55 protein-coding genes and 3 tRNA genes (2 of these 58 only partly in view) are annotated in these 56,735 nt (G+C 68.6%); 31 read left to right on the forward strand and 27 right to left on the reverse strand.

What is annotated here, in order from left to right; all coding sequences use genetic code 11:
• A protein-coding gene (locus tag FS769_RS06300) for a cold-shock protein (RefSeq protein WP_144830844.1) crosses the window boundary here: on the reverse strand, window positions 1-31 show its 5' portion. Its footprint begins 176 nt before the window's first position; the window shows 31 of its 207 coding nt (coding positions 1-31); the start codon lies at window positions 29-31; its stop codon lies off the left edge, out of view.
• Window positions 32-362: 331 nt separating this feature from the next.
• Here FS769_RS06300 and FS769_RS06305 point away from each other — a divergent pair, with 331 nt between their 5' ends.
• The 4 genes from FS769_RS06305 to FS769_RS06320 are packed head-to-tail and all read left to right on the forward strand — an operon-like array spanning window position 363 to window position 3,436.
• Complete coding sequence (locus FS769_RS06305) at window positions 363-968, forward strand: GntR family transcriptional regulator (RefSeq protein WP_144830847.1); 606 nt, start codon at window positions 363-365, stop codon at window positions 966-968.
• 50 nt (window positions 969-1,018) lie between these two features.
• Window positions 1,019-1,447: a hypothetical protein gene (locus FS769_RS06310; RefSeq protein ID WP_144830850.1), complete on the forward strand. Its 429-nt coding sequence runs from the start codon at window positions 1,019-1,021 to the stop codon at window positions 1,445-1,447.
• 4 nt (window positions 1,448-1,451) lie between these two features.
• Window positions 1,452-2,768, forward strand: a complete 1,317-nt coding sequence (locus FS769_RS06315) for a sensor histidine kinase (protein WP_144830854.1) — start codon at window positions 1,452-1,454, stop codon at window positions 2,766-2,768.
• Entirely contained in the window at window positions 2,765-3,436 is a 672-nt protein-coding gene (locus FS769_RS06320; RefSeq protein ID WP_260979707.1) for a response regulator transcription factor, read from the forward strand. The genes FS769_RS06315 and FS769_RS06320 overlap by 4 nt, the downstream gene beginning before the upstream one ends.
• A 244-nt stretch (window positions 3,437-3,680) precedes the next feature.
• Here the strand turns inward: FS769_RS06320 and FS769_RS06325 are convergent, their stop codons facing one another.
• A complete protein-coding gene (locus FS769_RS06325; RefSeq protein ID WP_136586355.1) occupies window positions 3,681-3,947 on the reverse strand; it encodes a GlsB/YeaQ/YmgE family stress response membrane protein in 267 nt (88 codons plus the stop codon).
• Window positions 3,948-4,239: 292 nt separating this feature from the next.
• Between FS769_RS06325 and FS769_RS06330 the strand changes: the two genes are divergently transcribed.
• On the forward strand, window positions 4,240-5,118 hold the full coding sequence (locus FS769_RS06330) for an SMP-30/gluconolactonase/LRE family protein (RefSeq protein ID WP_144830860.1): 879 nt from the start codon (window positions 4,240-4,242) through the stop codon (window positions 5,116-5,118).
• A gap of 31 nt (window positions 5,119-5,149) precedes the next feature.
• Here the strand turns inward: FS769_RS06330 and FS769_RS06335 are convergent, their stop codons facing one another.
• On the reverse strand, window positions 5,150-5,659 hold the full coding sequence (locus FS769_RS06335) for a hypothetical protein (protein WP_144830863.1): 510 nt from the start codon (window positions 5,657-5,659) through the stop codon (window positions 5,150-5,152).
• A 182-nt stretch (window positions 5,660-5,841) separates the two neighbouring features.
• Between FS769_RS06335 and FS769_RS06340 the strand changes: the two genes are divergently transcribed.
• The 3 genes from FS769_RS06340 (at window position 5,842) to FS769_RS06350 (ending at window position 8,518) form a co-directional block, all read left to right on the forward strand.
• Window positions 5,842-6,351, forward strand: coding sequence for a DUF6611 family protein (locus tag FS769_RS06340; RefSeq protein ID WP_144830866.1), 510 nt, complete (start codon window positions 5,842-5,844; stop codon window positions 6,349-6,351).
• Between the two features lie 57 nt (window positions 6,352-6,408).
• Entirely contained in the window at window positions 6,409-7,857 is a 1,449-nt protein-coding gene (locus FS769_RS06345; protein WP_260979721.1) for a glycoside hydrolase family 43 protein, read from the forward strand.
• A gap of 127 nt (window positions 7,858-7,984) precedes the next feature.
• Window positions 7,985-8,518 (forward strand): hypothetical protein, encoded by a 534-nt coding sequence (locus FS769_RS06350; RefSeq protein WP_144830872.1) that lies wholly within the window; start codon window positions 7,985-7,987, stop codon window positions 8,516-8,518.
• A 250-nt stretch (window positions 8,519-8,768) separates the two neighbouring features.
• On the opposite strand, the gene FS769_RS06355 is transcribed toward FS769_RS06350, so the two are convergent.
• A tRNA-Leu gene (locus FS769_RS06355) sits at window positions 8,769-8,852 on the reverse strand.
• Between the two features lie 152 nt (window positions 8,853-9,004).
• Here FS769_RS06355 and FS769_RS06360 point away from each other — a divergent pair.
• Genes FS769_RS06360 through pknB form a run of 7 tightly spaced genes read left to right on the forward strand, consistent with a single transcriptional unit; the run spans window position 9,005 to window position 17,950 of the window.
• Entirely contained in the window at window positions 9,005-9,742 is a 738-nt protein-coding gene (locus FS769_RS06360) for a DUF3662 and FHA domain-containing protein (protein ID WP_144830875.1), read from the forward strand.
• Entirely contained in the window at window positions 9,739-10,275 is a 537-nt protein-coding gene (locus FS769_RS06365; protein ID WP_144830879.1) for an FHA domain-containing protein, read from the forward strand. Before FS769_RS06360 ends, FS769_RS06365 begins: the two co-directional genes overlap by 4 nt.
• A gap of 9 nt (window positions 10,276-10,284) precedes the next feature.
• Complete coding sequence (locus FS769_RS06370; protein WP_144830883.1) at window positions 10,285-11,523, forward strand: PP2C family serine/threonine-protein phosphatase; 1,239 nt, start codon at window positions 10,285-10,287, stop codon at window positions 11,521-11,523.
• Window positions 11,520-12,923: an FtsW/RodA/SpoVE family cell cycle protein gene (locus FS769_RS06375; protein WP_144830886.1), complete on the forward strand. Its 1,404-nt coding sequence runs from the start codon at window positions 11,520-11,522 to the stop codon at window positions 12,921-12,923. The genes FS769_RS06370 and FS769_RS06375 overlap by 4 nt, the downstream gene beginning before the upstream one ends.
• A 49-nt stretch (window positions 12,924-12,972) precedes the next feature.
• Window positions 12,973-14,427 carry a penicillin-binding protein 2 gene (locus tag FS769_RS06380; RefSeq protein ID WP_144830888.1) on the forward strand — a complete coding sequence of 485 codons (1,455 nt, stop codon included), beginning with the start codon at window positions 12,973-12,975 and terminating at the stop codon, window positions 14,425-14,427.
• Complete coding sequence (locus FS769_RS06385) at window positions 14,424-16,214, forward strand: serine/threonine-protein kinase (RefSeq protein ID WP_144830891.1); 1,791 nt, start codon at window positions 14,424-14,426, stop codon at window positions 16,212-16,214. Before FS769_RS06380 ends, FS769_RS06385 begins: the two co-directional genes overlap by 4 nt.
• A 35-nt stretch (window positions 16,215-16,249) precedes the next feature.
• Window positions 16,250-17,950, forward strand: a complete 1,701-nt coding sequence (gene pknB / locus FS769_RS06390) for a Stk1 family PASTA domain-containing Ser/Thr kinase (protein ID WP_144830893.1) — start codon at window positions 16,250-16,252, stop codon at window positions 17,948-17,950.
• Here the strand turns inward: pknB and FS769_RS06395 are convergent.
• From FS769_RS06395 to FS769_RS06400, 3 genes are read right to left on the reverse strand one after another with little or no spacing between them, the layout of a single operon-like run.
• Complete coding sequence (locus FS769_RS06395; protein WP_144830896.1) at window positions 17,922-18,575, reverse strand: aminodeoxychorismate/anthranilate synthase component II; 654 nt, start codon at window positions 18,573-18,575, stop codon at window positions 17,922-17,924. The genes pknB and FS769_RS06395 overlap by 29 nt on opposite strands.
• The gene (locus FS769_RS16785; RefSeq protein WP_186325439.1) at window positions 18,572-18,727 is read right to left on the reverse strand and encodes a hypothetical protein; all 156 of its coding nucleotides are present in this window, start codon (window positions 18,725-18,727) and stop codon (window positions 18,572-18,574) included. The genes FS769_RS06395 and FS769_RS16785 overlap by 4 nt, the downstream gene beginning before the upstream one ends.
• Window positions 18,727-19,521, reverse strand: a complete 795-nt coding sequence (locus FS769_RS06400; protein ID WP_144830899.1) for a class E sortase — start codon at window positions 19,519-19,521, stop codon at window positions 18,727-18,729. Before FS769_RS06400 ends, FS769_RS16785 begins: the two co-directional genes overlap by 1 nt.
• 54 nt (window positions 19,522-19,575) lie before the next feature.
• Between FS769_RS06400 and FS769_RS06405 the strand changes: the two genes are divergently transcribed.
• A complete protein-coding gene (locus tag FS769_RS06405) occupies window positions 19,576-19,815 on the forward strand; it encodes a cell division protein CrgA (RefSeq protein ID WP_144830902.1) in 240 nt (79 codons plus the stop codon).
• Between the two features lie 51 nt (window positions 19,816-19,866).
• Here the strand turns inward: FS769_RS06405 and FS769_RS06410 are convergent, their stop codons facing one another.
• Window positions 19,867-20,793 (reverse strand): rhomboid family intramembrane serine protease, encoded by a 927-nt coding sequence (locus FS769_RS06410; RefSeq protein WP_230703935.1) that lies wholly within the window; start codon window positions 20,791-20,793, stop codon window positions 19,867-19,869.
• Between the two features lie 17 nt (window positions 20,794-20,810).
• Window positions 20,811-21,368, reverse strand: coding sequence for a peptidylprolyl isomerase (locus tag FS769_RS06415; protein ID WP_144830905.1), 558 nt, complete (start codon window positions 21,366-21,368; stop codon window positions 20,811-20,813).
• 100 nt (window positions 21,369-21,468) lie between these two features.
• Between FS769_RS06415 and FS769_RS06420 the strand changes: the two genes are divergently transcribed.
• Entirely contained in the window at window positions 21,469-22,041 is a 573-nt protein-coding gene (locus FS769_RS06420) for a DNA helicase (protein ID WP_144830908.1), read from the forward strand.
• Window positions 22,038-22,511, forward strand: coding sequence for an aminoacyl-tRNA deacylase (locus FS769_RS06425; protein ID WP_144830911.1), 474 nt, complete (start codon window positions 22,038-22,040; stop codon window positions 22,509-22,511). The genes FS769_RS06420 and FS769_RS06425 overlap by 4 nt, the downstream gene beginning before the upstream one ends.
• Window positions 22,512-22,514: 3 nt before the next feature.
• On the opposite strand, the gene FS769_RS06430 is transcribed toward FS769_RS06425, so the two are convergent.
• From FS769_RS06430 to dnaA, 10 genes are all read right to left on the reverse strand, one after another.
• Window positions 22,515-22,946: an NUDIX hydrolase gene (locus FS769_RS06430; RefSeq protein ID WP_144830914.1), complete on the reverse strand. Its 432-nt coding sequence runs from the start codon at window positions 22,944-22,946 to the stop codon at window positions 22,515-22,517.
• Between the two features lie 86 nt (window positions 22,947-23,032).
• A tRNA-Ala gene (locus FS769_RS06435) sits at window positions 23,033-23,105 on the reverse strand.
• 13 nt (window positions 23,106-23,118) lie between these two features.
• Window positions 23,119-23,192 (reverse strand) — tRNA-Ile (locus tag FS769_RS06440).
• A 65-nt stretch (window positions 23,193-23,257) separates the two neighbouring features.
• On the reverse strand, window positions 23,258-23,659 hold the full coding sequence (locus FS769_RS06445; protein ID WP_144830917.1) for a DUF3566 domain-containing protein: 402 nt from the start codon (window positions 23,657-23,659) through the stop codon (window positions 23,258-23,260).
• Complete coding sequence (gene gyrA / locus FS769_RS06450; protein ID WP_144830920.1) at window positions 23,656-26,286, reverse strand: DNA gyrase subunit A; 2,631 nt, start codon at window positions 26,284-26,286, stop codon at window positions 23,656-23,658. The genes FS769_RS06445 and gyrA overlap by 4 nt, the downstream gene beginning before the upstream one ends.
• 47 nt (window positions 26,287-26,333) lie before the next feature.
• Window positions 26,334-28,367: a DNA topoisomerase (ATP-hydrolyzing) subunit B gene (gyrB, locus tag FS769_RS06455; protein WP_144830923.1), complete on the reverse strand. Its 2,034-nt coding sequence runs from the start codon at window positions 28,365-28,367 to the stop codon at window positions 26,334-26,336.
• A 119-nt stretch (window positions 28,368-28,486) separates the two neighbouring features.
• A complete protein-coding gene (locus FS769_RS06460; RefSeq protein WP_144830925.1) occupies window positions 28,487-28,975 on the reverse strand; it encodes a DUF721 domain-containing protein in 489 nt (162 codons plus the stop codon).
• Window positions 28,968-30,122: a DNA replication/repair protein RecF gene (gene recF, locus FS769_RS06465; protein ID WP_144830928.1), complete on the reverse strand. Its 1,155-nt coding sequence runs from the start codon at window positions 30,120-30,122 to the stop codon at window positions 28,968-28,970. Before recF ends, FS769_RS06460 begins: the two co-directional genes overlap by 8 nt.
• 53 nt (window positions 30,123-30,175) lie before the next feature.
• Window positions 30,176-31,327 (reverse strand): DNA polymerase III subunit beta, encoded by a 1,152-nt coding sequence (dnaN, locus tag FS769_RS06470; protein ID WP_144830931.1) that lies wholly within the window; start codon window positions 31,325-31,327, stop codon window positions 30,176-30,178.
• Between the two features lie 449 nt (window positions 31,328-31,776).
• Window positions 31,777-33,213 carry a chromosomal replication initiator protein DnaA gene (gene dnaA, locus FS769_RS06475; RefSeq protein WP_144830933.1) on the reverse strand — a complete coding sequence of 479 codons (1,437 nt, stop codon included), beginning with the start codon at window positions 33,211-33,213 and terminating at the stop codon, window positions 31,777-31,779.
• 294 nt (window positions 33,214-33,507) lie between these two features.
• On the opposite strand from dnaA, the gene rpmH reads away from it, so the two are divergent.
• Genes rpmH through rsmG form a run of 6 tightly spaced genes read left to right on the forward strand, consistent with a single transcriptional unit; the run spans window position 33,508 to window position 36,564 of the window.
• Window positions 33,508-33,645 (forward strand): 50S ribosomal protein L34, encoded by a 138-nt coding sequence (gene rpmH, locus FS769_RS06480; protein WP_013584598.1) that lies wholly within the window; start codon window positions 33,508-33,510, stop codon window positions 33,643-33,645.
• 8 nt (window positions 33,646-33,653) lie between these two features.
• Entirely contained in the window at window positions 33,654-33,992 is a 339-nt protein-coding gene (gene rnpA, locus FS769_RS06485) for a ribonuclease P protein component (protein WP_144830964.1), read from the forward strand.
• Window positions 33,989-34,345 carry a membrane protein insertion efficiency factor YidD gene (gene yidD, locus FS769_RS06490; RefSeq protein WP_144830967.1) on the forward strand — a complete coding sequence of 119 codons (357 nt, stop codon included), beginning with the start codon at window positions 33,989-33,991 and terminating at the stop codon, window positions 34,343-34,345. The genes rnpA and yidD overlap by 4 nt, the downstream gene beginning before the upstream one ends.
• Before the next feature lie 2 nt (window positions 34,346-34,347).
• Window positions 34,348-35,409 (forward strand): membrane protein insertase YidC, encoded by a 1,062-nt coding sequence (yidC, locus tag FS769_RS06495; RefSeq protein ID WP_144830970.1) that lies wholly within the window; start codon window positions 34,348-34,350, stop codon window positions 35,407-35,409.
• 15 nt (window positions 35,410-35,424) lie between these two features.
• Window positions 35,425-35,928, forward strand: coding sequence for a R3H domain-containing nucleic acid-binding protein (locus FS769_RS06500; protein WP_144830973.1), 504 nt, complete (start codon window positions 35,425-35,427; stop codon window positions 35,926-35,928).
• Between the two features lie 6 nt (window positions 35,929-35,934).
• Entirely contained in the window at window positions 35,935-36,564 is a 630-nt protein-coding gene (gene rsmG, locus FS769_RS06505; protein ID WP_144830975.1) for a 16S rRNA (guanine(527)-N(7))-methyltransferase RsmG, read from the forward strand.
• On the opposite strand, the gene FS769_RS06510 is transcribed toward rsmG, so the two are convergent.
• Window positions 36,556-37,155 (reverse strand): TetR/AcrR family transcriptional regulator, encoded by a 600-nt coding sequence (locus FS769_RS06510; protein WP_144830978.1) that lies wholly within the window; start codon window positions 37,153-37,155, stop codon window positions 36,556-36,558. The two genes, rsmG and FS769_RS06510, sit on opposite strands and share 9 nt — an antisense overlap.
• Before the next feature lie 3,853 nt (window positions 37,156-41,008).
• Between FS769_RS06510 and FS769_RS06515 the strand changes: the two genes are divergently transcribed.
• From FS769_RS06515 to FS769_RS06525, 3 genes are all read left to right on the forward strand, one after another.
• The gene (locus FS769_RS06515; RefSeq protein ID WP_396652408.1) at window positions 41,009-41,941 is read left to right on the forward strand and encodes a ParA family protein; all 933 of its coding nucleotides are present in this window, start codon (window positions 41,009-41,011) and stop codon (window positions 41,939-41,941) included.
• On the forward strand, window positions 41,941-42,912 hold the full coding sequence (locus FS769_RS06520) for a ParB/RepB/Spo0J family partition protein (RefSeq protein WP_144830983.1): 972 nt from the start codon (window positions 41,941-41,943) through the stop codon (window positions 42,910-42,912). The genes FS769_RS06515 and FS769_RS06520 overlap by 1 nt, the downstream gene beginning before the upstream one ends.
• Window positions 42,913-42,994: 82 nt before the next feature.
• Window positions 42,995-43,342: a tryptophan synthase subunit alpha gene (locus FS769_RS06525; RefSeq protein ID WP_144830986.1), complete on the forward strand. Its 348-nt coding sequence runs from the start codon at window positions 42,995-42,997 to the stop codon at window positions 43,340-43,342.
• Between the two features lie 122 nt (window positions 43,343-43,464).
• On the opposite strand, the gene trxA is transcribed toward FS769_RS06525, so the two are convergent.
• The 4 genes from trxA to FS769_RS06545 form a co-directional block, all read right to left on the reverse strand.
• The gene (gene trxA / locus FS769_RS06530; protein ID WP_144830990.1) at window positions 43,465-43,788 is read right to left on the reverse strand and encodes a thioredoxin; all 324 of its coding nucleotides are present in this window, start codon (window positions 43,786-43,788) and stop codon (window positions 43,465-43,467) included.
• Between the two features lie 61 nt (window positions 43,789-43,849).
• Window positions 43,850-44,836 (reverse strand): thioredoxin-disulfide reductase, encoded by a 987-nt coding sequence (gene trxB, locus FS769_RS06535; RefSeq protein ID WP_144830993.1) that lies wholly within the window; start codon window positions 44,834-44,836, stop codon window positions 43,850-43,852.
• 87 nt (window positions 44,837-44,923) lie between these two features.
• Entirely contained in the window at window positions 44,924-46,546 is a 1,623-nt protein-coding gene (gene murJ, locus FS769_RS06540) for a murein biosynthesis integral membrane protein MurJ (protein WP_144830996.1), read from the reverse strand.
• Window positions 46,543-48,783: a DUF6049 family protein gene (locus FS769_RS06545; protein WP_144830999.1), complete on the reverse strand. Its 2,241-nt coding sequence runs from the start codon at window positions 48,781-48,783 to the stop codon at window positions 46,543-46,545. Before FS769_RS06545 ends, murJ begins: the two co-directional genes overlap by 4 nt.
• Window positions 48,784-48,890: 107 nt before the next feature.
• Here FS769_RS06545 and FS769_RS06550 point away from each other — a divergent pair, with 107 nt between their 5' ends.
• Window positions 48,891-50,405 (forward strand): methyltransferase, encoded by a 1,515-nt coding sequence (locus FS769_RS06550; protein WP_144831002.1) that lies wholly within the window; start codon window positions 48,891-48,893, stop codon window positions 50,403-50,405.
• A gap of 44 nt (window positions 50,406-50,449) precedes the next feature.
• A complete protein-coding gene (locus FS769_RS06555) occupies window positions 50,450-51,877 on the forward strand; it encodes a CCA tRNA nucleotidyltransferase (RefSeq protein WP_144831005.1) in 1,428 nt (475 codons plus the stop codon).
• A 301-nt stretch (window positions 51,878-52,178) separates the two neighbouring features.
• Here FS769_RS06555 and FS769_RS06560 read toward each other — a convergent pair whose 3' ends face one another.
• From FS769_RS06560 to FS769_RS06570, 3 genes are all read right to left on the reverse strand, one after another.
• Window positions 52,179-53,282, reverse strand: a complete 1,104-nt coding sequence (locus tag FS769_RS06560; RefSeq protein ID WP_144831009.1) for a hypothetical protein — start codon at window positions 53,280-53,282, stop codon at window positions 52,179-52,181.
• The gene (locus FS769_RS06565; RefSeq protein ID WP_144831012.1) at window positions 53,279-53,638 is read right to left on the reverse strand and encodes a PadR family transcriptional regulator; all 360 of its coding nucleotides are present in this window, start codon (window positions 53,636-53,638) and stop codon (window positions 53,279-53,281) included. Before FS769_RS06565 ends, FS769_RS06560 begins: the two co-directional genes overlap by 4 nt.
• Window positions 53,639-53,787: 149 nt before the next feature.
• Complete coding sequence (locus FS769_RS06570) at window positions 53,788-54,822, reverse strand: NAD(P)-dependent alcohol dehydrogenase (RefSeq protein ID WP_144831015.1); 1,035 nt, start codon at window positions 54,820-54,822, stop codon at window positions 53,788-53,790.
• A 163-nt stretch (window positions 54,823-54,985) separates the two neighbouring features.
• On the opposite strand from FS769_RS06570, the gene FS769_RS06575 reads away from it, so the two are divergent.
• The gene (locus FS769_RS06575; protein WP_144831017.1) at window positions 54,986-56,272 is read left to right on the forward strand and encodes a GAF domain-containing protein; all 1,287 of its coding nucleotides are present in this window, start codon (window positions 54,986-54,988) and stop codon (window positions 56,270-56,272) included.
• 62 nt (window positions 56,273-56,334) lie between these two features.
• Window positions 56,335-56,735, forward strand: the 5' portion of a protein-coding gene (locus FS769_RS06580) for a hypothetical protein (RefSeq protein ID WP_144831020.1). 124 nt of this gene lie beyond the right edge of the window; 401 of the gene's 525 nt are visible here — the first part of the coding sequence; its start codon is at window positions 56,335-56,337; its stop codon lies off the right edge, out of view.

The following is a 56,735-nucleotide window of genomic DNA, read 5'->3' on the forward strand; positions in this document are numbered from 1 at the left end:
TGAACCACTTGACCGTGCCCTGCGTGCTCATCGTGTTGCCGTTTTCCGCTTCAGCCGGCGCCGAGCGCGCCGGTCAGTGAGCCCAAAGTAACGGCCGGGCCGCATCGGCGCACAGGTCCGTGACATAAACGTTGCGGGACGTCTCCGGGAGACCCCGGCGGGCCGAAAGAGCCCTGAGCCCATACGACGCCCGGGCTGAGCAGAGCTCGAAGCCCGGGCGTCGACGGATCCCCCCGGATATGTCACGCGAGGCGTGACGGTGATGACAATACCGGCGCCGGAGCCCGTTCGCGACACGAAAACGAAGAATCAGCGAGTTATTGCCGTGTTCTGTGATAACCGAGGGTCGTAAAATTCGCCTGATGGACGATCGTCGGCGTGCTTCCGCCCTCGTCGACGAGGCTTACCGAGCCCTCGGCGAGGCGATCGTCGACGGTCGCCTCCAGCCGGGAGACCGTCTGCGCGACGTCGAACTGGCCGCATTGATGGGGATCTCCCGCACCCCCGTGCGCGAGGCCCTGCAGAAACTCGAGCGCATCGGCATGGTCGAGGTCGCCGCCAACCGGTACACCCGGGTGTCGGAGGTGAGCGAGCGAGCGCGCGGAGACATGCGCGAGTACGCCGCGCACACGATCGCGGCCGTCATGCACATCGCGCTCCCCCGCTGCAGCGACGAAGAGGTGCAGAGCATCGTCTCGCACGTCGACGGGCTGCGCGACGCGGAGGACTCCCCCTCGTACGTCCTGGCCGCGCTCGCCCTGCACACCCACCTCGTAGCCGTTTCGCGCAACGTCGTCTTCCGCAAGCAGCTCGAGCAGACCGATCTGGTGCTCCGCCGCAACCTCGAGGGCTGGTACACCTCGACCGAGACGCGGTCGGTCCTGTTCGAACACCTGCGCGATCAGGTCGCGCGCCGCGACACCAACGGCGCGACGTGGACCTTCCTGTCTCTGCACGGATTCGCCTGAGCACGCAAGACGCCTCGGACCCGCCGGACCCTCGCGATAGCGTGACGCGCATGCCCCACATCGAGTTGCGCGACCTCGCCCCCGACACCACCGACGCGGCTTTCCAGGCCGTCCGCTCGAGCTCGTCGGCGTGGTCGCGCGCGCGGTTCGACGACCGTGCGGCGTTCGACGCCTGGCTGGCCGATGACGCCGTGTCCGCACACGCCATCGTGCAGGACGACAGTGTGGTGGGCGTCGCCGCCGCCATGGACGTCGACGGCGATCGCGAGGTCCTGCTCGCCGTCCGTCCGGACGCCGACCCCGAGGCGCCGACTGAAGCGCTGCGCATGGTCACGGTGCACGAGGCCGAGCGACCGCTCTACGCGTGCGTCGCGGCCGACGACGAACCGAGCCACGACGTGCTCGCACGGCTCGGGTTCGTCGAGCACGGGCGCGACGGGGCCGACGTGGTGTACGTCCTTCCGCCGACGTTAGAGTGACGCGGTGGGGACGACAGATGACCATCACGACCGGGGGGCGGTCGAGACCGCGGCCGACACCGCGGGGTTCACCAGCATCCTGAGTCGCCCTCGGGCAATGGTCGTCTTCGCCTTCATCGTCTTCGTCGTCACCACGCTGCAGTCGATCTCCGATCCGCTCGCGGGGGCGATGCAGGGCGACGTCGTGTGGGAATACCCGATCCCCCTCGGCGTCGTGACGGCTCTCGTCGTGCTCGGCTGCGCCGTGCAGAGCGGCTTCCTGCTCCTCGCGACCCGCCTCCCCCTGGTCGCGGTCGTCGGCACCACGGCCTGCTACCTCGTACTCGTCGTCGGGCTCGAGGTTCCGCGCTGGCTCGGAGGGCTTCCCCCCGTCGTCGCTGTGGCGGTGTTCTTCCTCGCCGCGAGCCGGCGTCCGGCGGTCGCCACGGCCTGGAGCGCGGTCACGATCGGCGCGACGGTCGGCGTCCTCTCGCTGTGGTCGCTGTCGACGGGTGCTCCCCTCGGGGTGACCGGCAGCTTCGTACTCAGCACCGGACTCGCCTTCGCCGCCCCCGTGGTCGGCGCCGCCGCGCTCGGCGTCTGGTGGGCTCGACGCATGCGCGGTCTGCATCGCGCCCGCGCCGCGGTCTCCGCCGCCGCGGCCCGCCACGAGACCGAGCTCGAGCACGCGAAGACCCTCGAGCGCGCGCGCATCGCGCAAGAACTGCACGACGTCGCCGGCCAGCACCTCGCGGGGCTGCTGTCGCTGGCCGATGCCGCCGTCGACATCGAGGTCCTCGACGCCGAGCAGGCGTCGGCCCTCATCGCGGAGATGCGCGCCGAGGGGCGCTTCGCCTCGGCCAGCCTCTACGCCGCCCTGCGCGACCTGCGCGCCGAGAACGACGCCCGCGCCGAACCGACCCTCGACCTGCGCTCGCTCGACGAGCTCGTGCAGTACTGGGCGTCGCGCGGCATGGATGTCACGCGCGAGGTCGACGGAGCGGTCGACGACCTGCCCGCGATGGTGTCGACGACCGCGTACCGAGTGGTGCAGGAGGCCCTCACGAACGCCTGCAAGCACGCGGCCGGCGCCGCCGTCACCGTCGAGGTCCGCGTCACCGACTCCTCGATCCGAGTGGTGGTGGCCAATGCCGAGGCCCCGGCTTCCGAGGCGGACGCGACGCCCGACGGACTCGGATGGGGTGTGGCGGGAATGGCCGAACGCGTCGACCTGCTGCACGGCACCTTCGCCGCGGGCCCCGTCGCCTCCGGCGGATGGGCGGTCGTCATGGAGGCCCCGCTGAGCGTGCACGCCACTCAGACCCCGGTGCCGACGCCGTGAGCGACACCGACATCCGCGTCTTGATCGTCGACGACAACCGCACCGTCCGTCGCGGCATCCGTCTGCGGCTCGAGAACGCCGCCGGCATCCGCGTGGCCGGAGAGGCCTCGAACGGGCGCGACGCCGCCGTTCTCGCGCGGGCGGAGCGGGCCGACGTCGTGCTCATGGATCTGCACATGCCGGGGATGAGCGGCATCGAGGCCACGCGCCTCATCACGAGCGAGGCGAAGGAGACCTGCCGCGTGGTGCTCCTGACGAGCGAGGTGTCCGACGCCTTCGTCGTCGAGGCGCTGGAGGCGGGCGCGAGCGGCTACCTGCTCAAGGGCCACGACAGCGATCAGCTGCTGCCCGTCATCCGTGGCGCGGCCGCGGGAACGGCAACCATCTCACCCCGGGTGGCGCCGCGCCTCATCCGTGAGCTGCGCGCGGCCAAGCCACAGCCGGCCGAGCCCGAGCAGGTGGCTCTGTTGACGGCCGCCGAACTGCGGGTCGTATCGCTGCTGAGCAGCGGGCTCACCTCGAACGACGAGATCGCCCGGCATCTCACCGTGTCGGTGAACACGGTTCGCAGCCAGACGGCTTCCGCGCTCCGGAAGCTCGATCTCGACGACCGCACGCAGTTGGCGCTCTGGGGGGCACGAAACGGCCTCATCCGGCGCGAGAAGTAGTCCGATCGGACGAAAACGCCCGCTTCGAGTCGGCGGGCCGGCCGTGATCCCGCACACTCCCCCGATGACCGGGGTCGTGACGCGGACGAGACTGCTGCCACGGCGACTGGCTCGTTTCGCCGTCTCGTCCGTGCGGGGCTGGGATCGGGGGCGGCCCCGCACGGCCGCCGTCCTGCGCGGGACACCCCGCGGACGCGGAAAGGCCCGGGGCACGGTCCACCGCCCCGGGCCTTTCGCGTGTTGGTCAGCGCGCGGTGCGGCGTCCCACGATGAGGCCGTAGATGAGCAGGACGATGATCGACCCACCGATCGCGAGGAGCCACGTCTGGATCGAGAAGAAGTCCTGCAGCGGGGCGTTGAAGAGCAGGCCACCCAGGAACCCGCCGAGCAGAGCGCCTACGACGCCGAGCAGAAGCGTGATGAGCCAGCCGCCGCCCTGCTTACCGGGGAGGATGAGCTTGGCGATAGCGCCGGCGATGAGGCCGAGGAGAAGAAATCCGAAGAATCCCATGATGTGTTCCTTTCGCGAGTGTGAACCGATGCCCGCTCAAGGCGAAGCTCTCGTAGTACTCAGCTTCCTCCCAGATACACCGTAAGCAGGGTGGGTTGCCTCTCACCACAATCCGTGATTCATGCCTCACGGGTGCGCGGCGCGGCCTGCGACGGGCTTCTTCTTCCGGAGGCGGGACTGGATGCCGACTCCCCCACCCCGCGCCCACGGACCTCCCCACGGCGGCTGCGGAATCCCGCCGGATACGATGCCCGTCCGGGCTCCCCACCACCTCAGAGAAGGGACCGATCCCATGACCCGTGCCGACCTGGTGCAGGACGACGGCCGCGTCGACAGACTGTGGACCGGCGCGACCTGGAGCGAGGGACCGCTGTGGATCCCGACCACCCGCCGCCTTCGGTGGAGCGACATCCCGGGTGACCGCATCCTCGAGTGGGACTCCGCGAGTGACACCACGATCGTCCACCGCGAGGGCGTCGAGTTCACCAACGGACGCGTCCTCGACGCCGACGGCACCGTCGTGCAGTGCTCGCACGGGCGCCGCCGCCTCGAACGCGAGCTCCCCGATGGCTCTCTCGAAGAGATCGTCGCGCAGTGGGAGGGCAAGAGGCTCAACTCCCCCAACGACGTCGCGATCGCCCCCGACGGCTCGTACTGGTTCAGCGACCCCGACTACGGCATCCGTCAGGCGCACGAGGGCCACCTCGGCGAGCGCGAGTACGACGGTCGCTTTGTCTTCCGGTGGTCTGCGGCCGACGGCATCCGCCCCGTCATCACCGACATCGTGCAGCCGAACGGTCTGGCGTTCTCACCCGACGGATCGACCGTGTACGTCACTGACACCGCCATCGGCCTCGACGACGGGCCGGGGCACTGGATCCGCGCCTACGACGTGGTCGATGCCGGAGCGGGGGCCGAGAACGGCCGACATTTCGCCACCATCGATGACGGCATGCCCGACGGCATCGCGGTCGACGAACGGGGCCGGGTCTGGTCGTCTGCGGGCGACGGAGTGCACGTCTTCGATCCGGATGCCGCGGAGCTGCTGTTCCTGCCTGTCCCCGAACCCGTCGCCAACCTCTGCTTCGGGGGCGACGACGGCACCGACCTCTTCATCACGGCGACGACGAGCCTGTATCGCGTGCGCACGACGACCCGCGCGGCCATCTGAGGACAGCGCATCCCGCCCGACAATCGGCTCGTCACAGGTGCTGACGCACCAGGGCACGGCGCAACCCTTCGGCGCGCACGTCGTCCCATAGGGCCGCGCACGCTCCATCCGGAATGCCCGTCGCGGCGTCGCACAGGTGGGATCGGACGGTCGCGGCGTCGAGAGAGACGGGGCAGACGACCACGGCGAGCGCGATCGAGTGCCCTCGCCGGCGCTCCGCACTCTGCAGCACCGTCTCGGCAGCCGCTTCGAGTCGGGGGCGTGCGTACTCCGCGTCGCGCGCGCACGCCACCGACACCACGACCAGCACCCGGCGGTAGTCCGGACCCGAACTGAGCCGCTCATCGAGAAGAGCAAGCCGCTCGTGCGCCGCGTGCCGCAGATGGCGCCCGCGATGAGTGGAACGCAGATCGATCCCGTACAGCAGGGTCGACGGCGCCGTCCCGATGCCCGCGTCGATTCCGTCCCACGCGAGACCGCCACGGTCGCCTTCGACGCGCACTCCGGAGGTGAAACGGGTGATGAGGGTCAGTGCGCTCATCCTCCTGTCCTACGCGAGCCCGGGACGGAACGCTCGCGTCCTCACGGAATCCCTACGGTCGACCCCGGTTCGCTGACGGTCTGCTGACGGCGAGACCCTGTGATCCACCGGGCCGGGCGGCCGCGCGTATGGCTCTCGCGAGGATCGACGCGCGCGTGATCCCGGCGACAGACGATGAGCGCATGCGTTTCAACGATCGGGACTTCCCGCTGCGCGTGAACGGACCGTGGGGCTCCTACGAGCGGCGGTTCAGCGGCCACGGACTGGTCGCCGAGCACCTCCGCATCCTTCCTCCGGACGGCGATGATCGCTCGCGCCTCGCGTGGCACCTGTCGGGCATCTGGCCGTACGTCGGCTTCCTCCTCGGCATCGCGGCCGCCGTCGCCGCCCATCACGTCGCATCCGTCGAGGTGAGCACGGCCATCGGTGCGATCGTGTGGCTCGCGCCCTGGGTGTGGATGACCTGGCGCGCCCGCCCCTACGCCCGCCGCGTGCGCGACCAGTGGCGCCTGCAACACGCCTCGACCTGGCTCATCGAGCCGTCGGCTCTGCGGAATTCCGCGCGCAGATTGGATGCCGCCGGCACGGCCTCTTCTGCCACGCTGAAGCTCGTATGGTGCGAGGAGTACGACGCGTCACTTGATGCGAGCGCGCGCGACACGAAAACCTTACATATGAACTCTTTTCGGTAGGTCGCCCCCACCGATCGAACCGCGACGTCGAAGGAGACCGTCATCAGCGCCACGCCGATCCTCCCCGGCTTCCATCCCGACCCCTCGATCTGCCGCGTCGGCGACGACTTCTACCTCATCACCTCGACCTTCGAGTACCTCCCGGGTGTTCCGGTCCACCACAGCCGTGACCTGGCGTCGTGGAGCGTGATCGGGCACGTCTTCGCCGACCGCGACCACCTCTCCTTTCCCTCGTCGGCGGGGAGCGCCGGCATCTTCGCCCCGACGATCCGCCACCACGACGGCCGATTCTGGGTGATCACGACCGACATCAACACCGTCGGCGACGGGCAGCTGCTGACCTCCGCCGCTTCCCCCGAGGGGCCCTGGGGTCCACCGCTTCGCGTGCCCGGCGCCATCGGCATCGACCCCGACCTCTTCTGGGATGCCGACGGCACCTGCTACGTCACCTGGGCCACGGGCCGTGCCGACGCGCCGATCATGCAGGCGTCGGTCGACCTCGAGACCGGCGATCTGCTCTCCGAGCCCGCTCTCCTCTCCACCGGGAGCGGCCTCGCGCACCCCGAGGGACCGCACCTCCTGCGCCGCGGCGACTGGTACTACCTGCTCCTCGCCGAAGGCGGAACGGAGCGGGGGCACGCGGTGACCGTCGCTCGCTCCCGCGCCGCGACCGGACCATTCGTGTTCCATCCGGGCGATCCGATCCTCAGCCACCGCAGCTCGACCGACCCCGTGCAGAACACCGGCCACGCCGACCTCGTCGAGACGGCGGATGGATGGAACATCGTCTACCTCGGAGTGCGACCCGTCGGACCCGGCCCGGGCTTCCACCTCAACGGCCGCGAGACCTTCCTCGCGAAGGTGTCGTGGGAGGACGACTGGCCCGTCGTCGACGAGAACCTCGACATCGCCCCGGTGTCGACCTCGTTCACCGACGACTTCTCCGCCGATCGTCTGGACCTGCGCTGGATCGCCCCCGGACGCCACCCCGGCGACTTCACGAGCGCGTCACCGCGCGGAGTCGTCATCGATCAACCGTCCGACGATCGGTATCGCTCCCTTCTCGCGACGCGAGTGCGCGATCAGCAGTGGGAAGCGCGAGCAGACGTCGAACCCGGCGACGCGCGCCTCGTCCTGCGCATGGACGAGGACCACTGGGTCGCCGTCGAGTGTCGGGACGGCCACGCGGTCGCCCACGCCACCGTCGGACCCTTCACGCAAGACCTCGGCGCGATCCCGCTCCCGGCGACGAGGCCCGCGACGCTCGCGCTGCGCTCCACTCTGCCCACCCCCGGACCACACGGCGGTACGCCCGTCGCCGACGACCTGCAGTTCGGCATCGTCACCGACGACGGGTTCGTCGAGATCGCCCGCATGGACGGTCGATACGTCTCGACGGAGGTCGCCGGCGGCTTCACGGGCCGGGTCGTCGGCATCGAGCCCATGCCCGGCACGGGTCGACCGGCGGTGCTGCGGTCGTTCTCGTACGAGGGCATCGCGGGCTGAGCGGCGCATCACCCCGGCTCGATCCTCGGCATCGTCGGTGCCGGCACCAGATCCTGAACGCGGTTACGGGACATCGGCGGTCACCGGGCCTTCCGGTGACGAATGCGCGTGTGCTTCGCTGTCTCCGATGACTGCAGCAGCCCGCGCGAGGTCTCGGGGACCCGCCGCCGTCGCAATGTGCCTCGCTTTGGCTGTTGCGCTGACGGGGTGTTTGCCATCGAACGTCACCCAGGCCGAAGTGGACGCTGATTCCGAACACGCCAAGGCGACGGCTCTCACCAATCTGAACGATGTTCTCAGCGCTGCATCTCTCGCGACACCTGGTTTCATCGAGGTTGCGCCCTCCGGCTGCTCGTCGGTCGATTACTCGTGGAACACCTGGGACACGTGGCGGATGAGCGTCGAGACCCCGGTGGCTCCAGGAACGGAGCAGTCGATCCTGGACGCCATCGACGACGCCTTCACGTCACGCGGCGACTGGGCCGTCTTCGGTGACGATGCGGACGAAGTCCTTCCCGGTGACGGAACCCATCGCTTCCTCACGCCTAGGCGCGGGGATCCCGAAACCAAGGTGACGGTCGGTGTCGACACATTCGCGCATGTTCTAAGTGTCGAATCCACCAGCGGGTGCTTCGTCACCGGCCCCGTTTCAGAAAGATGAGAGGCCCTTCCCGCGTGGCCCCAATCTCGTCCCGGTCGCAGAAATGAGAAAAGACCCCCGGGACCTACCCGGGGGTCTTTTCTCATCTGTGCGCGAGGGGGGACTTTCCCTGGTGCCCCTCCACCCGCCGCTACGCGGCGCGCGGAGCCTCTCGGGCGCCAGGGACCCAACCCTCACGGGTCCATAGCCCTCCCACTCGCGCACGAAACGAAGAAGGCCCCGGGATGAACCCGGGGCCTTCTTCGTTCTGTGCGCGAGGGGGGACTTGAACCCCCACGCCCTTGCGGGCACTGGCACCTGAAGCCAGCGCGTCTACCTATTCCGCCACTCGCGCGAGATGCGGCACGGATGCCGCGAACTCAACTTTTCGAGAATATCACGGCCCCGACTCCGTCACGAATCGCGGGCCCCGATGACCGCTTCCATGACCTGCCCAGCCGTGCTGACTACGATGTGCCTACTGGTCTGCCTGCCTGAAGGAGTCTCGTGGGGCTACTCGACAGTTTCGAGAAGGGTCTCGAACGCGCCGTCAACGGTGCCTTCGCGAAGACCTTCCGCAGCGGCATCCAGCCGGTGGAGATCGCATCCGCTCTGCGCAGCGAGCTCGACAAGAAGGCTGTGGTCGTCACGCGTGATCGCATCCTCGCGCCCAACACGTTCTCGGTGCGCCTGTCGCCCGCCGATGACGAGAAGATGAGCGCCCTCGGTTCGACCCTCGTGCACGAGCTCGACACCCTGGTGAAGAAGCACGCGCGCACCCAGGGGTACTCGTTCGCCGGCCCGGTCGCCATCACGATCGAGCGCGACTCCAGCCTGTCCACCGGAACGCTGCGGGTCGACTCGCAGACCACCGAGGGCCAGGTCGCGTGGCGCGGCGTCGTCGACATCGACGGCAAGCGGCATCCGCTCACCGGCGCCCGCACGGTGATCGGCCGCGGAAGCGACGCCGACATCACGATCCCCGACGCCGGCACCAGCCGCAAGCACGTCGAAATCCTCTGGGACGGCGAGCGGGCCATGGTCCGCGACCTCGGCTCGACCAACGGCACCACTCTCAACGGCCGCAAGGTGTCGGAGGCGGCCCTGCCCCCCGATTCCACGATCTCGATCGGCCGTACCAATATCGTGTTCCGTGTGGTCGCTCAGGCGCAGCCGCCGCGACGCGCGTCGGCCTCCGACGCCACGCGCATCTTCGACGTCCGGGAACGAGGACCCCTGTCATGAGTCCGTTGACTCTTCTTCTTCTGCAGGGCGGCTTCCTCGTCCTGCTGTGGTTCTTCGTGTTCGGCGTGGTCTATTCGTTGCGCGCCGACCTGTTCGGGGTCAAGGTGCGCAAGCTCCCCGAGCCCGTGGCATCCGCCCCCGCAGCCCCCGCTCCCACGGCGGCGCCCGACGCGGTCACCACGCAGGTCAAGCGCCCGGCGGCTCCCGCCCCGGCGCCGGTCGGCGGCCTGGCCACCACCTCGGCGGTGTCGCGCATCGTCATCACGAGCGGCCCCAAGGCCGGCCTCGAGCTGCCGCTGGGCACCGAGCCGCTCACGATCGGTCGCTCGAGCGAGTCGGGCCTGGTCATCCGCGACGACTACACCTCCAGCCACCACGCCCGTCTCGTGCTGTGGGGAGACCAGTGGATGTTGCAAGACCTCGACTCCACGAACGGCACGTCCCACGACGGCGTGCGCGTCGCCTCACCCGTGCAGGTGAAGGTGGGAGCGCCCATCAAGGTCGGCGCGACGACGTTCGAGTTGAGGAAGTAACCCTCCCCCATGGTCTTCCAGGGCTCGAGCGCCGCCATCTCCCACACGGGAAAGGTGCGCTCCAACAACCAGGATTCCGGTTACGCCGGGTCCAATCTCTTCGTGGTCGCCGACGGCATGGGCGGCCACGCGGGCGGTGACGTCGCGTCGAGCATCGCCATCGGTCGACTCACCGAGCTCGACCAGCCGTTCCGCACGCCGTCCGAAGCCGAGCACGCCATCCGCGACGCCCTCGCCGACACCGCTGCGGAGCTGATCGACACCGTCGCCCGCCGTCCCGAGCTCGCGGGCATGGGCACGACCGTCAGCGCTCTCGTCATGGTCGACGACTACGCGGTGATCGGCCACATCGGCGACTCGCGCATCTACCTCTACCGCGACGACACCCTCACCCAGATCACGGCCGACCACACCTTCGTGCAGCGCCTGGTCGACTCCGGTCGCATCACCCCCGAAGAGGCGCGGTACCACCCGCGGCGCTCGGTGCTCATGCGCGTGCTCGGCGACATGGATCCCGACCCCGAGGTCGACAGCTTCATCATGCCGACGCAGGACGGCGACCGCTGGCTGCTGTGCTCCGACGGCCTCTCGGGCGTCGTCGACGACACGCACACCGCCAAGACGCTCGCGCTCGGCATGCCCCCGGCGCGCACCGCCGACGCCCTGCTCAAGCAGGCGCTCGACGGCGGCGCCCCCGACAACGTCACGGTCGTGCTGGTCGACGTGGGCGGACAGCACCCCGTGTTCATCGGCACGCCGACCATCGTCGGCTCGGCCTCGAACCCCAGCGGTGTGGTGGTGCCCGCCGCACGTCCGGGCCGCTCGAACTGGCTGCACCACGCGCGCCAGGTCGCCAACGAGCCCACGCACTTCGAGCCCGCCGCCGAGTTCCTCGAGGAGCTCATCGAAGAAGACCGTCGTCGCGCACGTCGTCGTCGCCTCGGCTGGCTCGCCGCCCTGCTCGTGGTGCTCGCCGCGATCGGCCTGGGCCTGTGGGCGGGATACAACTGGACGCAGACGCGGTACTACGTCGGCGCCGACGACAACTCGGTCGTGATCTACCGCGGCATCCAGCAGTCCATCGGACCGATCTCGCTGTCGACCGTCTACGAAGACACCAACATCGTGCTCGCCGACCTCTCTGAGTTCGACCGCGAGACCGTCGAGGCCACGATCTCGGCCCGATCGCTCTCCGACGCCGAGCTCATCGTCGATCGCCTGCGCCCCGCAGAGGAGGGAAGCGGATGACCGACCAGAAGCTGACCCGGACCCCGGATGCCGTGTCCACCGACACCGCCGTGATGCGGGCCCTGAAGAAGATCCGCACCCCCGCCAAGCAGCGCAACCGCGAGCTCGGCCTGCTGCTGTTCGCCATCGCCGTGTACGGCGGAGCCGTCACCCTCGTGCAACTCGGCGTGAACGGCACCGTCGACCCCGGGTTCCTCACTCTCGCGGCGATCCCCGCGGTGCTCGCCCTGATCACGCACGTGGCGCTGCGCCTGCGCGCCCGCGACGCCGACCCCTTCGTGCTGCCCATCGCGACCGTGCTCACGGGCCTCGGCATCGCGATGATCTATCGCATCGACCTCGCCGACGGCGCCTCCGGCTGGGACGCCACCGGCCACCGCCAGATCGCGTGGGCGGCGATCGCGATGGTGCTGGCGCTGGTGGTGCTCATCTTCGTGAGCAACTACCGCGTGCTGTTCCGCTACACCTACCTGTTCGGCCTCGCCGGCATCCTGCTGCTGCTCCTGCCCTTCGTCCCGGGCCTGGGCACCGATCAGAACGCCGACGTGTGGGTCTCGCTCGGCTTCGTGTCGTTCCAGCCGGGCGAGCTGGCAAAGATCTGCCTCGCGATCTTCTTCGCCGGCTACCTGGTGCGCACGCGCGAGAGCCTCACCTCCACGGGCACGCGCTTCCTCTTCATGACGTGGCCCCGTGCCCGCGAGCTCGGTCCGGTGCTCGTCATCTGGCTCGTCTCACTGGGCATCATCGTGCTGCAGCGCGACCTCGGCACCGGCCTGCTGATCTTCGGCATGTTCGTCGCGATGCTCTACGTCGCCACCGGCAAGACCAGCTGGGTGCTCATCGGTCTGGTGCTCGTCGCGAGCGGGGCGTTCCTCGCCTCGCAGGTGCTGCCCTACGTCAACGGTCGCTTCGCCAACTGGCTCAACGCCTTCGACCCCGACGTCGTCAACCGCGAGGGCGGCAGCTACCAGCTCGTGCAGGGCATCTTCGGCCTCGCGCACGGCGGTCTCTTCGGCACCGGCCTCGGCCAGGGGCGCCCGTCGATCACTCCCCTCGCGCAGAGCGACTACATCATTCCCAGCCTCGGCGAGGAGCTGGGTCTGGTGGGCCTGTTCGCGATCCTCGCGCTCTACATGGTGTTCGCCAGCCGCGGCATCCGGATCGGCCTCGCCGGTCAGGACGACTTCGGCAAGCTCCTCGCGACCGGCTTCTCGTTCACGATCGCGCTGCAGGTGTTCATCATGGTCGGCGGTGTCACGCGGGTGATCCCGCTCACCGGTCTGACCACGCCCTTCCTGGCGGCCGGTGGCTCGTCGCTCATCGCGAACTGGATCATCGTCGCGTTCCTGCTGCGCATCTCCGACGCGGTGCGCTCCCGTCCCCGGGTGGTGATCGGCTGATGACCCCTTCGTCCATCCCCGCCCACGCCCCGATCCCGGAGGAGGCACCGTGACGAGAGAACTCCGACGCCTCAGCATCGTCATGCTGGCGATGTTCCTCGCGCTGTTCGCCTCGACGAGCATCATCCAGGTGGTGCAGGCCAACGCCCTCACCAACACCTCGGGCAACACCCGTGCGCTCTACGACTCCTACGAAGTGCAGCGCGGGTCGATCGTCGCCAGCGGCGCCGCCATCGCCTCCTCCGTACCGTCGGACGACGTCTACAGCTGGCAGCGGGAGTATCCGGATGCCGCGATGTGGGCCCCCGTGACCGGGTACGTGAACCCGGTGCTCGATGCCCGCACCGGTCTCGAGCAGGCCGAGAACAGCGTGCTGAGCGGGCAGGACTCGAACCAGTTCTTCTCGCGCATCGATCGCGCGATCACCGGCAAGGCGCCCCGCGGCTCCAATGTCGAGGTCTCGGTCGACGCCACCGTGCAGAAGGCCGCGTGGGACGCCATGGGCGATCTGCAGGGAGCCGTCGTCGCGATCGAGCCGTCGACCGGGCGCATCCTCGCGATGGTCTCCAAGCCCAGCTTCGACACGAACACTCTGGCCTCGCATGACACGGATGCCGTGAACGCGGCGTACGACCAGCTCGTGGCCGACCCGTCGAAGCCGCTCGACAACCGCGCGATCGCGGGCGACCTCAACCCTCCGGGATCGACCTTCAAGCTCGTCGTGGCGTCGGCTGCCTTGGCATCCGGAAAGTACACGCCCGACTCGGCGTTCCCCAACGTGGCGGCGTACACGCTCCCCGACTCCACGAACGTGGTCAGCAACGCCGGTGGCGGCGCGTGCGGCGAGGGCGACACGGTCACCATCGCCACGGCCCTGCGGTTGAGCTGCAACATTCCGATGGCCGAACTCGCCGTGGAGCTCGGCGCCGACGCGATCCGCGCCGAGGCCGAGAAGTACGGCTTCAACTCGACCTTCTCGATGCCGCTGGAGTCCACGGCCTCGACGTACCCCTCGAACCCCAACGCCCCGCAGACCGCCCTGAGCGGCTTCGGACAGGGCGACGTGCGCGCCACGCCCCTGCAGATGGCGATGGTGTCGGCGGGCATCGCGAACGACGGCGTCGTGATGAACCCGCGCATGATCGATCGTGTGATCAACACCGACCTGTCGGTGAGCGACCAGGGCTCCGACAGCGAGTTCGGTCGGGCGCTCGAGCCCGGCGTCAACGCGCAGATGGTTTCGATGATGACGGCGAACGTCCAGGACGGCGCGGCATCGAATGCAAGAATAGACGGGGTTCAGGTGGCGGGTAAGACCGGCACTGCGGAGAACGACTCCCGTCCCTACACGCTCTGGTTCACCGGTTTCGCACCGGCGGACGACCCTCAGGTCGCCGTCGCCGTGGTGGTCGAAAACGGTGGTGGCCGAGGGCAGAGCGGGAGCGGCAACGAGATCGCCGCCCCGATAGCGAAGAAGGTCATGGAGGCGGTGCTGGGTAAATGAGACCGACGCAGGGTGTGACCTTCGGAGGACGCTACGAGCTCGAATCGCGCATAGCGATCGGCGGTATGGGCGAGGTCTGGGAGGCGACGGATCACGTCATCGGACGAACCGTCGCCATCAAGATCCTCAAAGACGAGTACATGGGCGACCCGGGCTTCCTCGAGCGCTTCCGCGCCGAGGCCCGCCACGCCGCGCTCGTGAATCACGAGGGCATCGCCAGCGTGTTCGACTACGGCGAAGAAGACGGCAGTGCCTTCCTCGTCATGGAGCTGGTGCCCGGTGAGGCGCTGTCGACGATCCTCGAGCGCGAGGGCTCGCTGTCGACCGACAAGACCCTCGACATCGTCGCGCAGACCGCGGCGGCACTGCAGGCCGCGCACGCCGCGGGTCTCGTGCACCGCGACATCAAGCCCGGCAACCTGCTGATCACGCCCGACGGGCGCGTGAAGATCACCGACTTCGGCATCGCCCGCATCGCCGACCAGGTTCCGCTGACCGCGACCGGTCAGGTCATGGGAACGGTGCAGTACCTTTCGCCCGAGCAGGCGTCGGGTCACCCGGCGTCGCCCGCGACCGACACCTACTCGCTGGGCATCGTCGCGTACGAGTCCCTGGCGGGCAAGCGCCCCTTCACGGGCGAGTCGCAGGTGGCGATCGCCATGGCGCAGATCAACGAGCAGCCCGCCCCCCTGCCGCCCACCGTGGCGCAGCCGGTGCAGAACCTCGTCATGGCGATGATCGCCAAAAAGCCCGAAGAGCGTCCCGCCTCCTCGGCGGCGGTCTCGCGTGCGGCCACCGCCCTGCGCCGCGGCGACCTCACGGCAGCTGCGGCCGCCGTGCCCGCCGTCGCCGCCGGTGCGGCGATCGCCGACGAGATGACGCAGCTGCTGACGCCCGCCGGACAGACCTCCGCGACCACGCGGCTCATGCCGGCCGCGGGTGCCGCGACGTCGCTTCTGACCGAAGAGCACGTCGAAGAGACGCCGGTCCCCGAGAAGAAGAAGCGCAGTCGCTGGACGTGGCCTCTGGTCGCCCTCATCGCACTGCTGGCCCTGATCCTCGGAGTGACGCTGTTCGGCCTGCTGTCGAACCAGAACGAGCCGGATGCCGCGCCCACCGAGTCCGCGCCCACGCAGTCCGCGCCGACTCCGAGCGCGCCGACCCCGTCGTCCTCGCCGACCGCGACCTCGTCGCTCATCAACGTGAACGCTCTCGACCTGCCGGGAAAGACCTGCGACGAGGCGAGCCAGATCCTCAGCGACAACAAGCTGGGCGCGCAGTGCGAGACGGGAAACCCCGCCTCCACTCCCGATCAGGTGGGCATCGTCGACTCGGTGAACCCGACCGGCAGCGTGCCCGAGGGCACGATCATCGTGCTCCGCGTGTTCGGCGAAGAGACGCCCCTCACCGAGCCGGCCGCTCCGACGCTCCCCGGCACCTCCGTGGCCGCGGGCAGCGACGTGCGCGTGTCGTGGGGTCAGTACACCTGCCCCTCCGGTACCGGCAACGTGGTGTCGTACAACCTGACCGCCACCAACGGCACGTTCGACAACAACGGTCAGTCGTCGTCGTCGTTCCCGCCCGATTCGCGCAACGCGCAGCTCAAGGTGAGCAACGCCGTGGGTGACTCGCTCCGCATCACGTACACGGTCAGCTGCTCGGGCACCGACCGCACCGCCGGCCCCTCGGGCGAGGCGTCCGCCACCATCACCGGTGGCAACACGCCGAGCCCGAGCACGACAGGCAACGGCGCGGGAGCGAGCGCCACCCCCGGCAAGAAGAACTGACTCACCCTCGATCCCCCCACGCCAGGAGTTCCTTCGTGACCACTGAGACGCGCGTCCTGTCCGGGCGCTATCGCGTCGACGACCTCATCGGTCGCGGCGGGATGGCGAGCGTGTACCGCGGGTACGACCAGACTCTCGGGCGCACGGTGGCGATCAAGATCTTGCGCTCCGACCTCGCCGGAGACGCGGCGTTCCGCACGCGGTTCCGCCTCGAGGCGCAGGCGGCGTCGCGCATGGCGCACGCGACGATCGTGCGCGTGTTCGACGCGGGCGAAGACGCCGAGACCGGCGTCGACGGGGTCGAGCGCCCCGTGCCCTACATCGTGATGGAGCTCGTCCACGGGCGTTTGCTGAAGGAGATCATCGCCGAAGGCAAGGTGCCCACCGACGAGGCGCTGCGCTACGTCGACGGCATCCTGGAAGCCCTCGAGTACTCGCACCGCGCCGGCGTGGTCCACCGCGACATCAAGCCGGGCAACGTCATGATCACCGACTCCGGTCGCGTGAAAGTCATGGACTTCGGCATCGCCCGCGCCGTGTCGGACTCCTCCTCCACCGTCGCCGAGACGACGGCCATCGTGGGAACCGCCGCCTACTTCTCCCCCGAGCAGGCCAAGGGCGAGTCGGTCGACGCGCGCGCCGACCTGTACTCCACGGGCGTCGTGCTGTACGAGCTGCTCACCGGACGCCCTCCGTTCCGCGGCGAGACCCCCGTGGCCGTCGCCTACCAGCACGTCAGTGAGGCGCCGGTCCCGCCGAGCGAGATCGACGAGTCGATCCCGCGGGCACTCGACGCGATCGTTCTGCGCGCGCTGGCGAAGGATCCCTTCCAGCGCCCGCAGGACGCCGCGAGCTTCCGCGAAGCGCTCGACGAGACGGCCGACGGCAAAGCTCCGAGCAAGCGGCAGATGTCCGCCCTGTCGAACGAGCTGTACGGGCCGAACCCGCGTCAGGCCGCCGAGACCGCGCGCTCGCTCCGCCAGCTCAGCACCGACACGACGATGCGCCGCACGCAGCCCGGACCCCCGGTCGCTTGGATCTGGGCCGGCGTGACGGTGCTCGCCGTTCTGCTCGTCGCCGTGCTGGTGTGGGTCATGCAGATCCAGCCCGCCTCGAACGTGCCCACCAACGCCCTGACCGTTCCCAACGTGGTCGACATGTCGTACGACCGCGCCGTCGAGGCACTTCAGGCCGAGCAGCTCACCGCGAGTCGCGTGAACCAGCCCGACGAGCAGATCGCCGCGGGCAACGTCATCAGCTCCACTCCCTCGGCCGGCACAAACGTCACGGCCGGCCAGCAGGTGACCCTTTACGTCTCGACGGGCCCCGACACCGCGACGGTGCCGACTCTCGACGGCATCAACGAGACCGAGGCGCGCACGGCACTCACCAACGCCGGCCTGGTCGTGGGATCCATCCGTCGGCAGAACGACGCCGCCCTCGCCGCCGGCACCGTGATCTCCGCGACGGCCGAGGCGGGCACCGAGGTCGCGAAGGGGACGACGGTCAACCTCGTGGTCGCCAGCGGCAAGGTCGTCATCAACGACTACGCCGGGTACACCCTCGACGGGGCGAAGCGCGAGCTCGAGTCCGACGACAAGCAGCTCACCGTTCTGACCAAGGACGACCCCGGCTGCAAGGCAACCACTCCCGCGACGGTCACGACGCAGTCGCTGGCCCCGGGTGAAGTGCCCGTGCACAGCGAGATCACGCTGACGGTGTGCTCGGGGTCCTGACCCGTCGGGGATGAAGCGCGCTCGCGCGCTCCACGGCGCCGGCCAGACCGGCGTTCTCGAGCCACCGGCCGAGCAGCCGATGGCCGCCCTCGGTCAGCACGCTCTCGGGGTGGAACTGCACGCCCTCCAGCGGCGCGGAGCGGTGGCGGAGCCCCATGACGACGCCCCCGTCGGTGCGCGCCGTGACCTCGAGCTCCGCCGGCAGGCTCGACTCGTCGACGGCGAGGGAGTGATAGCGGGTCGCGACGAACCCGTCGTCGAGACCGGCGAACACCCCGTCGCCGTGGTGGCGGATGACGCTCGTGATGCCGTGCAGCAGTTCGGGAGCCTGCGTCACCCGTGCATCGAAGGCTGTCGCCAGCGCCTGGTGGCCGAGACAGACCCCGAGCAACGGGATGCCGGCGTCCGCGGCCGCGCGGACCACCTCGACCGATCGTCCCGCGTCGACGGGATGACCGGGCCCCGGAGACACGAGCACGGCGTCGTGACGACGCACGGTGTCGACGACGGCGGGATCATGGGCGTCGACCATCGTCGTCTCCGCACCGATGTCGCGGAGATACCCGGCGAGGGTGTGGACGAAGCTGTCGCGGTTGTCGACGACGACGACCCGCAGACCGGTCACTCGACCGTGACCTCCGAGGGGTACACCAGGTCGCTCACCCAGGGGAAGACGTAGAAGAACAGGCCGTAGAGCACGGCCGCCAGAAGCACCAAGAGGATGAGCAGGCGGACCCACCAGGGACCGGGCAGAACGCGCCAGAGAGCTCCGTACATCACGCGGCTCCAGAGGTCAGGGACGTGGGAGGGCCCGCTTCGGTGCGCGGGGTGTACGACTCGAAGACGCCGTACGCGATGGCGCGCTCGGAGAACCCGTACCGCGGGCTGCAGGTCGTCATCGTGATGATGCGGTCGGTGGCCTCCACCTGCGGCTGCTGCGGCAGCGGGAGCAGCACGTCGACGCCGTTCGGGCGCACGTACTCGATGTTGCGGAAGCGGTAGGTGTACCAGCCCTGCTCCGTCTCGACGACGACCGCGTCGCCGATGTGCAGCGAGGGAAGGTCGGCGAACGGGGCGCCGTGGCTGCCGCGGTGGCCGGCGATGGCGAAGTTGCCGACTTGACCCGGCATGGCCGTATCGGGATAGTGCCCGAGGCCGATCGGGTCGAGCGTGCGCGACGAGCTGACCCCGCCGGCGAGCGGGAACGAGTAGTCGGGCCCGAGCCGCGGGATGCGCACGACGGCGAAGCGCTCGGCATCGCCCGGCTGCGGGAGGGCGGGAGGATCAGCCGTCGGCGGACCGGTGGGCGCCGAGGTTGCCGGCGAAGATGCGGCGGGCGCGGGGGCCGAGGGCTCGAGGGCCCACGAGTCGCTGAGCTCCTGACCTTGGTCCTTGAACTGCGCTCCGATGATCGCGTCGCCGATCCACAGCTGCCAGACCACGAACAGCAGCACGACCACACCCGCCGTCACGAGCAGGTCGCCGATGACTCCGACGACCGAGACGCCGCGCTGAGGAGCGCGGCCGCGCCGTCGCGTACGACGGGTCTGCGGCTCCTGCACGGTCTGCACGAGGCGAGTCTAGTTCCATGAATTCGCGCATTCCTGACCGTTAGACTGTCCGGCATGGCTCGAACTGGCAAAGGCGAAGACCCGATCGCTGAGCGCAACGACGGTGGATCGGCACCGAACCCCGTGTGGTTCCTGCCCATCATGATCGGCCTCATGCTCATCGGCCTCGTGTGGGTGCTGGTGTTCTACCTCAGCAACTCGCAGTTCCCCATCCCGGGCATCGGCCCGTGGAACCTGGTCATCGGTTTCGGAATCGCCTTCGTCGGCTTCCTCATGACCACGAAGTGGCGCTGACTTACACGCGTGTAATTCATCCCCACCTGTGGATGGGACTGTGGATAACTCTCAGACGTACGCCAGGGCCGGGATCACCAGCAGGGCGAGAAGAACGACGCTGAGCGTCACCAGCAGACCGATCTGCACCCCGCGCTGACGCGGTGCGCGCGTGCGCGAGTAGATGAGGCCGACCAGGGCCCCGGCGATGAGACCACCCAGGTGCGCCTGCCACGAGATGCCCACGGCAGCCAGCGACGCCGGGAAGCTGCCCGAGCCGATCGCGTCGATCCCCGCCACCACGAACGGCCAGGCGAAGTTGATCGCGATGAGGATCGCGATCACGCGGATGTCGGCGCCGATGTGGCGCCCGATCACCAGCAGCGCCCCGAACAGGGCGAAGATCGCACCCGACGCTCCGACCGTCCACACGCCGGGCGCGAGCAGCGCCACGGCGACGGATCCGCCGATCGTGCCGATCAGGTAGAGGGCCAGGAACCGGGCGCGTCCGAGCATCGGCTCGAGGCTGCGGCCGATGAACCACAGCGCGAGCATGTTGAGGGCGATGTGGAAGAAGCCGCTGTGCACGAGAGAGACCGTGAGCAGTCGCCACGGCTGGATGACGCCCAGCTCGGGAATGAGGAAGACGCTGTTGAACGCGAGGAACTGCGTGAGGATCGAGCCCACCCCGGGGATCAACCCGATGATGTAGGTCAATCCCGTGATCGCGATGATCCCGAGCGTCATACGGGGGCGATCGGTCGAGAGCGCCATCGCGGGGCGAGACGCCCATCGACGCTGCGCTTTCTTCTGCGCGGGGGTCTGCTGAGCGCGCTGCTCGGCCATGCACTCCGGGCAGATGACGCCGACGGCGGCGGGTGTCCGACATTCCGAGCACACGGTGCGCATGCACCGCTGGCACAGCACGAAGCTCTGCCGGTCCGGATGCCGGTAACAGAAGTTGTCGCTGTTGCGACGGAACTCGTCGGTCGTGGACACCCGCCGTCGTCCGAGCGTCAGACGGCGACGACGTCGACCGAGTGCAGCACGACGTCTGCCTTCGGCCGGTCCTGCGCGCCGGTGGGAACTGCGGCGATCTCGTCGACGACGGCCTTGGAAGCCTCGTCGGCGACCTCGCCGAAGATGGTGTGCTTGCCCTGCAGCCACGGAGTGGGGTCGGTCGTGATGAAGAACTGCGAGCCGTTGGTGCCCTCGGCCTGACCGGTGATGGCGTTGCGGCGCAGACCGGCGTTGGCCATGGCCAGCTTGTAGGGCTGCGTGAAGTCGAGCTCGGGGTGGATCTCGTCGTTGAAGTTGTATCCCGGGCCGCCGATGCCCTGACCGAGCGGGTCGCCGCCCTGGATCATGAAGTTGGGGATGATGCGGTGGAAGACGACGTCCTTGTAGAGGGGACCTTCGCCCTTCGCCCCGGTCGCCGGGTTCGTCCACTCCTGCGAACCATCGGAGAGCCCGATGAAGTTGCGGACGGTGCGCGGCGCGTGGTCGCCGAACAGGTTGACGACGATGTCGCCGTGGTTGGTGTGCAGGGTCGCGACGGCGGTGTGGTTGGCCATGGGTACATTCTCTCAGAGTTATCTGCAAGGGTCGGCGGTGCCGGCGGCCCGTTCTGGCAAGATGAACGAACGTACATCCCATCGACAGGGAGGATGAGCCGTGGGCCTCAGCCGCAAGAGCAAGAAGGAACTGCGCAAGCTCCAGAAGCACGCCGCCAAGGTGTGGGAGTCGCAGCAGGTGCTGCTGGGCGAGAGTGGGAAGGTCGCTCGCGAAGCCGGCCACCAGCTCGGTCGCTTCAGCCGTGAAGACCTCGTCCCCGCCGTGCAGGACGGCTACGGCAAGTACGCCGCTCCGTACGTGGACAAGACCGTCAAGGGCACGAACCGCTTCCTCAGCCACAAGGTCGTTCCCGCGGCCGGTGCTGTGGTCGGCGGAGCGATGTCGGTGTGGGACGCCGCGGGCGACACCCGTGACCGCATCGCCAAGGGCAAGGGCTTCGAGCTCGACACCCACAAGTACGCCAAGCGTGCCGAGAAGTACGGCAAGCAGGCGTCCAAGCGCCTGTCGAAGAAGCTTCCCTCGCAGCACGACGGCATCGGTGCCGGTGGCGTGATCGCCATCATCCTCGGTCTCGTCGCCGCCGCGGGCGTCGCGTACGCCGCGTGGCAGACGCTGCGCGCCGACGACGAGCTGTGGGTTGCCGACGACCCGCTGCGCGCGCCGGACGCGTGAGCGACCCCACCATCAGAGTCAGAGAGGCCGCGCTCGCGCGCGGCCTCTCTGTCGATGTGCGCGAGCGCCCCGCCGCCTCGAGCCTCGACGAGGCCGCCGAGCTCCTCGGCATCCCTTCGGCATCGATCGTCAAGACGCTCGTGGTGAAGCGCTCCGACGACACGTACCTGTTCGCCCTGGTGCCCGGTGACCGGGCGATCTCGTGGGCGAAGCTCCGCGCCGTGGTGGGGGTCAACAAACTCCGCCTGCCCGAACCCGAGCTCGCCCTGGCGGCGACCGGCTACGAGCGCGGCACGATCGTGCCCATCGGCAGCACCACGGCATGGCCCGTCTACGCCGATGAGCGCATCGTCGGCACCCGCATCGCCATGGGTGCCGGCGCGCACGGCTACAGCCTGTTCGTCGACGCCGACGACCTCATCGCCGCCTACGGCGCGACCGTCGCCGACATCACGGTCGACCGCGCCTGACGATCAGGTGGGCAGAAGCCCCGCCATGCGCAGCGCCACGTCGACCAGCTGAACGCGACGGAGCTTGCGGGCCTCCGCGAGGGTGAACCACTCCGCGCGATCGGTCGAGCCGTCGGTCTCGTCCCTCAGGCGACCACCGACGACGTGCGTTCGATAGACGATCCGCAAGGCGTGCAGCGGCCCCTCGGAATCGTGGGCCAACCGTGCCTCGGCCGGGATGACCCGGGAATGAATGCCGAGCAGCTCGTCGATCGCGACGCGGAACCCCGTCTCTTCGCGGACCTCCCGGCGAACGGCCCGGGCGGGATCCTCGCCGGGCTCGAGACCGCCTCCGGGGAGCGTCCACGCGGGCCGTCTACCGTCGATCCAGTGCGCGAGCAGTACACGGCCGTCGGCGTCGGTCACGACGGCGTACGCGGCGACCCGCATGTCCATGACGTGACTCTAGCGAGCGCCGGGGCACGAATGTCGCGGGGCAAAGACGAAAGCCGGCCCGAAGGCCGGCTTTCGTTTCGCGGTTGTGGAGCCTAGGAGATTCGAACTCCTGACATCCTGCTTGCAAAGCAGGCGCTCTACCAGCTGAGCTAAGGCCCCGCGAGGGAAGGGGTGGGGCTACCAGGACTTGAACCTGGGACCTCTTCATTATCAGTGAAGCGCTCTAACCGCCTGAGCTATAGCCCCGTCTCGCTGACGTGATGTCAACCTCGAAGACTTTACCGGATTCGCGAGGTTTTGACGAATCGACGTCAGTTGGAGGTGAAGCCGACGAGCAGGCCGCCGGTCACCTTCACCGCGAGGTTGTAGATGCCTGCCATGACGGCGCCGAGCACCGTCACCACGACCAGGTTGAGGATCGCCACGATCGCGGCGAACGCCATGACCTGGGGCAGACCGATGTACTGCGAGAGCGTCGCCCCACCGTCGGTGAAGCTGGTGAAGAACTCATCGAGCTTCGACAGCAGCGTCGCCGAGACAACCAGGTAGATGAGGAAGTACGAGACCACCGTGACGATGGCCAGGGCGACCGCCACCAGGAACGACAGCTTCACCGCCGACCAGAAGTCGATGTAGACCAGGCGCAGACGCACCTGCTTCGCAGGGGTCTTGTGAGTCGACTTTTTGGCGAGCTTGTCGGCTACCGTGCTCATGCGTCAGTACTTTCCTCGGGGGTGTCGGAAGGGGAGGCGCTGGCCTCGTCCGCGGGTGAAGCGGCGGGCTCAGTGGTCGTCTCCGTCGTCTCGGCGAGGTTCCGCTCGGCGTTGCGCGCGATCGCGATGATCTTGTCATCGCCTCCGGCGCGAGCGAAGACGACACCCATGGTGTCGCGTCCCTTGGCGGGCACCTCGGCCACGCTGGAGCGTACCACCTTGCCGCTGGCAAGAACCACAAGGACCTCGTCGCCCTCGGACACCATCATTCCGCCCGCGAGCACCCCGCGATCGTCGGTCAGACGGGCCACCTTGATGCCCAGGCCACCGCGGTTCTGCATGCGGTATTCGGTGACCGCGGTGCGCTTGGCGTAGCCGCCTTCGGTCACCACGAAGACGAATTCGTCGTCCTTGGCGACGGATGCCGAGAGCAGGCTGTCGCCCTCGCGGAAGTCCATCCCCTTCACGCCCGAGGTCGACCGACCCATGGGGCGCAGCGCGTTGTCGGTGGCGGAGAATCGCAGCGACATGCCGAGGCGGCTGATGAGGAGGATGTCGTCGCCCTCGTCGACGAGCATGGCGCTGACGAGCTCGTCGGCGCCGCCCTGCTCGGCGTCGTCGCCCTCGTCGGAGGTCTGACCTCGCAGCTTGATGGCGATGACGCCGCCCTGACGGTTGGTGTCGTACTCCTCGAGGCGGGTCTTCTTGACCAGACCGCCCCGCGTCGCGAGCACGAGGTAGGTCGCGACCTGGTAGTCGCGGATGTCGAGGATCTGCGCGATCTCCTCGTCGGGCTGGAGCGCCAGCAGGTTGGCGACGTGCTGACCCTTGGCGTCGCGCCCGGCCTCGGGCACCTCGTACGCCTTGGAGCGGTACACGCGCCCCTTGTTCGTGAAGAACAGCAGCCAGTGGTGCGTCGTGGTGACGAAGAAGTGCTCGACCACGTCGTCGGCGCGCAGCTGCGCACCCTTCACGCCCTTGCCGCCGCGGTGCTGCGAGCGGTAGTTGTCGCTGCGCGTGCGCTTGATGTAGCCGTCGCGGGTGACGGTGACGACCATCTCCTCTTCGGCGATGAGGTCTTCGATCGAGACGTCGCCGTCGAACCCGTGCAGGATCTCGGTGCGACGGTCGTCGCCGAAGCGGTCGACGATCGCCGTGAGCTCGTCGCGGATGATCGTGCGCTGGCGGGCGGGGGTGGCGAGGATGTCGTTGTAGTCCGCGATGCGGGCCTCGAGCTCGGTGGCCTCGTCGACGATCTTCTGGCGCTCGAGGGCAGCGAGACGACGCAGCTGCATGTCGAGGATCGCCTGCGCCTGGATGTCGTCGATATCGAGGAGCTTCTGCAGACCCTCGTTGGCATCCTGAGCCGTCGGCGAGCGACGGATGAGCGCGATGACCTCGTCGAGCGCGTCGAGCGCCTTCAGGTAGCCGCGCAGGATGTGCATGCGCTCTTCGGCCTTGCGAAGGCGGTAGCGCGTGCGCCGGACGATGACCTCGACCTGGTGGTCGATCCACAGGCTGATGAAGCCGTCGAGCGAGAGCGTGCGCGGCACGCCGTCGACGATCGCCAGCATGTTGGCGCCGAAGTTCTCCTGCAGCTGCGTGTGCTTGTAGAGGTTGTTCAGCACGACCTTGGCGACCGCATCGCGCTTGAGCACGACGACCAGGCGCTGACCGGTACGGCCCGAGCTCTCGTCGCGAATGTCGGCGACACCGGTGATCTTGCCCTCGCGGGCGAGGTCGCCGATCTTGACCGCGACGTTGTCGGGGTTGACCTGGTACGGCAGCTCGGTGATCACGAGACACGTGCGGCCCTGGATCTCCTCGATGTTGACCACCGCGCGCATCGTGATCGAGCCGCGACCGGTGCGGTAGGCGTCCTTGATGCCGCGCGTGCCCAGGATCTGGGCGCGCGTGGGGAAGTCGGGGCCGGGGATGCGCTCCATGAGCGCCTCGAGCAGCTCTTCGCGCGTGGCATCCGGGTTCTCGAGAGCCCACAGGGCACCGCTCGAGACCTCACGCAGGTTGTGCGGCGGGATGTTCGTCGCCATACCGACGGCGATGCCCACCGAACCGTTGACCAGCAGGTTCGGGAAGCGCGCGGGCAGGACCGTGGGCTCCTGCGTCTGGCCGTCGTAGTTGTCCTCGAAGTCGACGGTCTCTTCTTCGATGTCGCGCACCATCTCGAGCGCGAGCGGGGCCATCTTGGTCTCGGTGTAACGCGGGGCGGCGGCGCCCTGGTTTCCGGGAGAGCCGAAGTTGCCCTGACCGAGCGCCAGCGGGTAGCGCAGCGACCAGGGCTGCACGAGACGCACGAGGGCGTCGTAGATCGGGGCGTCACCGTGCGGGTGGTAGTGCCCCATGACCTCGCCCACGACACGGGCGCACTTCGAGAACGACTTGTCGGGGCGGAAGCCGCCGTCGTACATGCCGTAGATCACACGGCGGTGCACGGGCTTGAGGCCGTCGCGCACGTCGGGCAGGGCGCGCCCGACGATGACGCTCATCGCGTAGTCGAGGTAACTCCGCTGCATCTCGAGCTGCAGGTCGACCTGGTCGATCTTGCCGTGGTTGTGGGCGCCTTCTTCGCGCGCTTCGGCGGGCTCGGGAGTGGTGTCGTCAGCCATGTCTTCTCAGTTTCGTGAATACGTCGGAGCGAGATCTGTCGTGCGGATCAGATGTCGAGGAAGCGGACGTCTTTGGCGTTGCGCTGGATGAAGCTGCGTCGCGACTCGACGTCTTCTCCCATGAGCACCGAGAAGATCTCGTCCGCCGAGGCGGCGTCGTCGATGGTCACCTGCTTCAGCGTGCGGGTCTCGGGGTCCATCGTGGTCTCCCACAGCTCGTGGTCGTTCATCTCGCCGAGACCCTTGTAACGCTGGATGCCGTTGTCTTTGGGGATGCGGCGTCCGGAGGCCTGACCGTCGACGAGCATCGCGTCGCGCTCGCGGTCGCTGTAGGCGTACTCGTGCGGGTGGTTCGACCACTTCAGGCGGTACAGCGGGGGCTGCGCGAGATAGACGAAGCCCGCCTCGATGAGACCGCGCATGTAGCGGAAGAGCAGGGTCAGCAGGAGCGTGGTGATGTGCTGGCCGTCGACGTCGGCATCGGCCATCAGCACGATCTTGTGGTACCGCGCCTTGGCCATGTCGAAGTCTTCGCCGATGCCCGTGCCGAAGGCCTGGATCATCGCCTGGACCTCTTTGTTGCCCAGGGCGCGGTCGAGGCGCGCGCGTTCGACGTTGAGGATCTTGCCGCGCAGCGCCAGGATCGCCTGCGTGTGCGGGTCGCGCCCCTGCACGGCCGAGCCGCCGGCGGAGTCACCCTCGACGAGGAAGATCTCGCTGATCGAGGGGTCTTTCGAGGTGCAGTCCTTGAGCTTGTCGGGCATCGCGGCCGACTCGAAGACGCTCTTGCGACGCGCGGTCTCGCGCGCCTTGCGGGCGGCCAGACGAGCGGTCGCGGCGTCGATCGCCTTGCGGATGATGTTCTTCGCCTGCGCGGGGTTGCGGTCGAACCAGTCGCCGAGCTTGTCGCCGACGACCTTCTGCACGTAGGCGCGGGCCTCGGTGTTGCCGAGCTTGGTCTTGGTCTGACCCTCGAACTGCGGCTCCGACAGCTTGACCGAGATGACGGCGGTGAGACCCTCGCGGATGTCGTCGCCGGTGAGGTTGTCGTCCTTCTCCTTGAGCAGGTTGTTCGCGCGCGCGTAGCGGTTGACGAGCGTCGTCAGCGCCGCGCGGAAGCCCTCTTCGTGCGTGCCACCCTCGTGCGTGTTGATGGTGTTCGCGTAGGTGAAGACGTTCTCGGTGTACGCCGTCGTCCACTGCATCGCCAGCTCGAGCGCAATCTTGCGCTCGGTGTCCTCGGACTCGACCTCGATGATCTCGTCGTTGACCACGTCGGCCTTGCGCACGCGGTTGAGGTGCTCGACGTAGTCGACGAGACCGCGCTCGTAGAGGAACGAGTCGTAGCGCGCGCCGGTGACCTCTTCACCGGGTTCGCCCTCGGTGATCACCGACTGCGGACGCTCGTCGCGCAGGCTGATGCGCAGCCCCTTGTTGAGGAACGCCATCTGCTGGAAGCGCGTACGCAGCGTGTCATAGTCGAAGTCGACGGTGTCGAAGATCGTGGCATCCGGCCAGAACGTGATCGTCGTGCCGGTCGCGTCGCTCTCTTCTCCCTGCGCGAGGGGGGCGAGGGGCACACCGCCGTCGCGGAACGACTGACGCCAGACGTGACCCTGACGCTTGACCTCGACCTCGAGGCGCGTCGAGAGCGCGTTGACGACCGACGAGCCGACGCCGTGCAGACCGCCCGAGACCGCGTAGCCGCCGCCGCCGAACTTGCCGCCGGCGTGGAGGACGGTGAGCACGACCTCGACGGTCGACTTGCCCTCGGTGCGGTGCATGTCGACCGGGATGCCGCGGCCGTTGTCGACCACGCGGACGGCGCCGTCGGCGAGGATCGTCACATCGATCGTGTCGCAGTACCCGGCGAGGGCCTCATCGACCGAGTTGTCGACGATCTCCTGCACGAGGTGGTGCAGGCCGCGCTCACCGGTGGAACCGATGTACATGCCGGGACGCTTGCGGACCGCCTCGAGACCTTCGAGCACCTGGATGGCGTCTGCCCCGTACTCGTTGGGAACCTTCTTGCTGGTCGCTTCGGGTTCCTCGGAAACGCTGTCGGGGTTTTCGGACGTCATGGGTACGCGCGCTCCAGATCGATTCGTCGGAATCTCCATCCTATCGCGGAAGGGCCCTCGAAATGGCTTGTACGCCCCTACGCGGCGATAAATCGCGCCGAGCCGGGATCGACCATGGCTCAACCGTAGGTATCGCGCGGACCGCGGCCTGGAACGGCTCTGGGCCCCCATTTCCACGAGGGGACGTCGGGCCCTACGAAGCGGATCGCCTCGACACCCGCCTCGGGGTAGCGCCGAATGATCTCCGACAGGATGTGCGCGCGCATGAGCTGGAGCTGTTTCGCCCATGCGGTGGAGTCGGCCTGGACCGTGAGGGTGCCGTTGTCGAGCGCGACCGGGCGGGTGTGCGCGGCAGTGTCGGCACCGGCGACCTCGTCCCAGGTGCGCACGAGGTCTTCGCGCGAGAGCTGCGGCTCCCAGCCGGCGGACTGCGTCAGCGCCGACAGCACATCGCCGAGGCCGCGGGGGTCGCGCCCGGGAGTGAAAGGAGCGTTCTCCCCGTCGTCGGAACGACGGCGCTTCTTCTTCTTGCGATACGGAGACGGCTCGAGACCACGCAAGCGAAGATAGGTCGCCATCGTCTCGGGGAGCTCCGCCTCGTCAGACATGATCCTGCTCCTGGATCTCGCCGGCCTCGACGCGCACGACGTGCGCACGCAGCGCATCGGGCACGTCTTCTTCGACCGCGGAGGTGACGATGACCTGCTCGTAGCCGCCGGCCAGCTCGGCCAGGCGCGTGCGCCGGCCCGCGTCGAGTTCGGCGAAGACGTCGTCGAGGATCAGCACGGGGTCGCCCAGGCGCGACTCGGCGCGCAGGAGTTCGGCGGAGGCCAGTCGCAGCGACAGCGCGACCGACCACGACTCTCCGTGCGAGGCGTACCCCTTCACCGGCAGACCCCGCACCTGCAGCACGAGGTCGTCGCGGTGGGGACCGACGAGCGTGAGACCGCGCTCGAGCTCGGCGGAGCGACGGGCGGCGAGGGCGGCGCGGAACTGGTCGGCGAGAGGAGCCGATGATCCGCCCGCGTCGACGGCGTCGCCTTCTTCGGGGTCGCCGCCGCCCACCGACAGCGCCCACGACAGACGGGGGTCGTGATCGGCGCCGGCGATCGCCGCGTAGGCGCGGGCCAGAGGGGCGGAGAGATCGGATGCCAGCGCCAGCCGCGCCTCGATCACCTCGGTGCCGAGCGAGACGAGCTTGTCGTCCCACACGTCGAGCGTGCTGAGAGCGTCGCCGCGGATGCCACGCGCCCTGGCCGACTTCAACAGAGCGCTGCGCTGGCGGAGCACGCGGTCGTAGTCGGCGAGCACGGCCGACATGCGAGGAGACCGCTGCACGATCAGCTGATCGGCGAAACGGCGTCGGGCAGACGGGTCGCCGCGCACGATCTGCAGGTCTTCGGGGGCGAAGAGCACGACCTGGGCGTAGCGCGGCAGTTCGGTGGTGCGCACGTTGACCCCGTTGACGCGGGCCTTGTTCGCCCCTTGGCGGTTGAGCTGGAGCTCGAGCAGCACGCTGCGCTCACCGTGGGCGAGTCGGGCGCGCACGATCGCGGCATCCGCCCCGTCACGCACCATCGGGGCGTCGTTCGATACGCGGTGCGAACCCAGCGTGGCGAGATAGGCCACGGCCTCGACGAGGTTCGTCTTTCCTTGACCGTTGCGCCCGATGAAGACGTTCGCGCCGGGCGAGAGCGAGACATCGGCTTCCGCGTAATTGCGGAAGTCCTTCAGTCCGAGCTGCTCCACGATCACCGAGTCAGACTACCCGTCACCTCCGACACCGCCGGGGTCGTGGCGTTCGCGGCTCAGCGCAGCAGCAGGTTCGGCTGCAGCAGGTACTTGAACGAGCCCTCGCCGCCCTTGTCGACCGAGGTCTGCGGGGTGACCAGCACGGGGCTGAGCTTGTTCGCGTTGTCGCTCGAGGTGAACGTGATGCGCGTGAACTCGCTGCGTACCGCTCCGAGCGACTCGAGCAGGTACTGCGGGTTGAGTCCGAGGGTCACCTCGTCGCCGACGAGCGTGGCGTCGACCGACTCGGTCGCACGCGCCTGCTCGGTGCCCGAGGCGTCCATCGACACTCCGTCGGGTCCGAAGGTGAAGCGCAGCGGCGCCGACCGGTCGAGCACGAGGGCGACGCGACGCACGGCCTCTTGCAGCTCAGCGGTGTTGACGACGCTGTGGTGTTCGGTCTGCGCGGGGAACAGGCGACGCACGGGCGGGAAGTTGCCCTTGATCAGCAGCGAGGTCACCGTCTTGTTGCCCGACGAGAACGCGATGATCTCGCGGTCGCCCGAGCCCGAGAACGCGATGGAGATGTCGCCGCCGTGCGCGAAGGTCTTACCGACCTCCTGCAGGGTGCGGGCCGGCACGAGGGCGGAGGTGGGCTCGTCGGATGCCGTGGCGCCGCCGTCCCAGGGGATCTCGCGCAGCGCGACGCGGTAGCGGTCGGTGGCGACCAGGCTCAGACGCGTACCGGTGACCTCGAGCTGCACGCCGGTGAGGACCGGGGTGACGTCGTCGCGCGACGCGGCGAAGGCGACCTGCGCGATGGCCGTGGCGAACTCGTCGGCCGGCACGAGGCCGGACTCGCCGGAGACCTCGGGGATGGCCGGGTATTCCTGCACGGGCATCGACGCGAGCGTGAACCGCGCGGAACCGCACGTCAGCAAGATGCCGCCGTCGTCGTCGACCGCGATCTGGATCGGGGCGTTCGGCAGACGGCTCGCGATGTCGCTGAGGAGGCGGCCGTGAACGAGGATCGTGCCCGGCTCGTCGACCGTGGCCTCGATCGTCGTGCGTGCGGATGCTTCGTAGTCGAAGGCCGCGAGGGTGAGCCCCTGCTCGCCGGCCTCGATGAGCACACCGGCCAGGATCGGCTGCGGATTGCGCTGAGGCAGGAGCTTGACCACGAACGAGACGGCTTCGCTGAACACATCGCGATTGACGTGGAACTTCACGGACGCTCCCTTGACGGCGGGTATGGCTTACCCATGCTAGTGCCCCACTCGCATCGACCCATCGAGGCCCGACCGCACCACGAGGTCATCGAATGACCCTTAACGAAGAGATGGAGTCTTCATCTTGTTAACAGCTGTGGAGAGTGTGGATAACTTCCGACACGCTTGTTAACAGCAGGGATCGCGGCGGTTGTTAACTGTGGACTCGCTGCGGACCGCCTGTGTTGTTAACACGATCCCGGATGCGGGCTCCTGACGCCCGTCCACAGCCTCTCGGCGCGTCCTACACATCTCATCCGCAGCAATCGGGAGTTATCCACAGGTTTTCCACACTGTGTAGAACCGTGTCGAAAAGTGCCTCCGAGGGGCGTTCAGCCCCGGAATCACGCGGGAAAACGCGAAAAGGGTCCGCCGCGGATGCGGACGGACCCTTCACGGGAGAGAGGCGCTCAGCGCATACGGCCGAGCTGGCTTGTGATCTCCGAGACCTGGTTGAAGATCGATCGACGCTCCTTCATGAGGTCGCTGATCTTCTTGTAGGCGTACATCACGGTGGTGTGATCGCGGTTGCCGAAGAGCTGGCCGATCTTGGGCAGCGACAGGCTCGTGCGTTCGCGGCACAGGTACATGGCGATCTGTCGAGCCGTCGCCACGGCCTGCGAACGACTCGAGCCGTACAGGTCGTCGACCGACAGTTTGAAGTACTGCGCCGTGGCCGTGATGATGTCGGTCGGCGAGATGACGTTGGCGTCGTCCTGGTCGATGATGTCGCGCAGCACGGTCTGGGCGAGCGACATGTCGAGGGTCGAGCGGTTCAGGCTCGCGAACGCCGAGACGCGGATCAGTGCGCCCTCGAGCTCGCGGATGTTCGACGACACCACGGTGGCGATGTACTCGAGGACGTCGTCGGGGATGAGCAGCCGTTCGCTCTGCGCCTTCTTGCGGAGGATCGCGATGCGCGTCTCGAGGTCGGGCGCCTGCACGTCGGTGATCAGACCCCACTCGAAGCGGCTGCGCATGCGGTCTTCGAAGCCCGTCAGCTGCTTCGGCGGCAGATCGCTCGTGATGACGACCTGCTTGTCGTGATCGTGCAGCGTGTTGAACGTGTGGAAGAAGGCTTCCTGCGTCTCGGCGCGACCCTGGAGGAACTGGATGTCGTCGATCAGCAGGATGTCGACGTCGCGGTATCGCGCCTGGAACGCCGAGCCGCGGTTGTTCGCGATCGAGTTGATGAAGTCGTTCGTGAACTCTTCGCTCGAGACGTATCGGACCCGAATGCCGGCGTACATACTCGCGGCGTAGTCGCCGATGGCGTGGAGCAGGTGGGTCTTGCCCAGGCCCGAGTCGCCGTAGATGAAGAGCGGGTTGTACGCCTTCGCCGGCGCCTCGGCCACGGCGACGGCTGCCGCATGCGCGAAACGGTTGGACTGACCGATCACGAAGTTGTCGAAGGTGTATTTCGGGTTGAGCCGGGTGTCGTTGCGCGAGGCCGGGACGATCGGCTCGGGCGCCTGATCGATCACGGGGGAATGCCCGGCGGTGGGGGCCGTCGCGGACGCCCGTGTCTCGGCCGGCGCGGGCGACGAGGGGGAACTGTGGTGCGAGTCTCCGATGTCGGGGTTCACCACGACGCGGAAGGTGCTGACCTCGGGATCGGTCCCCTGCACCTGCGCGAGGGCTTCGAGGATCGGCGCGCGCATGCGCTTGTTGAACTGCGCCGCGGTGAGATCGTTCGGGACGTCCAGGTACAGGGTGCCGCCCATCACTCCCTGCGGTACGGCCAGATTGAGGAAGCCGTGGAGCTGCGGGGTGACGCGGTCGTCGGTGAGAAGATGGTCCAGCACGGTCGACCAGACAGGTACATCCGGGAGCTCGTGCAGAGACATGTCCCCTCCGGGATCTTGACGCGACGGGTGATCGACGTGTCGCGTCGAACCTGTGGATAACTTCCGGGGCCACGCTAGTTCGCGGCTCTCGCGGAGCAAAATCCACTGTAGAGGCCGGTCGCGTGTCTTTGCCACGGTTGTGGACAACGCTTGGGGATAATGAGCGGTCGGCTTCCCGGTTTGAGTTAACGCCGCGCGCGACGTAGCCTTAGTCGGTTGACTTATGCCTATACGGCAGTCCCGACCCCGTCCCCGGCAGAAGAGCATCGGGCGACACCACCTCCGGAGTGACCCATGAGCAAGCGCACCTTCCAGCCCAACAACCGCCGCCGCGCCAAGAAGCACGGCTTCCGTGCCCGCATGCGTACGCGTGCCGGCCGCGGCATCCTCGCGGCCCGCCGCGCCAAGGGCCGTACCGAGCTCTCGGCCTGATAGACCCGGTGCTCGCGAAGCCGAACCGACTCACCCGCGGATCGGACTACAAAGCCACAGTCCGACGGGGCTCTCGGTGTGCCGGAGCGCACACCGTGACCTACGTCGGAACGTCGGCTGAGACCGATTCGCCCCGCTTCGGCTTCATCGTGAGCCGACAGGTCGGCTCCGCGGTCACCCGCAACACCATTCGCCGCCGCCTCAAAGCGGTGTGCGCCGAGGCGCTCCCGTCCATCCGCGGGGGCGCCTCGATCGTCATCCGAGCACTTCCGTCGGCCGCGACCGCTGATTATGCGACGCTCCGAGCCGACGTGGTGCGGTGTCTCGAACGAAAAGCATCGGCATGAGCGCTTCGACACTGCCGACCTCGGCGACCGGGGCGGCCCACCTGACCGGTGACGGGGTCGTGGCATCCATCCCCCTCCTCCCCCGTAACGCAGGGCTCGCCCTGCTCCATGCATATCGAGCGACGATCTCGCACGTCTACGGCGATGTGTGCAAGTACTACCCGTCCTGCTCCGCCTATTCGGTGGGCGCCGTGCAGCAGCACGGACTCGTGAAGGGCATCGCGTTCACCGCGGCCCGTCTCGCACGCTGTCATCCCTGGGCTCAGGGTGGCATCGACGACGTCCGTCCTCATCGGGCCTTCCGCCACGAACTCACTCGGCACGGTTTCGTCGTGCCCGCCCGAAAGGACTGATCGTGCAATTCGATCTCATTGGGACCATCCTCTGGCCACTGAAATGGATGGTCGAGCTCGTGCTGGTGGGCTGGCACGCGCTCTTTACCGCGGTCGGGCTCGCTCCCGCCGCCGGCCTCACATGGGTGCTGTCCATCGTCGGACTCGTGCTCATCGTGCGTGCCGCCCTCATCCCGCTCTTCGTGAAGCAGATCAAGAGCCAGCGCAAGATGATGGAGATTGCTCCTGAGCTGCGCAAGGTGCAGGAGAAGTACAAGGGCAAGCGCGACCAGCTCTCTCGCGAGGCGATGAGCCGCGAGACGATGGCCCTGTACAAGAAGCACGGCACGACGCCCGTCTCGAGTTGCCTCCCGCTGCTCGTGCAGATGCCCATCTTCTTCGCGCTGTTCAGCGTGCTGAACGACGTCTCCAAGCACGCCGCCGTCGGTCAGGGTGGTGTGGGTCTGCTCACGCCTGAGCTGACGACGGAGTTCTACGACGCCCGCCTGTTCGACGTGGCATCCATGCACGTGAACCTCGTCACCGCGTGGGGTCAGTCCGATGGACAGGTCACCGTGGCGATCCTGCTGACGCTCGTCGTGCTCATGATCGCGTCGCAGTTCTTTACGCAGCTGCAGATCATTTCGAAGAACCTGTCGCCCGAGGCCAAGACCGGTCAGGCGTACCAGATGCAGAAGATCATGCTCTACATCCTGCCGCTGGCCTTCATCTTCTCGGGTGTCTTCTTCCCGCTCGGAGTCGTCATCTACTGGTTCGTCAGCAACCTGTGGACGATGGTGCAGCAGTTCGTCGTCATCCGCGAGATGCCCACTCCCGGCTCCGACGCCGCCAAGGCCCGCGAGGAGCGTCTCGCACGCAAGGGCAAGGCGATCGACTCGTCGGGCAAGGTCGTGCCGATCGAGAAGTACGAGGCCGAGCAGCAGCGTCTGTTCGAAGAGGCCGAGAAGGCCCGCGCCACCCAGCCGAAGCGCCAGCAGCCGGTGGGCAAGCAGCGCGCCAAGAAGCAGCAGTCCGCCAAGAATCCCGGCACCGGTGGTGCGTCGGGCTCCTCCTCCCCCGCCTGACCCACGGAGATCACGATGACGACGTCCGATCAGATCGCCCCCGACCAGACCGCCGCCACCGAGGAGCAGCTCGAGCAGGAAGGCGACATCGCCGCCGACTACCTCGAGGGCCTGCTCGACATCGCCGACATCGACGGCGACCTGGCGCTCGACGTGCGCGCCGGCCGTGCCTACGTGTCGGTCGAAGCCGACGACGTGTCGGCGCTCTCGGCGCTCTCGCACCCCGACACCGTGCAGGCGTTGCAGGAGCTGACGCGCCTCGCGGTGCAGAGCTCGACCGGACGCTTCTCGCGCTTGATCCTCGACATCGGCGGCTCCCGCGACGCACGCCAGCGTCAGCTCGAGACGCTCGTCGACCGAGCGATCACGCGCCTCGAAGAGGGAGCCTCCCAGGCATCGCTGCCGGCGATGTCGAGCTACGAGCGCAAGCTGGTGCACGACATCGCGGCCGACCGGGGGTACTCCTCCGAGTCGTTCGGCGAGGGTGCCGACCGGCACACTGTGCTGCGACGCGGCTGAGCGGGTATGGCGGAGCAACTCGAGACGGAGCCGGATGCCGCGGCGACGCTGTTCGGCGACCGGATCGACCTCGCGCGGCGGTTCGCCGAGAACCTCGCCGTCCATGGTGAGGAGCGTGGCCTCATCGGTCCGCTCGAGGTTCCTCGGCTGTGGACGCGCCACATTCTGAACAGTGCGATCGCCGCCCCGTTCTTCTCGGGGCGCGCGGTCGATGTGGGTTCAGGCGCCGGCTTGCCCGGGCTCGTTCTGGCCATCGCACGACCCGACGTCGAGTGGACGCTCATCGAGCCCATGGAGCGCCGCACGGCGTGGCTGACGGAGCAGGTGTCGGAGTTGGGGCTGTCGAACGTTTCTGTCGCCCGCATGCGGGGCGAGGAGTGGGCTGAGGGCCGGGTCTTCGATGTCGCGACGGCGCGCGCCGTGAGCGCTCTGCGGACGCTCCTGCCGTTCACCGCTCCCCTCGTACGCCCGGGCGGTCGGCTCGTCTTCCTGAAGGGCGCCAACGTCGGTGCCGAGGTCGAGGCTGCGGCCAAGCAGGTGCGCAAATTCGGCCTGCAGGACGTGACGGTCGAGATCGTGGGCGAAGGTCTGCTCGATGAGCCCACGCGCGTGTTCCTGGCCACGGTCTCACGCTGACGCGGGGCGACTCACCGTCCTCTCGCCGCGTGAGATGGGCTGAGCGCTCGGATCGAGGCTCTCGAGGAGCACACCGAACGCCTCGTCTGCGCGGTCCACGTCTGCCGTGGCGTCGATGTCGAGGATCAAACCCCGGATGACGGCGAGCACGAGCGTCGCCGACTCGGCTCGATCGATTGTGGCGAGGCCGGCTTCGAGCGGCTGCAGCCAGTCGGTCGTGGCCTTGGCGCGAAAGCCCGGCCACAGCGAGGTGTCGTGCTGCTCGGTCAGCTGGCCGAACATCCGCAGAAACGGCTGCGCCCGGGGGCCGGTCATGGCCACCCACGCGCGCGCGAGCGTGGAGGCGTACGACTCCCCCGGAACAACGCTGAACAACGCTGCGAAGTACTCGAGGTGGCGTTGACGTGCCCGGCGAAGAACGGCACGCAGGAGCTCGTCGCGGGTGCCGAAGTGGTACAGCAACATCCGCGCCGATGTTCCCGTCGCGTCGACGAATGGCTGCAGACGGTCCGGCAGGCCGTGCTCCAGGGCGTGGTCGGCGCACCTGTCGAGAAGGTGTTCCGAGATGTCGGGTTGCTTCGGTCGTCCCACGTGTCGATAGTTTCATGTAATGATCAGTACGTCTATTCCGGCGCGCGAGGGTGCACGCGGGTGTGATTCGCGTTGTGTGTATTGCCGAGCGCTGGGATGCGGTGGAGAAGGGCGGCGGCGATCGAACCCCGTTCCCGTGCAGGAGCGCGCGGAGTCACAACGGACGCGACCGCTTGGAGTTGTGTGGCGAACCAGCGCGGACCGATCGATGCGCTGACGGTGAGCGCCCACACTCTTCGTTCACGGCGTTACCGGCTCGACGACGAACAGGTCGTCGGAAGCTCTTCAAGTGGGCCCGTCATGCGCGGAGGCCGGGAGTCATCTCCACGATTCGTGCTGTGGTGGAGGTGTTCACTTCTTCGCGAATGGGGATCGGCGAGCGTCGCGCGACGGACTCTGCCAGGGGCACGGTGGCAGGTGAGGCAAGGGCACTCGACAGGTGCGAAGATCAGTCGCTTATGGAGTACACGGGGCACGACGTGTTACTCGAGGTGCTGGCGGGTGCGTCGAGTCGATTCTCCTCGCAGTCCGCTGCCTTCCAACGACGGGGCGACGCGCGCGGGATGGTGCGGCGTGGGCTCCCCGGCATTCGTCTGTGGCGGGGCCGGAACGCATCCAGGTATGTAGCCAGGTCCTGCGGAGAGGTCTGACCGATCCGCTCACCCCTCGGGGCGGTACCGGCGGGACGCGCCGCGTTCCGACGCGACAATCGCTCGATGGGGAGGCCACGTCGAAACAGGCCCGCGGCGAGCCGCAAGGAGGACGTGACGAGCGTGAGGCGCTTTCCAAAGGCCCCGTGTCTCGGGCTGCGCCGGAGCAGCTCCGTTTCACGTGAAACCTCGTGCCCCACGAAGCGCGTAAGAGGTTCGAGACCTCGCGATCGAGACCACCTACGCCGAGGCAGTCTTGCCCGTGAATCCGACTGATTGACCTGTGCGCGCTGGGGATGCCGACGGAGTGCGTCCGTCCCTACGCCAGGTTTGCAGAGTCTGTCCGTGATGCGTGCGTGCGATCCGCGCTCATCCGACGTCGGCGCCGCTCCTCCCCCAACGTGGATGGTCTGCGTCGCTATTCAGGCACCTGCCGGGTGCCGCTTCTGATGGCCGGTCGCAGCCCATGGTCGTGGCCACTCGATGTGCCACTACCGGGGGCCTCCGGCGACGGGGGGGGGGGGGGCTTGTCGAGACACCTCATCGTCGCCTCGCTCGAGGTCGCCGCCCTGGTCGCCCATAGTGAGCAGGGCTGCGAGGTCCTCCCCCGCTCTGCTCAGCAGCATCCCTGCCCGAGCCGGGATGAGCATGGCATGGATGAGGTGCGTGCGTTTCGCAGATGGGTGGGAGCGTCGACGGGTGCTGCGCTGTTAAGAACGCTGCCTAATGCGTCGACCTGGTGAGTCCATCTGTTTCACGTGAAACACTCGTTACCGCGCCCCGCGGCGGTGGCAGCGGCAGGATTGACGCGCGGGTGCTGATTCGGCGATCACGTGAACGCCATTCCCTGGTGACGTGGGACAGCGCGGACCTGAGGTCTGGAGGCCGTTGGCTTGAGGCACGGTGTCGGCCACACCTCGCAGATCGAGTCTTGGGTGAGGTCTCATCACAGCAGGGTTGCATGGCGCGACCTGACAAGCTCGCCATCGTGGATGGGCCGTTTCGAGCGGGTTGGGAGGCACTCGAACGGTCTCGAGCCGCGGGTCGCCGATCCGGCATGGTCTTAGATCGATACACGCCAAGCCGGGCGCGCGCCAGTCCGTGGATCCGTCAGTTGTGGCAGTTCCCCTGTCCTGATCGCCGAGGAGAAACGCGTCCGAACGAGGGGCACTCGAACTGCTCGGACCGCATACCCGCCTGAATGACAACGCGTGAAACAGTTCACACGCCCCTTTCGAAGGATGCACCCCGTGGCCTTCCGCACGGCGTGCCCCAATCCGGTGAGGTCGTTAGAACGCCAGCCGGTCGCGCGGACGATATCCCGCCACGAGGCACACAGTTTGCCGTGGCGTGGGGGGTATCGAAGCCGGCGCCTCGATCAGCCTGTTTCACGTGAAACATCCGTCTGCGACAGTCAGCCGTCGTCCAGCACCGGAGCGGTCGCGCGCGGCGATGTTGTGAGCGGCATCGCGCTGAAGCCACCCCCACCGCTGCGCCGGAATCCGCGTCCCGCTGGAGCGGGTTCGAAGACTCGTGGCAGGGATTCGTGATCAGTCGACTTCCGCCTCACATGCGCCGCGCCGCGGGAGACATCGGAGACGTGTTTCACGTGAAACGTCAGCGCAGGGAACTGAACAGACGAAGGGAGTCAGCAGCCTGCACCCGAAACCACTCCCCTCGTCAGCCGTTCCGCGGGGGTGAGGCCCCGCTCACTCGAGGAGCGTCGCCACCAGTTTCGCGCGTCGCGACGGCAGCATCTTGTCATCAATCGACCGCGATCCGAGTGCACATCGCGTGAGGGCGTTCCACGTGAAACATCCAGGACCGGTGAGTCGCATCGCCTCAATCAAAAGCCTCGACCTCGGTCCGTCCAGTCAGCGGTCGGACAATTGGTGTGGGACTTCGGTGGGGTGCTCCACGAGGCGCGTACTCACCTCGCCTGGCCGTAGAGTCCGCTTTGGATGGCTGTGACGCAGGCTCGTACAGCGGCGGGCGTCAGAATGCGCAGCTCGCACGGGCCGGGAGTCTCTGGCGGGTGATGGGCATCCGGCGCCGGGATGGGTGGCGCATTGGGTGCGCCAGGCATTCCGCACTCGTGTCGGGTGCGTGACGAGCACGCGTAGGCCCGGTCAACCCGAGAGAAGAAGATCGGACACGCCCGCCTACGAACATCCCGCGCGACGACACTCACGCGCACTGAGCGTGATGTCTAATGGTCTTTCCCCCACGGTCCACGAAGCCGAGCGTCGTGGACACGGTTCTCTCCGAGCGGCACTCCGCATTCGGTGCATTGCGAAGAAGCTCGTCACACGCGTGTACTGACCAGACAAACCTGAGATCGCGGATCGCCGTCAGTGCGTGCGGACGTGGCGTCCGGACGTGTGGGGCACATTGCCTCGTGCGCCGTGTCAGCGCAGGTTCGCGACATCCCCGAGTGCGGATGTTTCACGTGAAACACCAGGCGCCCATCGGTGCTCGGATGATCGGTACGCGACGATCCCTGCAAGGTGGCGTCGTTGCTCCCAATCGCCTTGGTGTGGACGGGTCAGTCGGGCTCGTCTGACAGGTCGAGGGAATTGCACCGGGCAAACTCAAATCAGTCTCTCCCCCACGGTGGCTCTGGCAGCGGCTCGCAACTGATCGGTCGACACGGACATCCGGTGTCAGCGTAAGGGCAACGGGCCGTCGCCGCGGTAGCATGGACGGCCAGCTTCCGAGCTATGCGCAAGCGACGCTGGGGGCATGGCGCCCGAGCCCGATAGATCGCCCGAGATCGCCCAGGCCCGTGAGCGCTCCTTGCATCCAATGTCGGTCGTACGCGACGGAGCAACCGCCGGCTGGAGGTGCGGATTGCGTCCTCTCTTGATGTGCCCTGCCATCTCCGCGGGCAACGTACTTCTGAGATAACGCGTCGACAGTGGGCTGCGGCACACCGGAATCCGAAACGCTGGTACCCACCACCCCTGATGAACTGACTTGGAGTCAGGTGGGGACACTCAGGTAGCTCTGATGCTGAGGACGCAGTGGATCGGAGCTACGTTTCACGTGAAACATCAACGACGTTCTCCGATTGAGGGTCCTCGTGGACGCACCACCCCGGCTCCGCAAACCGACCGAAACCCGAGGTTCGGCCGTCAATGCCACCGCAACCACGGCAATGTCGGCGCCCGCGGGTAGACTGACCAAGTTGGCGATGGGAAGGTGTGTTTCACGTGAAACAGTCCGATGAGGCAGCCACGCCGTCATCTTTCGAGGACTCCCCTATCGCCCGCGAGATCGCGAATCTCTCTGCGCGACGTCGGGCACTCGAAGAGGCAACGTCCAAGGTCGAGCTGTCGGGTCGGACCCGTGTGTTCACGGTGTCGAATCAGAAGGGTGGCGTCGGCAAGACGACCACCGCTGTTAACATCGCGGCGGCTCTCGTCTCGGTCGGCGCTCGCGTTCTGGTGATCGACCTCGACCCGCAGGGAAACGCGTCCACTGCCCTTGGGGTCGCCCACAACGCCGAGACGCCGAGCGTCTACGACGTGTTGATCGACGAGTTCCCGCTCGCTGACATCGTGCAGGTGAGCCCCGAGTCGCCGAACCTGCTGTGCGCCCCCAGCACGATCCACCTCGCCGGGGCCGAGATCGAGCTGGTGTCGCAGGTCGCGCGCGAGCATCGTCTGCGCGGCGCGCTCCGCGACTACCTGGCGATCGAAGACAATCACCTCGACTTCGTCATCATCGACTGCCCGCCGTCCCTGGGTCTTCTGACGATCAACGCCTTCACCGCTGCTGATGAGGTTATGATCCCGATCCAGTGCGAGTACTACGCGCTCGAGGGCTTGAGCCAGCTGCTCGGTAGTGTCCAGATGATCCAGAAGCACCTGAACCCGGGTCTGCACGTGTCGACGATCCTGCTCACGATGTACGACGGACGCACCCGACTCGCGCAGCAGGTGGCAGAAGAGGTGCGATCGCACTTCAGCCACGAGGTTCTCAACACCGTCATCCCCCGTTCTGTACGCGTCTCTGAGGCGCCGAGCTTCGGGCAGACGGTCATCGCGTACGATGGCCAGTCAGCGGGCGCCATTGCCTACCGCGAAGCGGCGGTCGAGATCGTCGCCCGCGACACTGAAAAGAAGGATTCCTGATGGCGAAGAGGACCGGACTGGGCCGCGGTATCGGCGCTCTCATCCCCACGGCGGAACCGTCGGAGTCCCGACCCGTCGACGTGTTCTTCCCCGGAGCGAGCACGACGACGAAGGAATCGTCAGAGGCCTCCCCCGCAGGTGACTCCCCGGCCGACGATCTCGTCACGGTTCCCGGTGCGCGTCTGGTGCACATCGATCCCAAGACGATCGTCCCCAACCCACGACAGCCGCGCACCCACTTCGATGCCGATGATCTCGCGGAACTGGTGCACTCCGTTCGCGAATTCGGTGTGCTCCAGCCCGTCGTCGTGCGCGACAAGAAGGACGGGACCTACGAGCTCATCATGGGTGAGCGTCGTACGCGAGCGTCGAGGGAGGCGGGTCTCGAGACGATCCCCGCGGTCGTCCGAGACACCGACGACGAGTACCTCCTCCGTGACGCGCTGCTCGAGAACCTCCACCGGTCGCAGCTGAACCCTCTCGAAGAGGCGTCGGCGTACCAGCAGCTGCTCGAAGACTTCGGGATCACCCAGGAGGAGCTCGCGACGCGCATCGGCCGATCGCGCCCTCAGATCAGCAACACGATCCGCTTGCTGAAGCTGCCCGTCCCCGTGCAGCAGCGTGTGGCCGCCGGCGTCCTGAGCGCCGGGCACGCGCGTGCCATCCTCTCGCTCGACGACGCCAAAGAGATGCAGAAGCTCGCCGACAAGATCGTCAACGAAGATCTGTCGGTGCGGGCCGCGGAGGCGGCGGCGAAGATGCCGGGTGTCGCCCCCGTTCGTCAGAAGCCGCAGGCAGGAACGCGTCGCGCCGGCCTCGATCAGGTCGCCGAGCGACTCGGCGACCGGTTCGACACCAAAGTTCGAGTGTCACTGAACGCCAAAAAAGGCCAGATCAGCATCGATTTCGCGAGCATCCAGGATCTGAACCGCATCCTCGGCGTGCTCGGCGAAGAGGGATACACGGGCTGAGGGCCTCATCGCAGCCCGGCGTCACGCGGCGGGTGAACGCACCCCGGCCCGCGATGTCGGTGGGTCGACGTACGCTGGATGAGTGACAGCGAACGATGACAACCTGCGCCGTCGCGCCAGCCTCGAACTTCTGCGCGCGGAAGCGTCGGACGAGCTGGCCGTACTGATCCACGAGCGTCTTCGCGGCGGCGAAGATCCGTGGGATTTCATGGAAGACCTGCCGAGCGTCGACGAACTCGTCGTTCTGACCCTCCGCGCCGAGAACATCGCCGAGAACGGCGGGGTCCGCCCCAATCGCTCGCGCAACTATCGTGTGCTCCGGCAGATCTCCCTCGACTATCCACCCCTCACACGCGCTGTGTGGCGCATTCTGGGCGACGAAGAGCCGCACCGGCGTTGGGACGCCAGCGTGCGCCTCGACGCGTCGTAGAGGCCCACAGCGCCGCGCCGCGCGATGCGCGGGGTTCCCGGCATCCGGAACCTCTCCCGCAGGCGGCTGAAACGACGAATCCCCCGGCACCGAAAGGCACCGGGGGATTCGAGGAAAGCAGGTCAGCCGAGGAAGGCTGCGAGGTCCTGCTCGAGGGCGTACTTCGGCTTGGCGCCGATGATGGTCGTCTTGACCTCACCGCCCTGGAAGACCTTCATCGCGGGGATGGAGGTGATCTGGTACTTCATGGCGAGATCGGGGTTCTCGTCGACGTTGAGCTTGAGGACGGTGATCTTGCCCGAGTTCTCGCTCTGGATTTCGTCGAGCACGGGTGCGACCATGCGACACGGTCCGCACCACTCAGCCCAGAAGTCCACGAGAACGGGTCCGTCGGCCTGCAGGACGTCCTGCTCGAAGGTCGCGGAGGTCGTCGCCTTGGCGGTCATGTGATTTCTCCTTAAATGAGATGTCAGTGTGTGAAAACGCAGGTGAACGCGTTTTTGTTCCTCAGACCACGGCGGCGTCGGGGAGGCCCTCGATCGGGCTCTCGGCGACGGCGGGCTCACCGGCCTCACCGCGCGCGGCGAGGAAGTGCTCCACATCGAGAGCCGCGACCGTGCCGCTGCCGGCGGCCGTGATGGCCTGGCGGTAGGTGGGGTCGATCACGTCACCGGCGGCGAAGACACCCTCGACCGACGTGCGCGACGAGCGGCCGTCGACCCAGATCGTGCCCTGGTCGGTCAGCTGCAGCTTGTCGTGCACGAGGTGCGTGCGCGGGTCGTTGCCGATCGCGACGAACAGCCCGTCGAGGGGCAGCTCGCGCGTGGTGTCGTCGACGGTCGAACGCAGGCGCACGCCGTTGACGGCCTCGTCGCCGAGGATCTCGTCGACGGCGCTGTTCCAGATGAACTCGATTTTGGGGTTCGCGAAGGCACGCTCCTGCATGATCTTCGAGGCGCGCAGCGAGTCCTTGCGGTGGATGATGTAGACCTTCGACGCGAACTTCGTGAGGAAGTTGGCCTCTTCCATCGCGGAGTCGCCGCCGCCGACCACGGCGATCGTGCGGTCGCGGAAGAAGAATCCGTCGCAGGTGGCGCACCACGACACACCGCGGCCCGAGAGGCGCTCTTCACCCTCGAGACCGAGCTTGCGGTAGGCGGAGCCGGTCGCGTAGATGACCGAGACGGCCTCTTCCACCTTTCCGCTGCCGAGCGTGATCTTCTTGACGGGGCCGTCGAGCTCGAGCGAGACGACGTCGTCGTAGAGCACCTGGGCACCGAAGCGTTCGGCCTGGGCCTGCATCTTGGCCATGAGGTCAGGGCCCTGGATGCCGTCGGGGAAGCCGGGGAAGTTCTCGACCTCGGTGGTGTTCATGAGGTCGCCGCCGGCCTCGACGGAACTCGCGACCACGAGGGGCTCGAGGTTGGCTCGGGCCGCGTAGATGGCGGCCGTGTAGCCGGCGGGGCCGGATCCGATGATGATGACGTGACGCACGGTAGCGCGTTCCCTTCGTTGATTCCGCCCGATGAAACCCATGCTAGCCCCGTGGTATTCCGCGTCCTCGGGGGTGGCGCGGAAGGCTCAGCGCTTGGGCAGGAAGCGCCGACCGAGAGCGAGCGCCGGTGCGAGTTCGGGGGTGCGGAAGATCGCCAGGATGCCGATGTACACGGCCAGCACGACCGAGCCTACGAGCGCCGCTCCCAGCGCGCCCGTGTAGATCGAGTCCGACACCCAGCCGGTGGGACCGCCGCACAGCAGCAGCACTCCCCAGCCGGCGCCCGCGGCGGGGATCGCCGCACCGATGAAGCGCAGGAGGGGTGGCATCCATTCGCCGATCCTGATCCCTTCGAGACGACGGTGCAGGATGATCGTCGCGATGACCACCTGGACGAGGCTCGACAGCGCCTGACCGAGCGCGACGGTGGCCGCGAGCTGCGACAGGGGCACGAGGCCCGCCGACACGGCCCCGCCCGCGGCGAGGGCGCTGAGGGCGACCAGGCCCCCCTGCACGAGCGTGAAGAAGAACGGCGTCCGCGTGTCGTTGTAGGCGTAGAACGTGCGCTGGACGACGAACAGCACCGCCAGCGGCAGCAGACAGACCAAGAAGCACAGCAGCACGGGAGCGGCGGCGAGGGCTTCGGCCGAACTGTTGGTGAAGATCCGCGTGGCGGGGACGGACGCGACAGCGAGGGCGGCCGTCGCGACGACGATGAAGAGACCCAGTACCCGGATGCTGCGGACGATGTCGGTCTTGACGTCACCGTCGCGTCCGGCCGCGGCGTGCTCGCTCAGCTGCGTGAAGTACGGCGTCCCGATCGAGAGCACGATGATCGAGTACGGGAGCATGAAGACGAGCCACGCGTTCTGCGACGCGAGGATGGCCGGGCCCGTTCCCGAGGCGCCCGAGAGCACTCGTGTCTGCACGATGCCCGCGAGCTGGCCGACGATGACCATCAGGAAGGTCCAACCGGCGAGACGGCCGATGTGGCGCAGGCCGACGCCGCGCCAGTGGAAGTCGGGACGCAGCTGCAGTCCGGCCCGACGCCAGAACACCAGCAACACGACGGTCTGCAGCACGATGCCGCCGGTGGCGACCCCGCCGAGCAGGCCGATCATCGTGGGGGTCCACTGGACCACGTCGGGGCTCGGCCCCCCGAACAGCAGGAGGAAGAGGCCAAAGCCGGCGATCGAGACGAGGTTGTTGACGATCGGGGCCCACGTGTAGGGCCCGAAGACCTTCCGCGCGTTCAGGATCTCGCCGAGCAGGGCGTACAGGCCGTAGAAGAAGATCTGCGGGAGGCACCAGTACGCGAACGCCGTGGCGAGGGCGATCTGGTCGGGCTCGACCTTCGACGGGTCGATGTAGACCGTGACGATGAAGGGCGCGGCGACCATCGCGATCGCGGTCGCCGCGAGCAGGATCACCGTTCCGAGGGTGAAGAGCTTCGAGACGAAGGCGCGACCGCCGTCGGCGTGGGCTGCGGCCTTGACGATCTGCGGCACGATCACGGCCGTCAGCACGCCCGTCGAGATGACCGTGTAGATGTTGTTCGGCAGCTGGTTGGCGAGCCCGAACGCGTCGCCCGCGGCGCTGCCGACCGAGCCGACGATCGCGACGAGCACGACGATGCGCAGCAGGCCGCTCACGCGGGACACGATCGTGCCCGCTCCGATCAGAACGCTCGCCCGTCCGATACTGCTCACGGGTGGGTCTCCTGCTCGGTGGGGTTCTGCGCGGGGGTGGGTGGGTCGAGGTCGTGGTCGGCGTCTTCGGCCGGACTGCGGCCGTCGGCATCCGGGTCCTTCGCCCCGATCCCATCGACCGGAGCGTCGTCATCGGGGTCGGCCGCACCCGACTGCTCGTCGGCACGGGTTCGCCGGCGTCGCGCGACCGTGCGCACGACGCCGAGGGTCAAGAAGCCGACGATGAGCAGGATGATGACGATCAGCCCGATGCTCTCCCACTCGGCGCGCACCTCGACGTCGACCGCCTGAGGGGCGCCCACGGGTTCTCCGGTGGGGCTGTACAGCTGGAAGTCGACGCTGACCTCGCCGTTGGCGATGCGGGCCTCGACGGGCACCTCGACGCGCGTGTTGGCCGACGCCTGCGCGTCGACGGTGGTGCGCTCCTGCACGCGCAGACGGGCGTCGTTGGTACGGACGGCGAGCACGACGGTCACCGGCCACGGCAGGTCGTTGCGCACCCACGGTCGAAGCGGGGCGCTGGAGGAGACGAGACGGAAGTCCGACGACAGGATGCCGACCGAGTCGAGCGTCGTGTTGGTCGCGGCGCGGTGGTCGGCCACGGCCTGGCGCGCGGCGTCGCCGGTCCACGAGGAGCTCGTGACCTGCAGCACCTCGGCGCGCTCGCGTCCGGTCAGTAATTCGGGCTGGTCGAGGATCGTCGCGAACCGGTCGATCGTCTGCTCATCACCGACCAGGTCGGCGATGTCGGTGACCCGCGCGGCGTCGACGGTGGGAGCGCCGAGTGAGATCTCGGATGCCGGGAGCGACGACACCTCGCGGAGGGTCGAGGCCGCGAACCCCGGGGCGGAGGTCGCGAGACCCAGGGTGGCGCGCAGGCTCACGCGCGAGCGGTCGGTGCCGCGGTCCAGCACGGCGAGGACGGGCTGACCGCCCGTGGTCGCCCGCGCGACGAAGAGGTAGCCCTGGGCGGCGGCGAGGGAGGCGCTGCGGCTCGTGGTGTCGTTCTGCCCGGCGGCGGCGGCCATGGCCCGCGACACCTCGGCGTCGTAGACGGGCGTCGACACTCCACCGACGCTCGCGGCCGCCTGGCGGGCGCCGCCGATCACGCTCGACGAGGGCACGAGCACGTGCGCGGGCTGCTCCGCGGTGCCCAGAGCTCCGAGCGCGGCGACGGTGTCCGCTCCTGCGGAGCCCGTCACCGGCCAGTACACGTCCGACGTCGCGGTGCCGATGTCGAGCAAGGTCGACAGCGAGGGGTACGAGGGCTGGCCCGGGGTCGAGCTGGGCGAGGGATCGGGCGTCGAGACGGCCGAGACGGCGGGAGCGGGCTGAGTGAAATCGGCGGCCGCCATGTAGCCGAGCAGCGACGTCGGCTCGAGAGGAGCCGACAGGCCGGCCCGCAGCTGCGCCGCCACGTCGGAATCGCCGAACTGCAGGGCGAAGCGGTCGTTCGGCAGCTGGAGCAGGCGCTGCAGCCACGACACGGCGGTGGGCGGAGCCGCCGAACCGAGAACGCGGATGGCGGCCGGGATCGCGGGATCGATCGCGAGGGTGGCGGTGGTGCCGTCGACCGCGTCGAGCTGGGCCGAGAGGGCTCCGTCGACGGCGGTCAGCTCGGCGAGCTCGTTGGCGGTGAGCAGGCCGCGCGTCATCGGAGCCGCCGTGATCGGCACGACGAGGGCGATGGGCGTCGCGGGCGCACCGTCGGCGGGGATCACGACGACGCTCGTCGCCGTGAGCGAGCCCGTGGTGACGAGCAGGGGGTACACGCCCGCGGCGAGACCGGCCAGGGCGGGGTCGGTGGCAGCGACCGACAGGGTGGTCGTGGCCTGCGAGCCGGAGGACGCGGCATCCATTGATCCGATCGCCACCTGCTGCACGCCGGCGCCGGAGGTGTCGCCGCCGAGCCAGCGGTCGAGGGAGGCGTCATCGCCGAGGGGCGTGCGACCGAGCGACAGCACGAGCGGGGCGACGGAGGTGTCGGATGAGCCGGCCGTGACGGTGACCACCACGGAGAGCGCCTCACCCGCCCGAAGCACGCCGTTGCCGGCCGGAGCCGCGGCGATCGTCGCCGGGCTGGCGGATGCCGAGGGAGACGGGGTCGGCGTCGCGGCTGCGGCCGCAGAGGCCGGAACGGCCATTCCGACCGCGAGAGCGCCTGCCGCGAGGGTCGCCAGCAGCCGGCGCGTGAGGGAGCGCCGCGGCACGGGTGAGCCCGAGGGCTGGGAGGTCACGGTCATACGATCGTCGGTGGAACGAGGGGGCCTCGTACCGCCTGCGAGTCTAGGCCCGCCTCCCTTCGAGCCCCCCGATAGCCTCGCGCAGACGGTTGAATGGACCGGTGCTCCCCGAACCCGATCCCCAGCTGTGCCAGGCCCTCGCCGACGACCTCCGTGAGGCGGGCTACGCCAGCGCCGCCCTGCGCGACGCGTGGGGCGCTCAGGCCGACGACGCGGTCGCGCGGGGCCTGCGGCGCCCGGCCCAGCGCGCGCTCGGTGAGCGCACCGACGCGCTGGCCGTGCTCGGGCGCCTGTGGGGACTCGGTTTCGCCGTCGACCGAGCGGATGCCGAGACCGCGCTCCCCTCGCTCGGGGTCGACGGGGCCGCGGCTCTGGGTCTCGTCCGCGCCGAGGGCGACGAGGTCGCTCCCGCCGTTCTGGTGCGGCCGCAGGCCTTCGCCGACGACGAGGGAGAGGTCGAGTGGTGGATCGCCAGTGACCTGGATGAGGCCGCGCTCGAGGGTCCCCTGCCCGAAGACCACGTGCTGGGCGTCGGCGGAGCCTCTCAGACCCTCGCCCGCCTGCAGCTGACCCGACGCGGGGGCACCGCCCTCGATCTCGGCACGGGTTGCGGCATCCAAGCCCTCCGCCTCCGGCGGCTCGTCGACCACGTCGTGGCCACCGACATCTCCGAGCGCGCCCTCCGCTTCACCCGCTTGAACGCCCTTCTGAACGGTGTCGACGGCATCGAGACGCGGCGGGGGTCGCTGTTCGAGCCCGTGGCGGGCGAGACGTTCGACCGTGTGGCATCCAATCCCCCGTTCGTCATCACGCCACGGGTCGAGGGTGTTCCGTCGTACGAATACCGCGACGGCGGCATGGAGGGCGATGCTCTGGTGGCCGCGGTCATCACGGGGGTGGGTGAGAACCTCGCGCCCGGTGGGGTCGCGCAGTCGCTCGGCAACTGGGAGTACCGCTGGGGCCAGACGGGCCTCGACCGCGTGCGCGGGTGGGTCGGCTCGGAGATGGACGCGTGGGTGATCGAGCGCGAGGTGCTCGACCCGCTCGCCTACGCCGAGCTGTGGGTGCGCGATGGCGGCACCGTTCCCGGAACCCCGGCCTACGCCGCCCTCATCGACGCGTGGCTCGACGACTTCGCACGTCGGGGCGTCACCGGTGTCGGATTCGGCTACGTGTTGCTGCGCCGGCCGCTCGCGGGCGCGCCGACCCTCGCGCGCTACGAGCGCGTCGCGGGCGGGGGCGAGGCGGCCTTCGGTCCGCACCTGGCCGCCTGCCTCGCCGCGCACGACCGCGCGGCTCTCATGGACGACGACGACCTCGCCTCGGCGGTGCTGAAGGTGTCGCCCGACGTCACCGAGGCGCGCCATCACCGTCCGGGCGAGGAGGATCCCTCGGTCATCGAGCTGCGCCAGGGCGGCGGGTTCGCGAGGACGATCGAGGTCGACCCCGCTCTCGCGGCCCTCGTGGGCGCGTGCGACGGAGACCTCGCCGTGGGCGTGCTCGTCGACGCCATCGCGCAGTTGTTGGAAGTGGATGCCGTCGAGCTGCGCGCCGACGTGCTGCCGCGCGTGCGCGAGTTGCTCGTGACCGGCTTCGTGTCGTTCGCCGACGCGTGAGCAGCAGCCCGTGGCCGTGAGGCGCCCCGGTTAGGCTCGAAGGCATGCTGAACATGGTCGAGAGCCTCGCGCGCCTCGAGGAGCTCGCCGCCCACCCCGTGGTCGCGACGCTCGCTCGCGTGTTCGCCGACGCCGGGCGCGATCTGGCGATCGTGGGCGGTCCGGTGCGTGACGCGCTGCTGGGTCGTACGACGCACGATTTCGACTTCACCACCGACGCGCGTCCCGACGAGATCCTCGCTCTGGTCAAGCCCGTGTCGAGCGTGCAGTGGGATGTGGGCCGCGCCTTCGGCACCATCGGCGCGAAGGTGAAGGGCGAGCAGGTCGAGATCACGACCTACCGCGCCGACAGCTACGACGGCGTCACCCGCAAGCCCACCGTGGAGTTCGGCGACACGCTCGAGGCCGACCTCAGCCGCCGCGACTTCACCGTCAACGCGATGGCGCTGCGCGTTCCCGCACGGACGCTGGTCGATCCCACCGGAGGCGTCGAAGATCTGCTGGCCGGTCGCCTGCGCACCCCGATCGACCCCGCCGTGAGCTTCGGCGACGACCCCCTCCGTATGCTCCGCGCGGCACGCTTCGCCTCGCAGCTCGATTTCGCGGTCGATCCGGACACTCTCGACGCCATCGCCGAGCTGCGCGGCTCGCTCGAGATCGTGAGCCCCGAACGCATCCAGGCCGAGCTCGTGCGACTTCTGCAGACGGATGATCCCGTCCGCGGCATCCGGGTTCTCGTCGAGACCGGTCTGATCGAGGAGTTCCTGCCCGAGGTGCCCGCTCTGCGCCTCGAGGTCGACGAGCACCACCACCACAAGGACGTCTACGAGCACTCGCTCACCGTGCTGCGCCAGGCGATCGCTCTGGAGAAGAAACGGCATCCGGATGCCGCTCCCGACGTGCCCCTGCGCCTGGCCGCCCTGCTGCACGACATCGGCAAGCCCGCGACCCGGCGCCTCGAGGCGGGTGGAGGGGTGACCTTCCACCACCATGACATCAAGGGTGCGCGTCTGGCGCGCAAGCGGCTGCAGGCTCTGCGGTTCGACGCGGCCACGACCACCGTCGTCACGCGACTGGTCGAGCTGCACCTGCGCTTCTTCGGCTACGCCGAGGGGGCATGGACGGATGCCGCGGTCAGACGATACGTGCGCGACGCCGGCGACGAGCTCGAGCGCCTGCACATCCTGACCCGGGCCGACGTGACCACGCGCAACAAGCGCAAGGCCCAGCGCCTGGCATCCGCGTACGACGACATCGAAGCCCGCATCGCCGCGCTGCGCGAGCAGGAGGAGATCGACTCGATCCGCCCCGAGCTCGACGGCAACCGCATCCAGGAGGTCCTCGGGCTCACGCCCGGTCGCGAGGTCGGCGAGGCCTACCGCTTTTTGCTCGAGCTGCGTCTCGACGAGGGCGTGCTCGGTGAGGACGAGGCCGAGAAGCGCCTGCGCGAGTGGTGGGCGGCGCGGGGCTGAGCCCGTTCCTTCACCGGTCGGTGGTCGTCGGCGCGACCGTCATGCGGATGTCGTGGGTGACACGCCGGCGGTGGACGACGGCTGACGGCGTGTCACCGGTCTGATCCGCACGACGGTACATGCCCGATCCGGCATAGGCCGCTGCAGCGGCGCCCGGGACGGCATTCGGGAGCCCCCACTCCCCCGAAGATCCGCCCCGGGCGCCCGTCTCAGTGAGGTCGATCGCCATCGTCGTCGGCCTGGCCGAGGGCCTCGAGCACGAGGTGCGTCAGGTCGATGCTGATGATGCGCGGCTGATCGGTCACGGGGTCACCGCCTGTGTGGGCTGCGCCGCGGGGGTCGCTTCTGTACTGGTCGTCGGCCCGGGGGTCGGGGCCGCGGATGCGGAGCGGTCGCCCTGCGGCAGAGGCTGCACGCGGTCGAACGGGAACGCGGGAAGCGTCGCGGTCGCCAGGTCGGTCATGGCGTCCCAGGCCCAGTCGTCGGCCGGGACCTCACGCAGCGGGTAGACGTTCCACAGCGGCGCGGCGCCCGGGTAGGAGTCGGCGACGGGAACGGGGCCGCCGCCCCCGGCGAAGTAGGCGTCGTAGGGCTCGGACGATCCCACGCCGCCGATCGTGCGCAGCGGGTTGCCGTCCTGGTCGAAGAGCTGCACTCCCGTGATGGGGTTGCCAGCGGTGTCGTACGCGTAGATGTTGCGGATCCGCTGACCGTCGACGGCCAGTCCGGGCGTCGCGTCCGCCGCCTGCGGAGCGTCCACCCAGCCGACGAAGAGTTGCGTGAGAGCCGTCGAGAACGAGCCCGCGAACATCGGCACCGCGATCACGGCGATGACGGTCAGCGTGGTGCGCACCACCCGCAGCCACGCGAATGGCGCCCAGCGACCCCTTCCCCACTGCACGCTGACGAGCAGGCAGGCCAGCAGGATCGCCCACGAGACGGGGTTGTAGCTCAGCGTGAGGATCGCGTCCAGGATGCCGCCCGTGCCGGGCCGCGGCATGAAGGCGAGGAAGAACCAGAGGTAGAACACGACGCCGCGCAGCACCCACCACGCGGGCCGGAGCGAAACGAGCAGGTCGAGCAGCCAGGCGCCGACCGCGGTGGCGCGGACCCGGTCGTGCAGCTCCGTCCAGCCGCGGCGCACGTCGGCGACGAGGGCGAATCGCTTCTTCGGGGTGGCCGCGGATCCGCGTTCCGGAAGCCCCGCGGCCGCGCGTAGTTCGGCGGCGTAGGTCGCGGCATCCGGAAGCGTGAACTCCTCTCCGGCCTCACTCGCCTGGTCGGCGAGGTCGGCTTCGAGACCGTCGAGCAGGTCGTCGACCTCGTCGAGAGGAAGGTCGTCGAGATGCGAGCGGACGGCCGCGGCGAAGGCGCGGATGTCGTCGTGGACGGTCGTGGTGATCATCGTGCGTCTCCGATCGTGCGCAGCTTCGGGGCGGGAGTGGTGTCGTCGAGCAGGCTCGTCATGGCCGATGCGAAGTGCGTCCAGCTGGTGCGCTGCGCATCGAGCAGCTCACGGCCCTGCGGATTGATCGCGTAGTACTTGCGGTGCGGCCCGCCCTCCGACGGCACGACGTAGCTCGACAGTGCGCCCGCGGAGTACAGGCGGCGGAGCGTGCCGTACACCGATGCGTCGCCGACCTCACCGAGCCCCGCCTCGCGTAGGCGCCGCACGATGTCGTACCCGTACCCGTCGTCGTGCTGCACGACGGCGAGCACCGCGGCGTCCAGCACCCCCTTCAACAGCTGCGTCGTATCCACGCGGCCCCCTTCGCTTGTCTGCCACGGACAGTACCACGCAGTGCGCAGTAGTGCGTAGTGCGAAACCGCTACTTCTCGCCCCGCTCGCCCGGCGGACACACCGAGGGGGTGGCATCCATGATCCGGATGCCACCCCCTCGAGGTTCGCGTCAGGGCACGACGACGGCGCGGCCGCGCACCTGCCCCTTGTGCAGCTTCGCGTACGCCTCGACGGCACCGTCGAAGCCGTAGCGCTCGACGTGGACGCCGACCGCGCCGCTCCGGGCGAGATCGAGCACCTCGATGAGCTCGCTGCGCGTGCCCCAGTACGGAGCGCGGACCGCCGCGCCCATCGGCGTGGAGAAGAAGCCGGCAGGCATGATGCCACCGCCGATTCCGACGATGTGGATGAAGCTGTCGATTCCGGCAACCGCGCGCGCAAGGTCGATCGTGGGCTGCACGCCGACGAAGTCGAACACCGCCGTGGCGCCGAGTCCGTCCGTGAGCTCGCGGATGCGCTCCGCCGCATGCTCGTCGGAGTTCACCGTGTGGTGCGCGCCGACTTCGCGGGCGAGGGCCAGCTTGTCCTCGCCGAGGTCGACGGCGATGACGGTGGCCTGGGTGATCGCGCGGAGGATCTGCACGCCGACGTGCCCGAGCCCGCCGACGCCGATGACCACGGCCGTCGCACCGGGGTACAGCTTCTCTTTCGCGGAAACGATCGCGTGGTACGGCGTGAGTCCGGCATCGGTCAGCGACACCGTCTCGACCGGATCGAGGGCGCCGAGCGGGGCGAGGTGCCGCGGGTCGTCGACGATGACGTACTCGGCCATGGCGCCCGGGCTGCCCAGACCCGGAGGGGTGATGCCCATCTCGGCCGCGTAGGGGCAGTAGTTTTCGGGGCCCTGCGCGCACGCGTGGCAGCGACCGCAGCCCCACGGGCCGTAGATCGCGTAGGCCGCGCCGATCTTCACGCCCTCGACGCCCTCGCCGAGTTCGTCGACGATGCCCGCGCCCTCGTGGCCGAGCGTGAGCGGCAGGCCGTAGGTGTACTGGTCTTCGGGGAGGTCCATCACGAACCAGTCGGAGTGGCAGAGACCCGCCGCGGTCACCTTCAGACGCACCTGGCCCGGGCCCGCATGGGGCTCCTCGATCTCGACGACCTCGGGTCCCTTGCCGATCTCGCGGTACTGCACAGCCTTCATGGCGTTCCTTTCTGTCGGTCCTTCCACCGTGCTCTTCTCGCCCACTGGCGGCAACCGGGGTTGACGGCGTTTCCGCGGGAGCACCCCGGCGAGGCTGACCCTCCCGCCCGCGTGCCACCCGACCTACACTGGACCCACCTCCGTCACCGCCGATGGGAGTCGTGTGTCCTCTCCATGGTCGCGACCGGCCGTTTCCCCCGAGACCTCGGGATTGCTCATCGCGCGCGCTCACGAAGAACTCATCGCCGGCAACGAGGACCGCCGGCTGAACGACGTCCGCCCCCTCGTGCAGGAGTCGTGGCGGCGCTCACTCGCCTCGCTCGTCGGTCCCGAGGGACTGCCCCCGCTCGATCTGACGACCGACGAGCTCGAGGCGTACCGGCAGGGCCATCCGCTGGCCGGGGTGATGGACATGATCCGCTCGCTGCTGCTGCCCGGCACGGCCGAGGAATCCGGCGTGGTCGTCGCGGTCGGAGACGCCGCCGGACGCCTGCTGTGGGTCGAGGGCGACCGGCACATCCGCGCGCTGACGGGCGACATGGGCTTCGTCGCCGGAGCCAACTGGTCGGAAGACGCCGTCGGCACCTCGGCCCCCGGAACAGCCCTGACCCTCGATCGCTCGGTGCAGATCCGCGGCGCGGAGCACTTCAACCGCCTCGTGCAGCCGTGGTCGTGCACCGCCGCGCCCGTGCACGATCCCGAGACCCGGCGACTGCTCGGCGTGATCGACGTCACGGGCGGAGTCGAGGCCGTGACCCCTCAAGCGCAATTGCTGGTGGATGCCACGGCCCGGGCGATCGAGAGCGAGATCCTCGTCGCACGACTGCGTGCGCAGCAGGCTCCTCCCCCGCGCCGGTCGGCGCCCGCGCGGGCCCTCCTGCGCATCCTCGGACGGGATCGCGCGCTGCTGGAGGCCGGAGGGTCGACCCTCGAACTGAGCGCGCGGCACGCCGAGATCCTGCTGCTGCTGGCGATGCACCGCGAGGGACTCTCGGCCGAGGCGCTCAGCGAAGCCGTGTACGGGCACCCGGCCGTCGAGACGCTGCGGCCCGAGATGGTGCGTCTGCGCCGCGCGCTGGTGCCGACGGCTCCGCAGCTGGTGCCGCAATCGCGGCCGTACCGCTTGGTTGATGGCCTCGAGACCGACGCGCAGCACGTGCTGTCACTGCTGGACCGCGGGGCGCACAGGGTCGCACTGGCTGCATATCCGGGCCCGGTGCTGCCCGAGTCCGACGCGCCCGGGGTGGTCGAGGTGCGCGAATCGGTGCGCTCGGCGTTGCGCGAGGCCCTCATCGCCGAGGCGGGGGTCGATGTGCTGCTCGCCTACGCCGACACCCTCGACGGGCGGGACGACGGCGAGGTGCTGCGGCTGTGCCTGTCGATGCTCCCGGCTCGATCTCCCAAGCGCGCGGGACTCGTCGCCCGCATCGAGAGGCTCGATCGCGACTGAGGCCCGCACCCGACCCCGCGGGTTCGGAGCCCGATGTCGGAGGCCCTCGTTACTCTGAACATATGGACGAAAAAGCGCTCGACATCTTCTCGGCAGCCCGCGCCCGTCGCGACGTGGGGCGCATCCGCGAGGCACTGGCCGAGGTCAAGGCGGGCGATGTCGCCCGCGTCATCGTCCGTTCACCGCGCTACGGCCTGTACGCGCTCGAGGGCACCGTGCGCATCGGCGTGGGCGGGCAGCCGCTCGTCGGCGACGTCATCCTCGCGACGAGCTCCGAGATCCAGCGCATCGACCTGGGCATCGAGGCGCCTCAGCCCGCGCTCGAGGCCGACGTCGTCGATCCTTCGACCCTCCCCCACGGCACGCCCGTGCGCGTGACCTTCCTCACGCCCACGCACCAGACGTTTGCCCTCACGGGGCCGATCACCGCGGGCAACGACCGCTTCCTGCTCGTCGGCAGCTG

It is taken from the genome of Microbacterium sp. BH-3-3-3, from assembly GCF_007679045.1.
Classification (GTDB): Bacteria; Actinomycetota; Actinomycetes; order Actinomycetales; family Microbacteriaceae; genus Microbacterium; species Microbacterium algihabitans.

What these genes read in the sequence shown, in the direction of transcription:
- FS769_RS06305 (WP_144830847.1), top strand. Translation starts at nt 363, where the DNA reads ATGGACGATCGTCGGCGTGCTTCCGCCCTCGTCGACGAGGCTTACCGA.
- FS769_RS06310 (WP_144830850.1), top strand. Translation starts at nt 1,019, where the DNA reads ATGCCCCACATCGAGTTGCGCGACCTCGCCCCCGACACCACCGACGCG.
- FS769_RS06325 (WP_136586355.1), bottom strand. Translation starts at nt 3,947, where the DNA reads ATGGGATTCTTCGGATTTCTTCTCCTCGGCCTCATCGCCGGCGCTATC.
- FS769_RS06330 (WP_144830860.1), top strand. Translation starts at nt 4,240, where the DNA reads ATGACCCGTGCCGACCTGGTGCAGGACGACGGCCGCGTCGACAGACTG.
- FS769_RS06335 (WP_144830863.1), bottom strand. Translation starts at nt 5,659, where the DNA reads ATGAGCGCACTGACCCTCATCACCCGTTTCACCTCCGGAGTGCGCGTC.
- FS769_RS06340 (WP_144830866.1), top strand. Translation starts at nt 5,842, where the DNA reads ATGCGTTTCAACGATCGGGACTTCCCGCTGCGCGTGAACGGACCGTGG.
- FS769_RS06350 (WP_144830872.1), top strand. Translation starts at nt 7,985, where the DNA reads ATGACTGCAGCAGCCCGCGCGAGGTCTCGGGGACCCGCCGCCGTCGCA.
- FS769_RS06365 (WP_144830879.1), top strand. Translation starts at nt 9,739, where the DNA reads ATGAGTCCGTTGACTCTTCTTCTTCTGCAGGGCGGCTTCCTCGTCCTG.
- FS769_RS06370 (WP_144830883.1), top strand. Translation starts at nt 10,285, where the DNA reads ATGGTCTTCCAGGGCTCGAGCGCCGCCATCTCCCACACGGGAAAGGTG.
- FS769_RS06375 (WP_144830886.1), top strand. Translation starts at nt 11,520, where the DNA reads ATGACCGACCAGAAGCTGACCCGGACCCCGGATGCCGTGTCCACCGAC.
- FS769_RS06385 (WP_144830891.1), top strand. Translation starts at nt 14,424, where the DNA reads ATGAGACCGACGCAGGGTGTGACCTTCGGAGGACGCTACGAGCTCGAA.
- FS769_RS16785 (WP_186325439.1), bottom strand. Translation starts at nt 18,727, where the DNA reads ATGTACGGAGCTCTCTGGCGCGTTCTGCCCGGTCCCTGGTGGGTCCGC.
- FS769_RS06405 (WP_144830902.1), top strand. Translation starts at nt 19,576, where the DNA reads ATGGCTCGAACTGGCAAAGGCGAAGACCCGATCGCTGAGCGCAACGAC.
- FS769_RS06415 (WP_144830905.1), bottom strand. Translation starts at nt 21,368, where the DNA reads ATGGCCAACCACACCGCCGTCGCGACCCTGCACACCAACCACGGCGAC.
- FS769_RS06430 (WP_144830914.1), bottom strand. Translation starts at nt 22,946, where the DNA reads ATGGACATGCGGGTCGCCGCGTACGCCGTCGTGACCGACGCCGACGGC.
- FS769_RS06445 (WP_144830917.1), bottom strand. Translation starts at nt 23,659, where the DNA reads ATGAGCACGGTAGCCGACAAGCTCGCCAAAAAGTCGACTCACAAGACC.
- gyrA (WP_144830920.1), bottom strand. Translation starts at nt 26,286, where the DNA reads ATGGCTGACGACACCACTCCCGAGCCCGCCGAAGCGCGCGAAGAAGGC.
- gyrB (WP_144830923.1), bottom strand. Translation starts at nt 28,367, where the DNA reads ATGACGTCCGAAAACCCCGACAGCGTTTCCGAGGAACCCGAAGCGACC.
- FS769_RS06460 (WP_144830925.1), bottom strand. Translation starts at nt 28,975, where the DNA reads ATGTCTGACGAGGCGGAGCTCCCCGAGACGATGGCGACCTATCTTCGC.
- dnaA (WP_144830933.1), bottom strand. Translation starts at nt 33,213, where the DNA reads ATGTCTCTGCACGAGCTCCCGGATGTACCTGTCTGGTCGACCGTGCTG.
- rpmH (WP_013584598.1), top strand. Translation starts at nt 33,508, where the DNA reads ATGAGCAAGCGCACCTTCCAGCCCAACAACCGCCGCCGCGCCAAGAAG.
- yidD (WP_144830967.1), top strand. Translation starts at nt 33,989, where the DNA reads ATGAGCGCTTCGACACTGCCGACCTCGGCGACCGGGGCGGCCCACCTG.
- FS769_RS06500 (WP_144830973.1), top strand. Translation starts at nt 35,425, where the DNA reads ATGACGACGTCCGATCAGATCGCCCCCGACCAGACCGCCGCCACCGAG.
- rsmG (WP_144830975.1), top strand. Translation starts at nt 35,935, where the DNA reads ATGGCGGAGCAACTCGAGACGGAGCCGGATGCCGCGGCGACGCTGTTC.
- FS769_RS06520 (WP_144830983.1), top strand. Translation starts at nt 41,941, where the DNA reads ATGGCGAAGAGGACCGGACTGGGCCGCGGTATCGGCGCTCTCATCCCC.
- trxA (WP_144830990.1), bottom strand. Translation starts at nt 43,788, where the DNA reads ATGACCGCCAAGGCGACGACCTCCGCGACCTTCGAGCAGGACGTCCTG.
- FS769_RS06555 (WP_144831005.1), top strand. Translation starts at nt 50,450, where the DNA reads ATGCTGAACATGGTCGAGAGCCTCGCGCGCCTCGAGGAGCTCGCCGCC.
- FS769_RS06560 (WP_144831009.1), bottom strand. Translation starts at nt 53,282, where the DNA reads ATGATCACCACGACCGTCCACGACGACATCCGCGCCTTCGCCGCGGCC.
- FS769_RS06570 (WP_144831015.1), bottom strand. Translation starts at nt 54,822, where the DNA reads ATGAAGGCTGTGCAGTACCGCGAGATCGGCAAGGGACCCGAGGTCGTC.